General features: G+C 67.0%; 47 protein-coding genes (1 of these 47 only partly in view). 31 read left to right on the top strand and 16 right to left on the bottom strand.

The window, feature by feature from the left end; all coding sequences use genetic code 11:
• Positions 1–112: 112 nt before the first annotated feature.
• Positions 113–2,284: a glycoside hydrolase family 3 N-terminal domain-containing protein gene (locus EO174_RS18215; protein WP_126946488.1), complete on the top strand. Its 2,172-nt coding sequence runs from the start codon at positions 113–115 to the stop codon at positions 2,282–2,284.
• A 282-nt stretch (positions 2,285–2,566) separates the two neighbouring features.
• Here the strand turns inward: EO174_RS18215 and EO174_RS18210 are convergent, their stop codons facing one another.
• The 7 genes from EO174_RS18210 to EO174_RS18175 all read right to left on the bottom strand — a co-directional run bounded on the left by EO174_RS18210 (position 2,567) and on the right by EO174_RS18175 (position 10,183).
• Entirely contained in the window at positions 2,567–3,745 is a 1,179-nt protein-coding gene (locus tag EO174_RS18210; protein ID WP_126946485.1) for a PQQ-dependent sugar dehydrogenase, read from the bottom strand.
• Between the two features lie 344 nt (positions 3,746–4,089).
• A complete protein-coding gene (locus EO174_RS18205) occupies positions 4,090–4,422 on the bottom strand; it encodes a hypothetical protein (protein ID WP_119131675.1) in 333 nt (110 codons plus the stop codon).
• Positions 4,423–4,609: 187 nt separating this feature from the next.
• Positions 4,610–5,107 carry a hypothetical protein gene (locus EO174_RS18200; protein ID WP_119131676.1) on the bottom strand — a complete coding sequence of 166 codons (498 nt, stop codon included), beginning with the start codon at positions 5,105–5,107 and terminating at the stop codon, positions 4,610–4,612.
• Between the two features lie 88 nt (positions 5,108–5,195).
• Positions 5,196–6,503 (bottom strand): APC family permease, encoded by a 1,308-nt coding sequence (locus tag EO174_RS18195; protein ID WP_126946482.1) that lies wholly within the window; start codon positions 6,501–6,503, stop codon positions 5,196–5,198.
• Complete coding sequence (locus tag EO174_RS18190; protein WP_126946479.1) at positions 6,500–7,276, bottom strand: L,D-transpeptidase family protein; 777 nt, start codon at positions 7,274–7,276, stop codon at positions 6,500–6,502. Before EO174_RS18190 ends, EO174_RS18195 begins: the two co-directional genes overlap by 4 nt.
• A gap of 400 nt (positions 7,277–7,676) precedes the next feature.
• Positions 7,677–8,774 carry a dipeptide epimerase gene (locus EO174_RS18180; protein ID WP_126946476.1) on the bottom strand — a complete coding sequence of 366 codons (1,098 nt, stop codon included), beginning with the start codon at positions 8,772–8,774 and terminating at the stop codon, positions 7,677–7,679.
• Positions 8,771–10,183, bottom strand: coding sequence for an SH3 domain-containing protein (locus EO174_RS18175; RefSeq protein ID WP_126946473.1), 1,413 nt, complete (start codon positions 10,181–10,183; stop codon positions 8,771–8,773). Before EO174_RS18175 ends, EO174_RS18180 begins: the two co-directional genes overlap by 4 nt.
• 310 nt (positions 10,184–10,493) lie before the next feature.
• On the opposite strand from EO174_RS18175, the gene EO174_RS18170 reads away from it, so the two are divergent.
• From EO174_RS18170 to EO174_RS18125, 10 genes are all read left to right on the top strand, one after another.
• Positions 10,494–11,300, top strand: a complete 807-nt coding sequence (locus EO174_RS18170) for an N-acetylmuramoyl-L-alanine amidase (RefSeq protein WP_126946470.1) — start codon at positions 10,494–10,496, stop codon at positions 11,298–11,300.
• Between the two features lie 98 nt (positions 11,301–11,398).
• The gene (locus tag EO174_RS18165) at positions 11,399–12,145 is read left to right on the top strand and encodes a M15 family metallopeptidase (protein WP_206515089.1); all 747 of its coding nucleotides are present in this window, start codon (positions 11,399–11,401) and stop codon (positions 12,143–12,145) included.
• Between the two features lie 77 nt (positions 12,146–12,222).
• Positions 12,223–12,420, top strand: a complete 198-nt coding sequence (locus tag EO174_RS18160; protein WP_126946467.1) for a CPXCG motif-containing cysteine-rich protein — start codon at positions 12,223–12,225, stop codon at positions 12,418–12,420.
• 137 nt (positions 12,421–12,557) lie between these two features.
• Positions 12,558–12,935 carry a hypothetical protein gene (locus EO174_RS18155; RefSeq protein WP_119131680.1) on the top strand — a complete coding sequence of 126 codons (378 nt, stop codon included), beginning with the start codon at positions 12,558–12,560 and terminating at the stop codon, positions 12,933–12,935.
• Positions 12,936–13,159: 224 nt separating this feature from the next.
• Positions 13,160–13,522 carry an EF-hand domain-containing protein gene (locus tag EO174_RS18150; RefSeq protein WP_104584111.1) on the top strand — a complete coding sequence of 121 codons (363 nt, stop codon included), beginning with the start codon at positions 13,160–13,162 and terminating at the stop codon, positions 13,520–13,522.
• A 291-nt stretch (positions 13,523–13,813) separates the two neighbouring features.
• Positions 13,814–14,221: an EF-hand domain-containing protein gene (locus tag EO174_RS18145; RefSeq protein ID WP_184357090.1), complete on the top strand. Its 408-nt coding sequence runs from the start codon at positions 13,814–13,816 to the stop codon at positions 14,219–14,221.
• Positions 14,222–14,258: 37 nt separating this feature from the next.
• Positions 14,259–15,017 (top strand): HAD family hydrolase, encoded by a 759-nt coding sequence (locus EO174_RS18140; protein WP_104584110.1) that lies wholly within the window; start codon positions 14,259–14,261, stop codon positions 15,015–15,017.
• Positions 15,018–15,274: 257 nt separating this feature from the next.
• On the top strand, positions 15,275–15,850 hold the full coding sequence (locus tag EO174_RS18135) for a hypothetical protein (RefSeq protein ID WP_126946461.1): 576 nt from the start codon (positions 15,275–15,277) through the stop codon (positions 15,848–15,850).
• A gap of 29 nt (positions 15,851–15,879) precedes the next feature.
• Positions 15,880–16,497 (top strand): hypothetical protein, encoded by a 618-nt coding sequence (locus EO174_RS18130; protein WP_126946458.1) that lies wholly within the window; start codon positions 15,880–15,882, stop codon positions 16,495–16,497.
• Between the two features lie 157 nt (positions 16,498–16,654).
• The gene (locus EO174_RS18125; protein ID WP_126946455.1) at positions 16,655–18,022 is read left to right on the top strand and encodes a VOC family protein; all 1,368 of its coding nucleotides are present in this window, start codon (positions 16,655–16,657) and stop codon (positions 18,020–18,022) included.
• Between the two features lie 985 nt (positions 18,023–19,007).
• Here EO174_RS18125 and EO174_RS18115 read toward each other — a convergent pair.
• The 3 genes from EO174_RS18115 to EO174_RS18105 form a co-directional block, all read right to left on the bottom strand.
• Positions 19,008–22,148, bottom strand: a complete 3,141-nt coding sequence (locus tag EO174_RS18115; RefSeq protein ID WP_126946452.1) for an efflux RND transporter permease subunit — start codon at positions 22,146–22,148, stop codon at positions 19,008–19,010.
• A gap of 133 nt (positions 22,149–22,281) precedes the next feature.
• The gene (locus EO174_RS18110) at positions 22,282–25,530 is read right to left on the bottom strand and encodes an efflux RND transporter permease subunit (RefSeq protein ID WP_126946449.1); all 3,249 of its coding nucleotides are present in this window, start codon (positions 25,528–25,530) and stop codon (positions 22,282–22,284) included.
• Between the two features lie 93 nt (positions 25,531–25,623).
• Positions 25,624–26,865 carry an efflux RND transporter periplasmic adaptor subunit gene (locus EO174_RS18105; protein ID WP_104584104.1) on the bottom strand — a complete coding sequence of 414 codons (1,242 nt, stop codon included), beginning with the start codon at positions 26,863–26,865 and terminating at the stop codon, positions 25,624–25,626.
• A gap of 256 nt (positions 26,866–27,121) precedes the next feature.
• On the opposite strand from EO174_RS18105, the gene EO174_RS18100 reads away from it, so the two are divergent.
• The 6 genes from EO174_RS18100 to aceK all read left to right on the top strand — a co-directional run bounded on the left by EO174_RS18100 (position 27,122) and on the right by aceK (position 35,076).
• On the top strand, positions 27,122–28,438 hold the full coding sequence (locus EO174_RS18100) for a M20 family metallopeptidase (protein ID WP_104650034.1): 1,317 nt from the start codon (positions 27,122–27,124) through the stop codon (positions 28,436–28,438).
• Positions 28,439–28,601: 163 nt separating this feature from the next.
• The gene (gene queF, locus EO174_RS18095; protein WP_126946446.1) at positions 28,602–29,417 is read left to right on the top strand and encodes an NADPH-dependent 7-cyano-7-deazaguanine reductase QueF; all 816 of its coding nucleotides are present in this window, start codon (positions 28,602–28,604) and stop codon (positions 29,415–29,417) included.
• 102 nt (positions 29,418–29,519) lie between these two features.
• On the top strand, positions 29,520–29,813 hold the full coding sequence (locus EO174_RS18090; RefSeq protein WP_104584101.1) for a LysM peptidoglycan-binding domain-containing protein: 294 nt from the start codon (positions 29,520–29,522) through the stop codon (positions 29,811–29,813).
• Between the two features lie 75 nt (positions 29,814–29,888).
• Complete coding sequence (locus tag EO174_RS18085; RefSeq protein WP_126946443.1) at positions 29,889–30,446, top strand: hypothetical protein; 558 nt, start codon at positions 29,889–29,891, stop codon at positions 30,444–30,446.
• Positions 30,447–30,835: 389 nt separating this feature from the next.
• Positions 30,836–33,067, top strand: coding sequence for an NADP-dependent isocitrate dehydrogenase (locus EO174_RS18080; RefSeq protein ID WP_126946440.1), 2,232 nt, complete (start codon positions 30,836–30,838; stop codon positions 33,065–33,067).
• 269 nt (positions 33,068–33,336) lie between these two features.
• Entirely contained in the window at positions 33,337–35,076 is a 1,740-nt protein-coding gene (aceK, locus tag EO174_RS18075; protein ID WP_126946437.1) for a bifunctional isocitrate dehydrogenase kinase/phosphatase, read from the top strand.
• Between the two features lie 117 nt (positions 35,077–35,193).
• Here the strand turns inward: aceK and rho are convergent, their stop codons facing one another.
• Together rho and trxA are read right to left on the bottom strand one after the other, a co-directional pair.
• Entirely contained in the window at positions 35,194–37,095 is a 1,902-nt protein-coding gene (gene rho, locus EO174_RS18070) for a transcription termination factor Rho (protein WP_164740256.1), read from the bottom strand.
• A gap of 217 nt (positions 37,096–37,312) precedes the next feature.
• On the bottom strand, positions 37,313–37,654 hold the full coding sequence (trxA, locus tag EO174_RS18065; RefSeq protein WP_005923050.1) for a thioredoxin TrxA: 342 nt from the start codon (positions 37,652–37,654) through the stop codon (positions 37,313–37,315).
• 198 nt (positions 37,655–37,852) lie between these two features.
• On the opposite strand from trxA, the gene rhlB reads away from it, so the two are divergent.
• The 6 genes from rhlB (at position 37,853) to rpoH (ending at position 43,937) form a co-directional block, all read left to right on the top strand.
• Complete coding sequence (gene rhlB / locus EO174_RS18060) at positions 37,853–39,571, top strand: ATP-dependent RNA helicase RhlB (RefSeq protein ID WP_126946434.1); 1,719 nt, start codon at positions 37,853–37,855, stop codon at positions 39,569–39,571.
• 75 nt (positions 39,572–39,646) lie between these two features.
• Positions 39,647–40,333: a cell division ATP-binding protein FtsE gene (ftsE, locus tag EO174_RS18055; RefSeq protein WP_104584147.1), complete on the top strand. Its 687-nt coding sequence runs from the start codon at positions 39,647–39,649 to the stop codon at positions 40,331–40,333.
• Positions 40,330–41,280, top strand: a complete 951-nt coding sequence (gene ftsX / locus EO174_RS18050; RefSeq protein WP_126946431.1) for a permease-like cell division protein FtsX — start codon at positions 40,330–40,332, stop codon at positions 41,278–41,280. Before ftsE ends, ftsX begins: the two co-directional genes overlap by 4 nt.
• 8 nt (positions 41,281–41,288) lie before the next feature.
• On the top strand, positions 41,289–42,131 hold the full coding sequence (locus tag EO174_RS18045) for a response regulator (RefSeq protein WP_164739090.1): 843 nt from the start codon (positions 41,289–41,291) through the stop codon (positions 42,129–42,131).
• Between the two features lie 5 nt (positions 42,132–42,136).
• A complete protein-coding gene (gene ung, locus EO174_RS18040; protein ID WP_115677953.1) occupies positions 42,137–42,862 on the top strand; it encodes a uracil-DNA glycosylase in 726 nt (241 codons plus the stop codon).
• Positions 42,863–43,061: 199 nt separating this feature from the next.
• Positions 43,062–43,937, top strand: a complete 876-nt coding sequence (gene rpoH, locus EO174_RS18035; protein ID WP_024938885.1) for an RNA polymerase sigma factor RpoH — start codon at positions 43,062–43,064, stop codon at positions 43,935–43,937.
• A 137-nt stretch (positions 43,938–44,074) separates the two neighbouring features.
• Here rpoH and EO174_RS18030 read toward each other — a convergent pair whose 3' ends face one another.
• Together EO174_RS18030 and EO174_RS18025 are read right to left on the bottom strand one after the other, a co-directional pair.
• A complete protein-coding gene (locus EO174_RS18030) occupies positions 44,075–44,689 on the bottom strand; it encodes a trimeric intracellular cation channel family protein (protein ID WP_104598890.1) in 615 nt (204 codons plus the stop codon).
• 52 nt (positions 44,690–44,741) lie between these two features.
• Positions 44,742–46,034 (bottom strand): NAD(P)/FAD-dependent oxidoreductase, encoded by a 1,293-nt coding sequence (locus EO174_RS18025; protein ID WP_126946428.1) that lies wholly within the window; start codon positions 46,032–46,034, stop codon positions 44,742–44,744.
• A gap of 118 nt (positions 46,035–46,152) precedes the next feature.
• On the opposite strand from EO174_RS18025, the gene EO174_RS18020 reads away from it, so the two are divergent.
• The 3 genes from EO174_RS18020 to EO174_RS18010 are packed head-to-tail and all read left to right on the top strand — an operon-like array spanning position 46,153 to position 48,166.
• Complete coding sequence (locus EO174_RS18020) at positions 46,153–46,686, top strand: hypothetical protein (protein ID WP_126946425.1); 534 nt, start codon at positions 46,153–46,155, stop codon at positions 46,684–46,686.
• Positions 46,677–47,507, top strand: coding sequence for an NYN domain-containing protein (locus tag EO174_RS18015; protein WP_164740259.1), 831 nt, complete (start codon positions 46,677–46,679; stop codon positions 47,505–47,507). The genes EO174_RS18020 and EO174_RS18015 overlap by 10 nt, the downstream gene beginning before the upstream one ends.
• Positions 47,504–48,166 (top strand): glutathione S-transferase, encoded by a 663-nt coding sequence (locus EO174_RS18010; protein ID WP_126946422.1) that lies wholly within the window; start codon positions 47,504–47,506, stop codon positions 48,164–48,166. The genes EO174_RS18015 and EO174_RS18010 overlap by 4 nt, the downstream gene beginning before the upstream one ends.
• 358 nt (positions 48,167–48,524) lie before the next feature.
• Here the strand turns inward: EO174_RS18010 and EO174_RS18005 are convergent, their stop codons facing one another.
• Positions 48,525–50,747, bottom strand: coding sequence for a primosomal protein N' (locus EO174_RS18005; protein WP_126946419.1), 2,223 nt, complete (start codon positions 50,745–50,747; stop codon positions 48,525–48,527).
• A 469-nt stretch (positions 50,748–51,216) separates the two neighbouring features.
• Here EO174_RS18005 and EO174_RS18000 point away from each other — a divergent pair, with 469 nt between their 5' ends.
• The 4 genes from EO174_RS18000 to sppA all read left to right on the top strand — a co-directional run bounded on the left by EO174_RS18000 (position 51,217) and on the right by sppA (position 56,596).
• Positions 51,217–52,254, top strand: a complete 1,038-nt coding sequence (locus EO174_RS18000) for a hypothetical protein (RefSeq protein ID WP_126946416.1) — start codon at positions 51,217–51,219, stop codon at positions 52,252–52,254.
• Entirely contained in the window at positions 52,241–52,843 is a 603-nt protein-coding gene (locus tag EO174_RS17995) for a DUF3106 domain-containing protein (protein ID WP_164740255.1), read from the top strand. Before EO174_RS18000 ends, EO174_RS17995 begins: the two co-directional genes overlap by 14 nt.
• 390 nt (positions 52,844–53,233) lie before the next feature.
• Complete coding sequence (locus EO174_RS17990; protein WP_126946413.1) at positions 53,234–54,610, top strand: MATE family efflux transporter; 1,377 nt, start codon at positions 53,234–53,236, stop codon at positions 54,608–54,610.
• 84 nt (positions 54,611–54,694) lie between these two features.
• The gene (gene sppA, locus EO174_RS17985) at positions 54,695–56,596 is read left to right on the top strand and encodes a signal peptide peptidase SppA (protein WP_104650047.1); all 1,902 of its coding nucleotides are present in this window, start codon (positions 54,695–54,697) and stop codon (positions 56,594–56,596) included.
• 259 nt (positions 56,597–56,855) lie between these two features.
• Here the strand turns inward: sppA and EO174_RS17980 are convergent, their stop codons facing one another.
• On the bottom strand, positions 56,856–57,071 hold the full coding sequence (locus EO174_RS17980) for a hypothetical protein (protein WP_047127474.1): 216 nt from the start codon (positions 57,069–57,071) through the stop codon (positions 56,856–56,858).
• Between the two features lie 106 nt (positions 57,072–57,177).
• On the opposite strand from EO174_RS17980, the gene EO174_RS17975 reads away from it, so the two are divergent.
• Positions 57,178–57,671, top strand: the 5' portion of a protein-coding gene (locus EO174_RS17975; protein ID WP_104650048.1) for an SDR family oxidoreductase. Its footprint extends 283 nt past the window's final position; only the first 494 of its 777 coding nucleotides appear in the window; it begins with the start codon at positions 57,178–57,180; the stop codon falls past the right edge of the window.

Here is a 57,671-nt window from a genome sequence, read left to right as displayed (position 1 = left end):
TCAACCGGCCCCTGCAAATCCCGGATCCCGCATTCCAAATCCCGACACTTGCCCCCTCGCGGTCGCGTCAGGCTAGAATTGACGGCCATGTAAACGTTTTCTCAAGGATCTCATGGCTGCTGATCGTATCGAAACCCTGATTGCCCAGATGACCGTCGAAGAGAAGGTCGGACAGTTGGGTGTGTTCGCCGACATGGTGCGGCCGTTCGCACCGGACGTGAATCCCGAAGCCAACGTGCTCAACGCCGACGAGGTGCTGCAGCAGGTGCGCGCGGGTCGGGTCGGCTCGCTGTTCAACGGCGTCGGCGCTGCGCTGGGCGCACAGATCCAGAAGGTGGCGGTGGAAGAAAGCCGCCTGGGCATCCCGGTGATCCTGGCGGCGGATGTGATCCACGGCATGCGCACGGTGTTCCCGATTCCGCTGGGCGAAGCGGCCAGCTTCGAACCCGAACTGGCCGAGCGCACCGCGCGCGCCACCGCGATCGAAGCGACCGCCGCCGGCCTGCACTGGACCTACGCACCGGCCGTGGACATCGCGCGCGACCAGCGCTGGGGCCGTGGCGCGGAAGGTGCCGGCGAAGACGTGGTGCTGGGCGCGGCGTTTGCCGCCGCCCGCGTGCGCGGCTTCCAGGGCAGCGATCTGAAGGCCGACGACTGCCTGCTGGCCACGCCCAAGCACTTCGCCGCCTACGGTGCGGTGGCGGCGGGCATGGAATACAACACCGTGGACATCGCGCCGCAGACCCTGCGCGATGTGCACCTGCCGCCGTTCAAGGCCGCCTTCGATGCCGGCGCATTGACCGTGATGTCCTCGTTCAACGACATCAACGGCGTGCCGGCCAGCGCCAACCACGAATTGCTGACCGAGATCCTGCGCGGTGAATGGCAATTCCCCGGCGTGGTGATTTCCGATTACACCGCCGACATGGAACTGATTGCGCACGGCTATGCGGCCGATGAGCGCGATGCGACCAAGAAGGCGTTCCTGGCCGGCCTGGATCTGAGCATGCAGAGCGGTTTCTATGCCGCGCATCTGCCGTCGCTGGTGGAAAGTGGCGAGGTGCCGATGGCCACGCTGGATGCCAGCGTCCGCCGCATGCTGCAGCTGAAGGAAGCGATCGGGCTGTTCGACAACCCGTACCGCTCGCTGGATCCGGCACGCGAAGCCGATACCACGCATCTGCCCGCGCACGATGCGCTGTCGCGCGATGCGGCGCGGCGTTCGATCGTGTTGCTGAAGAACGACGGCGACCTGTTGCCGCTGAAGAAAAGCGGCCAGCGCATCGCGCTGATCGGGCCGTTCGTGCAGGACCGCGAGAACATCGAGGGTTGCTGGACGCTGTTCGGCGAAAAGGACCGCTATGTGACCCTGGAGCAGGGCGTGCGTGCGGTGGTCGGCAGCGAGCATTTGACGGTGGTGCCGGGCTGCGGCCTGGAAGAGGCGCTGCCGGGTGGTATTTCCGCCGCCATCGATGCGGCGCAGGCTGCCGACGTGGTAGTGCTGGCGCTGGGCGAGCCGCAGCGGTTCAGTGGCGAGGCGCAGTCGCGCACCGAGATCGTGTTGCCGCCGGCGCAGCAGGCATTGGCCGAAGCCATCGCCGCCACCGGCACGCCGATGGTGGTGTTGCTGCGCAATGGCCGCGCGCTGGCCCTGAGCGGTGCAGTGCGCGATGCCGATGCGATTGCAGTGACCTGGTACCTGGGCACGCAGACCGGTACCGGCGTGGCCGATGTATTGTTCGGCGACTACAACCCGTCCGCGCGTCTGCCGATCAGCTTTCCGCAGGTGACCGGGCAACAGCCGTATTTCTACAACCATCTGCGCACCGGTCGCCCGGAACTGCCGACGCTGTCCGAGTACAAGGCGCGCTGGCGCGAGATGCCCAACGAGCCGCTGTATCCGTTCGGCCATGGCCTGAGCTACACCACCTTTGCCTATGCGCAGCCGCAGTTGAGCAGCGCGCAGCTTGGCTGGGACCAGACGCTGACCATCACCACGCGCGTCACCAACACCGGCCGCGTGGCCGGCGAGGAAGTGGTGCAGCTGTATGTGCACGATCGGGTGGCCAGCCGCGTGCGCCCGGTGCGCGAACTCAAGGGCTTCCGCAAGGTGCTGTTGCAGCCCGGCGAAAGCGCGGACGTGACCTTCACCCTGGCGCGCGACGCGCTGGCCTTCACCAATCACAGGAACGTGTTTGGTGCCGAGCCGGGGGTGTTCGATGTATGGGTGTGCGCATCGGCCAAGAGTGGCGAGGCAGTGACGTTCGAGTTGCTGGACGCCTGAGCACACCCGGGCGTGGTGCGCGCACTCGCGTAGTCAGGCAGCGCGTGCGGCTATTGCTTCAGGTTAAACGATGACGGACGTGGCCTAAGGGCGCGCCGTCATCGGGTCACGGGTGACGCAGGCGCGTAACTGATCGGTGTTGCCACGGTGCGTGGATTCTGCGTGTGCCGCGACATGCACCGCACCGGATCGAACGTGGCTTGGCCGCGAAAATCGTGGCCACCGCCAGCACGCGGTTGACGTGTGGCGGTGGCACGATCCCCTGGACGCACTTCCGCGCAATTACGCGTCGTTCTCGACCGCCGCCTTGCTCTTGGGCGTCAGCTTGAGCAGGCGCCCGGTGCTGCCGCTGGCTTCGTCTTCCAGCAACCACAGCGCGCCGTCCGGACCCTGTTCCACTTCGCGAATGCGCGCGCCCATGTCGTAGCGGGCCAGCTCACGCGGCTGATCGCTAAGGGACACCTGCACCAGCGCCATCGACGACAAGCCGCCGATGAAGCCGTTGCCGCGCCATGCCGGAAACTGCTTGCCGCTGTAGATCACAAAGCCGGCCGGCGAGATCACCGGAGTCCAGCTGATCTTGGGCGCGGCAAATTCCGGGCGGGTATTGTGGTCCGGGATCGGGGTGCCGTCGTAGTTGTCGCCGTTGGAGACGACCGGGTAACCGTAGTTGGCGCCGCGCTGGATCAGGTTCAGCTCATCGCCGCCAAGCGGACCCATTTCGTGTTCCCACAGGCGCCCCTTGCCGTCGAAGGCCAGGCCGAGAATATTGCGGTGACCCAGCGACCACACCTGCGCGGCAACGCCGCCCTGTGCAGCGAATGGGTTGTCGGCCGGCACGCTGCCGTCATCATTGAGACGGATCAGCTTGCCGAGATTGGCTTGCATGTCCTGGGCCGGGGTGAACTTCTGGCGCTCGCTGGAGCTGATCCACAGCTTGCCATCCGGGCCGAAGGCCAGCCGATGCCCGAAGTGACCGTTGCCGGTGACCTTGGGATCCTGGCGCCAGATCACCTTCAAATCCGACAGCGTGCCGCCGCCGGTGCCATCCAGCGTGAGCTTGGCCCTTGCCACCGCAGCGCCGCGCGTATCGCCCTGCCCGGGTTCGGCGTAGCTGACATAGACCAGGCCATTCTTGGCAAAGCGCGGATGTGCCAGTACATCGCCGAAGCCGCCCTGGCCGCCGTAGGCCACTGCCGGAATGCCGGTAATGGCGCTCTTGCGTTTGGTCTTGAGGTCAAGCCGCATCAGCGCACCGCGTTTTTCGCTGACCAGCAGGCTGCCGTCCGGCAGGAAGGTCATCGCCCAGGGCTCGTCAAAATCGGCAACGGTGGTGGCCTGGAACGGCCACTGCGCCTTGGGAATGGCGGCAGCCGGCGCGACGGCAGGCGCAGCACATGCGGCGGTGGTGGTGAACAAGCTGGCCGAGCAGGCCAGGGCAAGCAGACGTCGGACAGACATGAGGTCCTCCAGGGGATGGGCGCAGTGACGTTGCAGCCCTCCCGCAACGTGTCCTGCGTTGGGTTTTCAACACCTTACACGACGCCGTCGGGGCCGCCCTTGTCGTAGATCACTCTCTGCGGAACGCGCTTATCCCGAAGCGTTGTTTCACCATGAAGCGAGTTTCGGTGGCTGCATCGCACTAGGGCCGCCCGTCCGGTGCGATCGCGTGCGAAAGGACAGGCCCGATGCGGTGGGACCGACGATGCATCGCACCGTACCGCCAGTATTGGAAAGGCATCCGTCGCCACTGCTGCGCGAGCTGGTGATACAACAACGCCACCTCGACGGTGGCGTTGTTGTGTTCAGGGCCTGGACTTGTTGTCGCCGGCGACGAAGTCTGCCGCATTTTCCCAGGCGCGCTTGACTGCGTGACGCGCCTTGCTCCAACTCAGGCCATTGGTGCCGCGGTTGGCTTCCCAATCGCGGTGCAACTCCGCTTCCACCTGGTCGTAGGCGCGCGCGTTTTCGCGGATACGCGCCTCGTGTCCGGCAAGGTAGGCGCTCTCGTAATCCTCGTAGCGGTCCCCTTCGGTGTAATACGATTCTTCGGTGAAGCGCTCGCGCCAATAGTTGGATACGTTCTGGCTGCGGTCTTCGTCCGGCGCACGGCCTGGAATCTGATACGGCACGTTCATGCTCGTCTCCGTGGTGAATGTACGCCCTAACCTAGGCGGGCGGGTGTTAAATCCGTTGCCATGGCGGGTGAGGAGGGCATCAAGACATGTCGGCGTTTGGCAACCGCTTGCCGGCCGCGCTGTGTGGCGCGCCGCGTCGTCGATGCCGGACGCGACGCATGCGAGGCTGCCAGTGCATGCGCACGCATCACGTCGCAGCCGATGCGGCCTCATATGGCAGCGGCGTGGCGCCGGCGGCATTCAGGCTGGCCTCTGCGTGCTGCAGCGATGGCTCGTCGGCATCGATGATCACCAGCACGCGCCCTGCCTGGATTTCGTCCTCGAATTGGCGGCGTACCGGGTCGGGCACGGTGGCGCCGATCAACGCAGATGACCAGGTGCCGACCAGAGCCCCTGCCAGCGCCATGACACCTGCCCCGGCAATGGTGAGCCCGATCGGAGGCACGGCGATCGCGACCAGCCCGGCCACCAGGCCCGCAGCGCCACCGGTCGCGGCGCCGCGCGCTGCGGCGGGGAGAAAATCCGTCTTGGCATCCTTGCGCTCGTCGGGAATGCCTTCGAGTTCGATATCCGAACGGGCAATCAACGACAGCCCATCGTTGTCGATGCCGGCGCTGCGTGCGGCCTGCATGACGCGTTGCGCACTCTCGATATCGGGCGTGCTGTAGACACGGCGCAGTTTCATCGCAAGCTCCCATGCAGGTCAGGGCTGCAGCGTTGGACGTGCGCGGTTAGTCGTACGTGAGCGTTGCGCGAGCGTCCTGCGAAAGTGGTTATGCAGGCTTGCGCGGGAACAGGTAGATCACCCAGCCCACCAGCAGCGCCACACCGGCGGCCGCCAGGTTCTGCCAGCTGGCGCTGGCGAGCAGGCCCAGCGACAGCAGCAGCGCGGCGATGGGAATGGCCGGCCCGCCGGGCAGGCGCAAGGTGTCGGTGCGTTGCCGGTAGCGACGCGCCAGCACGATCACTGCCGCGGCCGTGCCGATATAGGCAAACAGCCGGGTGACCATCGACAGCAATGCCAGCTGCGTGAACGAGCCCGACACCGCCAGCGCCAGCGACAGCACGCCCTGGGTCAGCACCGCCGCTGCCGGGGTGTGGAAGCGTGGATGCACACGTGCCAGAAATGCCGGGCCGTAGCCATCTTGCGCCAGCGCGAACAGAAAACGCGGCCCGAGCATGACCGTGTTGCTGGTGGTGCCGAGGATGGAAATGGTGGCGCCGACGGTGAGGATCAGTGCCAGCGCTTCGCCGCCGAAACGGCTTGCGGCATCGGCCAAGGGCGTGGGCGAGGCGGCGAGATTGGGCAGCGTGCCCTGTGCCACGACCTGGACCGCCGCATAGATCAAGGTGACGGTGACGATCATGGTGATCAGCGCAAATGGCACATCGCGACGCGGGTTGCGGTACTCGCCAGCGGCCGCAGGGATGTTTTCGAACCCGGCATAGGCGAACAGCAGCAGCAAGGCGGCTTCGCCGAGATTGCCCAGGTCGCGCAGGTCCGGTGTGGTCCCGGCAAAGGCCCACGACCAGTCCACGTAGAACATACCGATTGCCACGAACAGCAGCAACGGCACCAGCTTGCCGATCACCAGCGCAATGCCGGTACGCGCAGCCGATTTCACCCCGATCACGTTGATGGCGGTGAGCATACCCAAAGAACCGACGACCACCAGCAGGCGCGCCCAGTGATCGGTTGCCACGGTCGGCCAGAACCGCGCGACCGCGTCGGCCAGGCCGTTGCTCAATGCCGCTGCCGAACTGATGCGGGTGAGCCAGATCATCCAGCCGATCTGAAAGCCGACAAACGGGCCGAACGCCTCACGCGTGTACAGATAACTGCCGCCCGGGGTGTCGAAATAGCTCGCCGCCTGCGCGTAGCACAACACCAGCAGTGCCACTGCCAGACCGGCCAGCATCACTGCCCACAGGCTCATCGGCCCGAGCAGCGCAGCGGTGGCCGCCGGCAGCAGATAGATGCCGCTGCCGATGACGTCGTTGATGGACAAGCCGACGATCTGCCAGCGGCTGACCACGCGGACCAGGCCAGTGGGGTCGGGTGCGGGAGCCGCGCTGCTCATCGGCCCACCTCCTTCAACTCGGGCAACTGCCACTGGGCCTGCAGGCGTGCGTATTCGGCACGCGGCAACAGCACGAACAGTGGTGTGTCGTCGGGCTTCAACCAGGCCAGCAGGCGTTGCATATCGGCTGGCGCCATCGCAGTGCAGCCGGCGGTGAACTGGCCCGGCGTGCGCCACAGATGCGCGAAGATGCAGCTGCCATGCCCGGGCACCGCATCGGGATTGTGCGCGATCACAAAGCCCTCGCTGTAGCGCGCATCGCCGGGATGTTGCAGGTCCAGGCGCATCCGTTCGCTCGACCCGGCCACTGCGGCCTCCCCGACCTGCGCGGCGTCGACGATACGGTTGTACAGCGGCGAGCTCGGCACATCCATGCAGTAGTGGGTGGCGCTCATCGCCTGGTACGGCATGGCGCTGTCGATCTGTTGGGCGTAACCGAAGGCCGGGCCGATCGCGAACACACCGGCCGGGCTGCGGCCGTCGCCTTCGCGCTTCTGCGGGCCTTGCGTCTGCTTTGGATGCAGGCCATCGCCCCAGGCGCTGCCGTGGCGCCCGAGCGCGACCGTAAAGCCCGGTGCGGCCGGTTGCCAGTGACCGTCCACACGGGTGAATGTCTGTAGGCGTGCCTGGGTGCTGTCCCAATCCGGCGTGGTCACCACGACCAGTGCGCGCGCCTGATTCAAGGCGTCGATTGGGCCGGCAGCGACGGCAAGGCTGCTGCAGCTTGCCAGCGCCAGCAGCGCAACGGATCGAAACACGGTGGCAAGGCGCATGCAGGCTCCGGGGGAATGGGTCTGGCAGGGTGAGCTGCGTTGAGTCGATCGGCTGTTGGCGGCGACAGTGCGGTGCTTCGACACTGCATTGCTGACCAACACCTTATCGCTACTGTACCCAGCAACGCAGCTGTGTAGTGCATGCATGCGCGATGTTCGTGTGCGTGCTTGGCGGGCCTTGGAGCGGCTGAGACCATTCGAGAGTGCGGGTATGCATGGTTTCAGTAGGGCAACCGACGAACTTTCTGGTGCGGTGCCCTGGCCGTTTGCGGGACCGTGTGGCGGCCTGGATGCCGCCACCGAGCCCCCACGGACGGATTCACGGCGTGTCCTGCGAGCGGCAAGGGCACCGCGCGCTCGACCGACCGACCGACGCGGCTTGGAAATATCCAATGGCGCGTTAGCCCGGCAACAGCTCCAGCCCGCGGATGCGGCGGATCCCCAGGCCTGGCGAGTCGTCGATATGAATCCGGGCATCGTCGAAATGCACGTCGCCCTCGGTGGGATCGAACTGCCCGAGTGCAGGCGCATCCAGATCCGCCAGGGTGATGCTGTCGGCCTTGGCCACTGCCAGATGCACTGCCGCAGCCACGCTGATGCTGGATTCGATCATGCAGCCGATCATGCACGGCACCCCGTACACGGCCGCGATATCGGCAATGCGGATCGCATTGGATAGCCCGCCGGTCTTCATCAGCTTGATGTTGACGATATCGGCGGCGCGGCGCTGGATGAGGTCGATCACCTGGACCGGCGAGAACACGCTTTCGTCGGCCATCACCGGCGTGTCGATCCGTGCGCTGACAAACGCCAACCCGTCGATGTCCGCGGCCCTGACCGGCTGTTCCACCAGTTCCATCACGACGCCGGCGTGTTCCAGCGTGCGCATGGTGCGCACCGCCTGTTTGGGCGTCCAGCCCTGGTTGGCATCCAGGCGCAGCGATGCGCGACCAGCGACAGCGGCGTGCATCGCCATGATTCGTTCGACGTCCGAGTCGCTGTCCTTGCCGACCTTGATCTTCAGCGACCGATAGCCGCGTGCGAGCGCCGAGTGCGCCTGCGCCACCATCACCTCGATGGTATCGACGCTGATGGTGATGTCGGTGGTGATGCGCGGCGTGCCGCCGCCAAGCGCCTGGTAGAGCGGGGTGCCGAAGGCCTGCGCCCATAGATCGTAGAGCGCGATCTCCACCGCCGCCTTGGCGCTGCTGTTGCGCTCCAGCGCGTGTTGCACCAGCACGCATAGCCGGTTGAGATCGGCCACGTCCTGGCCGATCAACGCCGGGCCGATGCAATGGCTGATGGCGGCGATGATGGCGCCGTGCGTATCGCCGGTGATCGGCGCGGTGGCCGGCGCGGCGCCATAACCGATATGGCCACTATCGGTCTGCAGCAGCACCACCACGTCCTCGATCGCCTGCACGGTGCGGACCGCTGTCTTGAACGGGGTCTTCAATGGCACGCGCAGCATGCCGAGGCGAAAGCCGGTGATCTTCATGGGGAGCCAATCGGTGCGATGCGTTGGATGCGGGTGATGTGATCGACGAACGGCGTGCCGTCGCTGGCGAGCAGGGGCAGCAGCGGGGTCACCGACACACCGTTCAAGCGCGCGCGCTGCACGCTGCCGGCCGCGTCGCGGTAATGGGCACCGGCCACATCATGGATCACCCATGGTGCGCCGTGCTCGTGTCCGATCACCAGCATCACATGACCGGGGATATAGATCAGATCGCCGACCTGCAGCCGTGCAAGTTGCTGCAGGCGCTGCGGCAGTGGCGCCTGCGTCTGGAACGGAACGCCGAGCAGTGCCGGACTGCGTGCCTGGTCGCCGGTATTGCGTGGCAATGCGATGCCCAGGCTGCGATACACATCCAGCACGAACCCACTGCAGTCGCGCGCATCGTAGTCGTTGCCCCAGCCATAGCGTTCGCCGAGGAATTTGAACGCCTGCTGCAGCAATGCCGCAGGCGTGGCCGGCAGCGGGCCAAGGCGCACGTCGGCGCCGCGCGGAATCAGTGCCGGCACCAGCTGCAAACGCCCGTCGCTGCCGCGCAGCGGCAACTGCACGACATAGGCAGCCTGCGGCAGCTGCCCGTTGACCGGCTGTTGCGGCGGCCAGTCGCCGAGCAGCGGCACGCTGGTGCCCATGTCCAGCGTCAGTGCGGAAACGGCCGGCACGTCCGGGGTGTAGGCGCTCTGCACGCGTGCGCCGGTGACCAGCAGCTGCGGGCGGCGGCGTGCGTAGTCCAGCACCTCGCGACGCGTGCCCAGGGCAATCCGGTCGGCAGCAATCCAGGCCGCATAGTTGGCCGCCAGCACGAAGTGCCATGCACCATCGGCGCTGGTATGCAGCACCGCCACCGGCGTGCCGGGGTAGAGCGCCGATTCCTGGAAGCGGTCGATATCGTGGTCGTCGGTGGTGCTGAACACGCGCTGCGCGGTGGGGAAGGTGCGCAGTGCCGCACGCTGCACCACCAGTGCAAACCGTGGCACGACCTGTGCGGGCAGTGCCTCCAGTGCCAGGGCCTGGCGCAGCGTCGCAAGGCGCAAGGCATCGATGCTGCGCCCATCGCTGTCGTAGAGCGCACGCGTCGGTGTGGCCGACCGTGCTTCGATGCGCGCGCGCACCTCGGCCGCGGGTAGTACCTCGGCCAGCTGCGACAGGTCGTGCATGGAGCTATCGTCGCGCAGCAAGCGTGCATTGAGGCCGGCAATCTGCGCGGCCGTCATGCGCAGCGTTTGCGCGTTGCGACTGCGCTGGATCCAGTAGTCGGCCCCCAACTGCGCATCGCTGGCCGCAAATGGCGCGGTGTGCGGCGTTGGGGTGGCAGGGTTTGCCGCAGCGGCACCGCAGGGCAGGCCGATGACCAGCAGCAACAACGTCAGCAGGCAGCGCGACAATGGCATGAAGAAGACTCTTGAGGGGTGCAGCGACTGACGAGAAATCTGTGCAATGAACCACGACCGCAAGCGCCGTGTGGAGGTGCGAGGGCTGCGCCGGTTTGTAGTGTACGCATGCACACGTATCCCTGGCGTGGCTTGCATGGTGCTGGGCGCTGGCCGGGTTCGGAAGTGCCCGCGCAGCCGCCGGCCTGTCGCCTGCCGCAGCGGCGTGACGCACGCCATCGCCCGCCCGGCAGATAATGGGCGCGTCGCATGCGCGGCCCATCGGGCTCAGGTACAGCGCAGGCCCTTGTCGTTTCGCCAGGAGAATCCGATGTCATCTGCTTCCACGCCATCGCCATCGTCGTGGCTACGCGCCGCGCTATGTCTGGTGGTGCTGTCATTGGGCGCGTGTGCGCACACGCCGCAGCGCAATCCGCTGGCCCGGTGGGTGCCTTCGCCCAATTACGACGCACGGCGGCCGATCCTGATCGTGCTGCACTTCACCGACCAGCAGTCGGTGCCGCAGAGCCTGGGCACGCTGCGCGGGCGCAATAGCGGCGGTCGGGTCAGTGCCCACTATCTGATTGGCGAAGATGGCACACGCTATCAACTGGTCAGCGACGACCAGCGCGCCTGGCACGGCGGTGCCGGGCGCTGGGGCACCATCACCGACATCAACTCCGCCTCGATCGGCATCGAGCTGGACAACGACGGCAGCGAGCCGTTCGCGCCCGCCCAGATCGACAGCCTGCTGGTGCTGCTGGAGGACCTGTGCACCCGCCTGCGCATCCCGCGCACGCAGATCGTTGGCCACGAAGACGTGGCGCCGACCCGCAAGAACGACCCCGGCCCGTTGTTTCCGTGGAAACGCCTGGCCGACGCCGGCTTCGGCCGCTGGCCTGCCGCCGATGCCCCCGCCGCGCCGGCAGGTTTCGATCCCTGGCAGGCGCTCGCCTTGCTCGGCTACAGCCTCGACGATCCCGCCGCCACCCTGCAGGCGTTTCATCATCACTACCGCAGCAGCGACGCCCGCACGCTGGATGCCGAGGATGTGCGCATCCTGCATGCGTTGACCGGGCCGCTGCGACTACCCGGCCTGCCGGCTGCGGCAGAACGGCTTGAGAGCGACGGTTCATAGGTGCATCGTGGTCGCAGCCGCCATGCGTCTTCTTGGCGAGCCGATACGGACGCGATACTTCCGGCGCAGTGTTTCCATATGGTTGCAAAGGAGAAACGATGAGGCACATCAAGTCGGCACGGACATTATCTTCTCGGTTTCGGGGCAAGGTCTGTTGCGCCCTGCTGTCGATTGCGTTGGTGCCGTGCGTTGCCACAGCCGCCCAGGTGCACATCTCTTCAGCAACGACCGCCGCACAAGCCGGTCTGGTCAATGTGCAGGACCTCGCGCCGGAAATCGTGGTGGACATGCGTTATGCGGGCAGCAACAACTTCACCGGGCGCGTGGTGCCGGGGTATCTGGCGCCCACCTGCTATTTGCTGCGTCCGGCCGCGGAGGCCCTGGCGCGGGTGGCGCGGTCGCTCAAGCCCCAGGGCTATCGACTGCAGGTGTTCGATTGCTACCGGCCGGTGCGGGCGGTGCAGGCATTCGTGGCCTGGGCTGCGGATCTGCAAGACCAGTCGACCAAGGCGCAGCACTACCCGCGCGTGGACAAACGCGCGCTGCTGGGGGACTACATCGCCGAGACCTCCGGGCATAGCCGCGGCGCAACGCTGGACCTGGGGCTGCTGGACTGCCGGCACGGCCCATGCCAGCCGGTGGAGATGGGCACCGAGTTCGATTTCTTCGATGCGCGTGCGCATACCGATGCGCGCGACATCAGCCCGGTACAGCGTGCCCACCGCCAGCAGTTGTTGCATGCGATGGCGGCGGAGGGATTTGCCAATTATCCGATGGAGTGGTGGCACTTCACGTTCCGCCCCGAGCCGATGCCGGAGACCGCGTTCGATGTGCCGGTCAATTGAATGACGCGCCGCAGGCGGTGACGCGGCACCGCACTATCCCTGTCGTCCATCACTCCAAGCCGCTGCAAGGAATTGCCATGTCCGACCCGGAACGCTTTGTCGATATCGCCTGCCCGTATTGCGGGGAGTGGATCACCCTGACGCTGGATCTGACCGGCGGCGACCAGCATTACATCGAAGATTGCCAGGTGTGCTGCAAGCCGATCTCGGTCAGCGTGCAATGGGACGAAGAAGGCGAAGCGCAGGTGCGTGCGCGCGGGCAGGACGATGGGTGAGCACGGCGTGTCGCGGGATCGGGCAGCTGGATCACCCGGCCCAGCCTCGTTCGCATCACCGCTCGCGCCTGCGGCTCTGGCCGGGATCCATCCCCCGCAACCGCTAGACTGATGCGCCTGCTGCCTGGATCGTCACGATGAATCTGCCCCTGCACTTCGGTCTGCTCGGTTCACTGGAGGCTGGCCTGATCGCGTTGGTGCTGGGCGTGCTGGTCTTCGCGGCGGTCGAGCACCTCGGCCGGCGTCTGCACTTCAGCCACGGGCACACGCTGGGCATTGCTTGTCTGCTCGCGGTCGCCATCGGCGGCGGCTACGACATCTGGAATCTCGTCTATACCAGCATCGTGCGGCTGGAGTCGCCGCTCTACGCGCGTCTGGCACTGGCCAGGATCCACGATCCCAATGAATTGGGATCGCGCGTGGTGCTGGAAGTAGCCGGGGCGATCGCGGGCGTCGTGGTGGGTTGGAAACTGTTCAGCTCCGGCAGCTGGGACGACGAGGCGCCGACCGCGTAAAACCACGCGCTGAAATGCGGCGTGGTTCGCATATTTCCATGCATTGAATGCGGTGCTTCTGTTTGGCTCACCGAGGTCTAACAGACGGCTAGACGCAAACATTCGGCGGGTGGTTAAGAGGATGTTTTGCAGGAAATTGCGGCGGGTTTTACGTTCATTCGGGTTGGGTAAGGTGGGGCCATGTGCGGCGACACCGCGCATTCCCAAGCCAAGGAGACCACCCAATGAAGAATCGCAACCGCACCTCGCTGCTCGCCGCCACCGCCGCTCTTGCCGCCGCCCTGGCGCTGCCGGCCATGGCGCAGAGTACGCAGCAGGATGCCGCCGCGACGTCGGCCCAGTCGGGAAGTTCTGCCACTACTGCAGCGCAGCCTGCGCAATCCGGCGGCGGCCAGACCTGGGCGAGTGTCGACACCGACAGCGACGGCGCCATCAGCACGCAAGAGGCCCAGGTCAACGCCGGGCTTGCGCAGATCTTCAATGACGCCGATTCGGACAAGAACGGCAAACTGACCCCGGATGAATACAAGGCCTTTGTCGTCAAGCAGCAGGGCGGCGCCGCGGCGAGCGGGTCGCAGGGCAACTGAGGGAGGAGTACGCAACGCAGTGAGTTCGTTTGCTGACATGTTCTTTCGATATCAGGAGGCAGCTTCCGCAGTCGCAGTTGTTTGAACAGCGGTTCGATCCGCAGCATCGCTGTCAGATGCCCGGCTCGGGCATGTACTTGAGCAAATAGCAGCATGACCAGGTAACAGGATGGACACGCGGGAGCGATCTGCCAGGGTCGCTCCCGTTTTCTTTACGTGCGCCGCGCTACATTCGCCGGCCCGTCTTCTTGGCACATGCCCATGCTGCCGCGCATTGCCGTGTTAATCGGCCTGTCGAACCCACTGTGGGCCCTGGCGGCGCCGCCAGAGTTGCCGCCCGCCAACCCGCCACGTGCGGGGTCTTCCAGCGCAGGACCGGCAGCACCGGTAATGGCGCCGTTGCCGATCGACCCACCGTCGCCTGCCACCACGCCCTTGCTACCGGCCGACGCTGCCGCGCCATCGGCTGCCAAGGGTGGGGCAGAGGCCGCGCTGGTGCCACAAGCCGGCACGCTGGCGCCACGCACCTTCCGCAGCCTGGACAGCGATGCCGATGGTGCATTGACCCCGGCCGAAGCCGGCGCCGACCCCGTCCTGCGCGAGAATTTTGCAGGCTTCGACAGCAATGGCGATGGGCGCCTGTCGCGCGACGAATTTGCCAGCTACCAGCCCGGCCCGGGTGATGCCGCAGGGGATTGATCGCAGCAGCGCTCCAGTGCGCTGCTAAACTGTCGCGATGAGCTCTCTTGCACAGCGCGACGGCCAGGCGATCCAACTGGTCGGCTTCGACGGCGACGATACCCTCTGGAAAAGCGAGGACTATTACCGCACTGCCGAGGCGGATTTCGAAGCGATCCTGGCCGCGTATCTGGATCTGGGCGACAGCCGCATGCAGCAGCATCTGCTGGCGGTGGAACGGCGCAATCTCAAGGTGTTCGGCTACGGCGCCAAGGGCATGACGCTGTCGATGATCGAGACAGCGATCGAACTGACGCAGGCGCGCATCGATGCACGCGACATCCAGCGTATCGTCGAAATCGGCCGGGCCACGCTGCAGCACCCGGTGGAGGTGATTGCCGGCGTGCGCGAGGCGGTCAGCGCGATTGCCGCCGACTATGCGGTGGTGCTGATCACCAAGGGCGACCTGTTCCACCAGGAGCAAAAGATCGAGCAGTCCGGTCTGGCCGATCTGTTTCCGCGCGTGGAGGTGGTGTCCGAAAAGGATCCCCACACCTATGCGCGCGTGCTGGGCGAGTTCGACCTGCCGGCGCAGCGCTTTGTGATGATCGGCAATTCCCTGCGCTCGGACGTGGAGCCGGTGCTGGCCATCGGCGGCTGGGGGATCTACACCCCGTACGCGGTCACCTGGGCGCACGAGCAGGAGCACGGGGTGGCCGCCGACGAACCGCGCATGCGCGAAGTGCCCGACGCCGCCGGCTGGCCGGCGGCGGTGCATGGCCTGGATGCACTGGCCAGGCAGCACGCGCTAAGCTGAGCATCGCGGCACGCGTCTGCGGGCATGGGGAGCGGCCGCGGCCGCTTGGGATACCTGCTCCGTATCGACTCGCCTTAGGTCGTCGCACCGCCGTGGTAGTGGCTGGATTTTCCACGTCGGCTGCAGGAGCCAGGGGCGGGCGTGACCGTGGCGCCGGTTTGCAGATGCTATGAATCAACATGCGGGCGTATCGCAGTGCCCGCCAACAGGACGTTCCGGCCACCAGGCGTGCGTGGCCGACCTTGGAGGGATTGCCCATGAACATGTTGTCCGTCATCCATCATGCAGTGCTGGCCGTTGCGCTGGGGCTGCTTGTGGGCGCCACGCCGCTTGCGGCGGCCGAGCTGGAAGAAGAAATCATCACCCCGAGCGAGGTGATCTTTCGCGACGGGCAGCCGTACTACGACGATGCGGGCGACTATGTGCGTCTTCGCACGCGCAAGTTGGGTGGGGAGACCGTGTATTTCCGCACCGTCCGCTTCGACCGAGAGCAAGGCTATGTGGATGCGCACGGCCAGAGCATCGCGACATTGCAGTCCCGCCCGACTGCGGGCGATCGCGCTTCCGCGTTTTCGGCCGATCGATATTCCGATGCCCGATACGGCGGTGCCTATAGCGGTTATGGCTATGGCCGTGAGCTACGGTTTGGTGCATCGCGCAACCGTCCGTATGGGCAGATCTACTACGGCAACGGCCTGTACGGGCCGGACCCGTACAGCAGCCCACACAACCGCGATGCGCGTCAGCGTTACATCGGTCCCGGTTACGTGGGCTCCTGCGACCTGAGCGGCTGCCGCGAGGTGCATTCCATCGGCTTTTACGATCTGCGCTGACACGCGTGTGGCCTGACACCGGCGCGTGCATGCGGCATCATCGGGGCATGCCTGCCTCACGCTCACCTCGGTTGCGATCGCTGCCACTGCTGGCTGCCCTTCTGGCTCCGGCGCTGGCAATGGCACAGGGCGTATCGGCGCCGGCTGCCGGCATCCCGGCGCAAGAGGCTGCGCCGGCGGTGATGCCCGGCACCGGCGATGCGTGGGTGGACCAGCATCTTGCCGATATGGGCAGCTATGCGCAGCGCTATCCCGACAGTTTCATCGATGAGGTTGCCCGCTATACCGAGACCCCGCGCGGCTATGTGCAGGCGCTGTTGCAGGTGCATGGCTGGCATGCCGGCGACATCTACTTCGCCTGCGCGTGGGCGCACACGGTGCAGCTGTCGTGCCGCGAAAGCGTGCGCGCCTACACGCGCGACCATCATGACGGCTGGGAGGGTGTGATCACGCGGCTGTCGGTGGCACCGGATAACGCGCATCTGCGCGCGCTGCGGCATGCCATCGTCGCCAGCTACGACCGCTGGGAACGGCCGATCACCCTCGACGCAATCCTACGTCGCCAGCTCGGCGATCATGCGCAGCGGCTGGAGGCTGCGCGCGAGGCCAGCGAGGCGGCCGACGCCGCAGCGCAGGCGGGGTTGTAACGCGGCGCAAGGCGCCTCGCCGGAGTCGGGCATGCTACGGCTGGCTGTCTGCGCGGCAACGCGCGGGCGCGATGCTGCCGTGCAGCTGGTCGCCGCGGGGTGCGGTCGGCGAGAATGCCGCAACGCCGGCGTTGGCCGGCACTGCCAAGACCAGCCCATGCGCGATACCGTGTTTGTCTCCCCCGATCACATCCGCAGCCTGTTCGCGCAGGCGATGTCGGACATGTATCGCGCCGAGGTGCCGTTGTACGGCGACCTGATGGCGCTGGTGGCGCAGGTCAACGCCGACACCCTGAGCGCCGATCCGGCCCTGGCCGCGCGCCTGCAGCGCAATGACGAGCGTGCACGCCTGGATCTGGAACGGCATGGCGCCATCCGGGTCGGCACGGCGCAGGAACTGGCCACGCTGCGGCGGCTGTTTGCGGTGATGGGCATGCATCCGGTGGGGTATTACGACTTGTCGGTAGCGGGTGTGCCGGTGCATTCCACCGCGTTCCGCCCGATCGACGAGGCGGCGCTGTCGGCCAATCCATTCCGCGTGTTCACCTCCTTGCTGCGGCTGGAATTGATCGAAGACGCCGCGCTTCGTGCGCAGGCGGCGCAAATCCTGGAGCAGCGGCAGATCTTCACTGCCGCCGCGCTGGAGCTGATCGAACAGCACGAGCGTCATGGTGGACTGGAAGCGGCGCAGGCGCAGCAGTTCGTGGCCGAAGCGCTGGAAACCTTCCGCTGGCATGGCGATGCCACGGTCTCGCTGCCGACCTACCACGCGTTGAGCCAGGCGCACAAGCTGATCGCCGACGTGGTGAGTTTCCACGGCCCGCATATCAATCACCTGACGCCGCGCACGCTGGATATCGATGCGGCGCAGGCGCAGATGCAGCGCGCCGGTATCGATGCCAAGGCGGTGATCGAGGGGCCGCCGCGTCGGCGTGTGCCGATCCTGCTGCGCCAGACCAGCTTCAAGGCCCTGGAGGAGCCGGTGCGCTTTGTCGGCGACAGCGGGCAGGCCGAGCACGGCACGCATACCGCACGCTTCGGCGAGATCGAGCAGCGCGGACTCGCACTGACCCCCAAGGGCCGCGCGCTGTACGACGCGCTCTTGGCGCAGGCCCGCGACAGCGATGGCGCGGGCAGCACCGGCGCCGATTACGCCACGCGTCTGCAGACCGCGTTCGTGGCGTTTCCCGACGACGAAGCCGTGCTGCGTCAGGAAGGCCTGGGCTACTTCCGCTACGCGCTGACCGAGGCCGGACGTGCCGACCCTGCGCAAGTGGCGGCACTGCCGGCAGAAACCGCGATTGCGCTCGGTCTGCTCAGTGCCGATCCGATCATCTATGAAGACTTCCTGCCGGTGAGTGCGGCCGGCATCTTCCAGTCCAATCTCGGTGGCGCCGAGCAACGCGCCTACGCCGCCCATTCGAGCAAGCGCAGCTTCGAACAGGCGCTGGGTGCGCAGGTACACGATGAGTGCGCGTTGTACGCACAGCTGGAACGGGCGTCGCTGCAGGCGTTGCTGGTGTAGCGGTCCCGTCGCGGCGCGTGCGTGTGCAGGCCTGCGATCTGCCGGCCCTGTCGCGCGTGGCGTGATCGCGCGGTGCACATTGCAAGGATGTGCGCCGCTGCGGATTCGGATGGCGCACCCTCGACGTCAGGCCAGGAAAGCAGACGAGATTCCGCTCAGCAGCGGCGTCTGGATGCGGTCAGGCGGTGGGCTCAGGCCAAAAGCTTGGTGAGTCGAGGGCGCGATGCCCTCACCACGCCGCAAGTACGTCCATGTAGGCGCGGTGGCGGCATCCATGCCGCCCCACACGGTCCCGCAAGCGGCGAGGGCAACGCACCAGGACGTCGGTCGGTTGTCGGGTCAAAAAAAGCCATCGCTACGCCTGCTCTGGGGACGCCGAGACGGTTGCCGTCGACGTGTTGAAACCTCGCGTCTGCTCTGCCCGTCTTGGGAGGCTGAGTGGGAGCGCCGTTACCGAACAATGCGCGTCATGCATTGCTTGCACCATGCGCATCGACCATCTCGATGGGTCCTTGCCCGCCCACCGTCGCGGGACCTTACGCGGCATGGATGCCGCGTAAGAGCCTACAGGGATGTACTTGCGGCGTGTCCTGCGATGGTGGGCGGGCAAGGGCCCCGCAGCCAACCCACAGATCAGCCACTCTAGGACTGATCCATCAGTACTGCCCAATCACACCAAGACATCCAAAAATTCGACTCTTAGCATCGTTTGAGTTCAGTCAACGCCGAGCACGTCGAGGGCGAGGTGTCCTCAGCACTTGCGGGACACGCCGTAAGTACGTCCATGTAGGTTCGGTGGCGGCATGCATGCCGCCACACGGTCCCGCAAGCGGCGAGGGCACCGCACCTGCCAACGTGGTCGTGTACCGATGGGAACCAGAAAGCCTGCGCCATCCATATGGCGGTGAGCTTAGTAAAAAAAGCCCGATCTGTTACCCAAACAAAGACCGCACGCGTCTGGCGGGGTGCGGTCTTTTGAGCAGGCTCAGTGCGCCGAGGTTGCCGGGCGCCGTGCCGCCGCGCGCTCGGCCCGACGTGCACGCGCGCGTGCGCGCCGCGCCTTCCAGCGTTCGCTCAGGCAGGAGAAGATCACGTACAGCGCCGGGGTGCTGAGCAGGGTCAGGCCCTGCGAGAAGATCAGCCCGCCGATCATCGCGATGCCCAGCGGGCGGCGCAGTTCCGAGCCTTCGCCCAGGCCCACCGCCAGCGGGACTGCGGCCAGGATCGCCACCATCGTGGTCATCATGATCGGGCGGAAGCGCACGATCGAGGCTTCGCGCGCAGCCGCGCGCGCATCCATGCCGTGCACGCGCTGCGCCACCAGCGCGAAGTCGATCATCATGATCGCGTTCTTCTTGACGATGCCGATCAGCAGCACCAACGCGATCATCGAGATCACCGACAACTCCGTGTTGGTGAGGAACAACGCCAGCAGCGCGCCGACGCCGGCGGCCGGCAGCGTGGACAGGATGGTCACCGGGTGGATCAGGCTCTCGTACAGCATGCCCAGCACGATGTAGACGGTGAGCACTGCGGCCAGCAGCAACACGCCCATCGAGTTGGGGCTGAGTTGCACGTTGAAGCTGTCGTCGCCGCTGAGGCGGATGCCGTCGGGCATCCGCAAGCCCTCCACGGTGGACTTGATGATCAGGTCCGCCTCGCCGGTGCTCACGCCCGGTGCGAGGTTGTAGCTCAGATCCATCGTGGTGTACTGGTTTTCGTGGACGATCTGCGGCGGCGCCAGCCCGGGCACCTGGGTGGCGACGGAGGTGATCGGCACCATCAGGCCGGCGCGATTGGGCACGAACACCTGATCCAGCGCCTTGGGCGTTGCCGTCTGCGAGGGCAGTGCATTGACCACCACGCTGTACTGGTTGAGATCCGAATAGATGGTGGAAATGGAGCGCTGGCCGAACGCGCCATACAGCGCGCCATCGATGGCACCGACCGAAATGCCCAGGCGCGCGGCCTTGGCGCGGTCGATCACGATGTTCTGGCGCAGGCCCGAGGTATCCACGTCGGTGCCGACATCGCGCAGGCGCGGATTCTTCTTCAACGCGGCCTGCAGTTTGGGCAACCATTCCTGCAGCTGGGCCAGGTCGTTGCCCTGCAGCGAGACACGGTACTGCGCGCCCTGGCTGGTGCCGCCACCGCCGTCGCTGGGCAGGTCCTGGATCGCGCGCAGACGCAGATCCAGATCCGGGTAACGGTCGGCCTTGGCGCTCAGGCGCGCGACCACTTGCGCGGTGGTCTCGCGGCGGCCTTCGTCGCGCTTCTTCAATTCGATGTTGAACGACGCACTGGAACCCTGGCGACCGGAACCCAGCCGTGCACCGACGGTCTTCACCGCCGGGTCGGCCATCAACATGTCGGTGATGCGGCGCTGGCGGCTGACCATGTCGGCAAACGACACCGTCGCGCTGGAATTGGCGCGGCCCCAGATCAGGCCGGTGTCCTGCGCCGGGAACGAGCCCTTCTTGACCGCACCGCCGAGGAAGACGGTGGCGGCGATCAGCAGCAGCGGCGTCAGCGACAGCAGCAAGGCGTGCCGCAGCGAGAAATCCAGCGCCACCGTGTACACCGCGAGCATGCGCTCGTGCATGTGGTCCAGCCAGGCGCCGAAACGGCTAGGTTTTTCCGGTTCGGTGTGCGCGGACAGAAAGCGGCTGCACAGCGCCGGCGTCAGGGTCAGCGACACCAGCATCGACACCACGATCGCCGCCACCAGGGTCACGGTGAACTCGCGGAAGAACGCGCCGATCATGCCGCTGGCAAACAGCATCGGAATGAACACCGCCACCAGCGAGGCAGTGATCGACACGATGGTGAAGCCGATCTCGCGCGCACCGGCCAATGCGGCATCCAGACGCGGCATGCCTTCGTCCAGATGCCGCATGATGTTTTCGATCACCACGATCGCATCGTCGACCACAAAGCCAATGGCGATCACCAGCGCCAGCAGGCTGAGGTTGTTCAAGGTGAAGCCCAGTACGTACATCACCAGCGCCGAGCCGGCCAGCGACAGCGGCACGGTGACCGCCGCGATCAGCGTCGGGGCCAGGCGGCGCAGAAACAGTGCCATGGTCAGGATCACCATCACCAGGCTGATCATCAGCGTGGCCTGCACCTCGTGCAGCGAGGCGCGGATGGTCGGGGTGCGGTCGAAGTAGGGCGTCAGCGTGGTGCCGGGCTGCAGGTAGGCGCGCAGCTCGGGAATCTGCGCCTTTACCTGGTCCACGGTTTCGACGATGTTGGCGCCGGCGCGGGTGAAGGCATACATCACCACCGCCGGCTTGCCGTCGAACCAGGCCGCCTGGTAGGCGTCCTGCTGGCCGTCGTAGACGGTGGCCACATCGCCCAGCCGCACGATGCGCCCATTGGACTGTGTGGAGATTGCCAGCTGCGCGAAGTCGGCGGCCTTGGACACCGAATCGTTGGCCACGATCGCCATGGTGGTGTTGCCGTCGGACAGAAACCCGGTCGGCGAGGTGACGTTGGCCGCGCGCACCGCGTTGCGCAGGTCGTCCGGGGTCAGGCCCAGCGCGTTGAGCGCACGCAGGTCCACGTCCACGCGGACCGCCGGCGTGGAGGCGCCTGCGATGTCGACCGAACTGATGCCGGTGATCTGGCGCAGCCGTTGCGCCAGCAGCGAGTCGGCAACGTTGTAGAGCTCATCGGCCGATTGCGTGTCCGAGGTCAGCGCGATGGCGATGACCGGGTCGTCGTTCGGGTTGGCTTTCGAATAGATCGGCGTGCCGAGCCCGGACGGCAGGTCCGACTGCGAGGAGTTGATCGCGGTCTGCACGTCCTGCGCGGCCGAATCGATGTTGCGATTGCTCTGGAACACCAGCACCACCAGGCTGCTGCTCTCCGAACTGGAGGAGCGCATGCGGTCGATGCCGGGCAGCTGGCCCAGGTGGCGTTCCAGTGGCGCGGTGACGGTGGAGGCCATGGTGCTGGCATCGGCGCCGGACTGCGTGGCGTGCACGAAGATCACCGGAATCTGGATGTTCGGCAACGCCGCCACGCCCAGCCGCAGGTAGCACATCAATCCGATCACGAACAAACCGATCGCCAGCAGCGCGGTGCCGATCGGGCGCTTGATGAAGGGCGCGGAGATGTTCATGGCCGTGGTGCCGGGAGTCGGGATTCGGGAATCGGGAATTGGGAAAGGCCAGAACCAAAGCCGAAACCAAAGCGACTGTCACGCGGGCGATGCCGCGGGCCAGCGGATCGGTCAGCGATACCGCTACCGGTCCTCATGCCGGGCGCTCCGGGCTTGGAGCCGCAGCTGCATCGCCATGACGTGCGGCACGGCGCGCGCGCCAGTCGCGCAGCCGCTCGCCGGCACGTTCCATGTACAGATAGATCACCGGCGTGGTGTACAGCGTCACCAGCTGCGACAGCAGCAGGCCACCGACGATGGCGATGCCGAGCGGACGCCGCAGTTCCGAGCCGATGCCGGTGCCCAGCGCCAGCGGCAGCGCGCCCAGCATCGCCGCGGCGGTGGTCATCATGATCGGGCGGAAGCGCAGCAGGCAGGCGCGGCGGATCGCCTCGTGCGCGTTGGCGCCTTCGCGGCGGGCGTCGATGGCGAAGTCGATCATCATGATCGCGTTCTTCTTGACGATGCCGATCAGCAGCACGATGCCGACGATGCCGTCCACCGACAGGCTCAACCCGCATAGCATCAGTGCCAGCAGCGCGCCGACGCCGGCCGGCGGCAGCGTGGAGATGATCGTCAGCGGATGGATGTAGCTCTCGTACAGCACGCCCAGCACGATGTAGATCACCACGATCGAGGCCAGCAGCAGCCAGACGATATCGGTCTGGCTGCCGGTGAATTCGGCCGCCTTGCCGACGAACTGCGCGTGCACCTGGGTCGGGATCTTCAGGTCCTGGCGCGCCTGCTCGATCGCCGCCACTGCCTGCGACAACGAATGTCCCGGTGCCAGATTGAACGAGATGGTGACCGCCGGCAGCTGCTGCTGGTGGCTGACCACCAGCGGCGTGTTGGTGACCTTGGCCTCGGCCAGTGCGGCCAGCGGAATGATGCTGCCGGCACCGACCACGATGCCGGTGTTCTGCGCGCCCACGCCGGTGGCGGTGGACGAATTGGACGAGGTCAGCTGGCCGAAGCTGGTCGCATTGGTGCCGGTCAGCGCGCCGCTGCCGTTGCTGGCCACCGCCAGCTGATTCATCAATGCGGTGCTGCTGCGGAATTCCGGCGCCACTTCCAGCACCACCCGGTACTGATTGAGCTCGGTGAAGATGGTGGAGATCTGGCGCTGGCCGAAGGCGTCGTACAGCGTGTCGTCGATGGTCTGCATCGGCACGCCGAGCATGCTGGCCTTGTCGCGGTCGATGCTCAGTTCCAGCGCACGGCCCTGGTTGGCCAGGTTGTTGTCCACGTCGGCCAGCTCGGGCAGCTTGCGCATCGCCTCGGTCATGCGCCCGGCCCAGGTGGCCAGCTCGCTGCTGTCCACGTCCGATATCGAATACTGGTATTCGGTGGCGGCCACGCGGGTGTCCAGGGTGACGTCCTGCACCGGCTTGAGGAACAGCGCCACGCCCGGAATGCCGGCCACCGCCTTTTGCAGGCGCGGCAGCACCTCGTCCAGGCCCTCGCGGTCGCCGCGCGTCTTCAGCACGATCGCCAGCTGGCCCTGGTTGATGGTCGGGTTCATGGTGCCGGCGCCGATGAAGGCGGCCACGCCGGTCACCGCCGGGTCCTTCTGCAGCGCCGCGGCTACCGCCTGGGTGCGCTGCTCCATCTGCGGGAACGCCACGTTCTGGTCGGCCTGCACCACGCCGGTGATCAGGCCGGTGTCCTGCTCGGGCAGCAGGCCCTTGGGGATCGCCACGTACAGCACCACGGTCAGCGCCACTGCGCCGATCGCCACCGCCAGGGTCAGCGGCTGGTGCGCCAGCACCCAGTCCAGGCTGCGTTCGTAGGCGCCCACGGTGCGCGTCCACAGGTTGGTCTTGCCGGCGGCGGCGGCGCGTTCGTGCGCGTCCTCGCCTTCGGGCAGGGCGTCGGGCTTGAGCAGGTAGGCGCACATCATCGGCGTCAGCGTCAGCGACACCAGCATCGAGATCACCACCGCAATCGACAGCACCCACGCAAACTCATGGAACAGGCGCCCGGTCACGCCCGGCATCAGCAGCAGCGGCAGGAACACCGCCACCAGCGACACGGTCAGCGACAGCACGGTGAAGCCGATCTGCCTGGCGCCTTCTTCGGCCGCTTCCCGCCCGCTCTTACCCTGTTCGATGTAGCGCACGATGTTCTCGATCATCACGATCGCATCGTCGACCACGAAACCGGTCGCCACCACCAGCGCCATCAGCGACAGGTTGTCCAGCGACATGCCGGCAAACGCCATCACCCCGAAGGTGCCGGCCAGCGACAGCGGCACCGCCACCGAGGGGATGATGGTGGCCCACAGCCGGCGCAGGAACACGAAGATCACCCCCACCACCAGCGCGATGGTCAGCACCAGGGTGAACTTCACCTCGTGCACCGAGGCGCGGATGGTTTCGGTGCGGTCGGAGAACACCTCCAGGTGGACGTCGGCCGGCAGCACCGACTGCAGCTGCGGCAGGATGCTGCGGATCTGCTCCACCGTCTGCACGATGTTGGCGCCGGGCTGGCGTCGGATTTCCAGCAGCACCGCCGGCTTGCCGTCGGCCCAGGCGGCGAGCTGGTCGTTCTCCACGCCGTCGACCACGTTGGCCACATCAGCCAGCCGCACCGGGCGGCCGTTGCTGTAGCTGATGATGGTTTCGCGGTATTGCGCCGCGTCGGTGAGCTGGTCGTTGGTGCCGATGCTGTAGGACTGGGTCTTGCCGTTGAGCGACCCCTTCGGCGCGCTGACATTGGTCTGGGTCAGCGCGCTGCGCAGCGACTCCATGGTCAGGCCCATGTTCGACAGCTGCGCCGGATTGACCTGGATGCGCACCGCCGGGCGCACGTTGCCGGCGATCGACACCAGCCCCACGCCCGGCACCTGCGACAGGCGCTGGGCCAGGATCGCATCGGCATAGCGGTTGACCTCGCGCAGCGGCAGCGAGTCGGAGGTGAGCTTGAGGGTCAGGATCGCCGCGTCGGCCGGATTGACCCGGTTGTAGACCGGTTGATACGGCAATGACGAGGGCAGGGTGGCCTGACGGATCGCCGCCTGCACATCCTGCGCGGCGATGTCGATGTCGCGGTCCATCGAAAACTGCAGGATGATCGTGGACAGGCCTGCCGACGAATCGGAGGTCATCATCTGCAGCCCGGAGATCTGCCCGAACTGGCGCTCCAGCGGCGTGGTCACCAGCGAGGCCATGGTGGTCGCGTTGGCGCCGGGATACTGGGTGGTGACCACCAGGCTGGGTGCATCGATTTCCGGCAGCGCCGAGACCGGCAATTGCCGGTAGCCCAGGATGCCCAGCAGCAGGATGCCCGCCATCAACAACGAGGTGGCGATGGGACGGCGGATGAAGATGGTCGAAAAGCCCACGGGGGGTGTCCTTGCTGAAGACGTCAATCGATGCCGGCGCGCATGGCGCCGATGCGCACCGGTGACGGAAGTCCCGTCGCCGGTGCGCGCGAGTTAGCGCGGACCGCCGCCGCCGCGTCGGCCACCGGCGCCGCCATGGCTCTTGTCCTGCGCGGCCTTGAGTTCGGCCTCGGTGGGCTCCGGCGGGGTCTCGCCGGGCTTGAGTGCACTGACCTTGCTGCCCGGCTTGAGCCGGAACTGGCCTTCGGTGACTACCCGCTCGCCCGGTTTGAGCCCCTTGGTGACCTGCACATGGCTGTCGTCCACTTCCACGCCCTGCACCACGGTGCGCATCTGCGCGGTGTTGTCGCTGCCGACCACGTAGACGTAATCGCCGTCCGGGCCGCGCTGCACGGCCTGGGTCGGCACCACGGTGCCGCCGGAGATGGTGCGCAGCTGCAGGCGCACGTTGACGAACTGGCCCGGCCACAACGCGTTGTCGGTGTTGGCGAAGATCGCACGCGCACCGAAGGTGCCGCTGTCGGCGGCGATGCGGTTGTCGATCACCTCCAGCTTGCCGTCGCCGCTGATCACGTGCGCATCGCCGCGATCCAGCGCCGCCACGTCCAGCGGGGCAGCCGCCTGGCCGCTGCGCACCGCCTGCAACTCGCGCTCGGGCAGGTTGAAGGATACGTAGATCGGGCGGATCTGGGTCAGGGTGACGATGGTGGAGCTGGCGCTGACGATATTGCCCACGTCCACGCCGCGGATGCCGGCAATCCCGTCGATCGGCGCGGTCACGCGGGTGAACTGTAATTGCACCTGCGCCGAGCGCATCTGCGCATCGTTGGCCGCCACCGCCGCCTCGTACTGCGCCACCTGGTTACGCTGGGTATCCAGGTCTGTGCGCGAGACGTACTGCTTGTAGGCCGGGTCGTTGGAGCGCTGGTAGTTCACCCGCGAGGTCGCCAGCAGCGCCTGGTTCTGGCGCTTGGCCGCCAGTGCCTGGTCGTAGCTGGCCTGCAGGGTGCGCGGGTCGATCTGCGCCAGCAGCTCGCCCTTCTTCACTTCCTGGCCTTCCTTGAAGTTGAGGCTCATCAGCTGGCCGCCGACCTGCGGGCTGACCGTGACCGTATTGAGCGCGGTCACCGTGCCCAGCGCGCTGGCGTAGACCGGCACATCCTGGGTGGTGGCGGCCACGACCGTGACCGGCACCGGGCCGCTGTTCTCGGTGCCATTGCCGTCCGGCGCGTCCGCCCGCTTGCCGTGGTTGCCCCCGCCGAACATCCGCATGGCGACGAACACCACGACGAGCACCGCTACGACCAGCAGTGTGATCTTCCAAAAACGCGACATGCGACAACTCCTGATGGCGGGCCGGGCGCTGGTGCGACCGTGGGGCGGCTGTGCGCAGCATATCGTTGCGGTCAGGCAATTGAGCGTTACTGAAGTAACGGCTCGCCGGGCGAAACGACCGCAGCGTTCACGGATGCAGTGCAGCGGCAACGCGCCAGGGCCGATGCGGTTGACCGCAGGACTGAATCGAGCCCCACTGCCGCCCGCCGGGCACGCGCCTGCACTACATTAAGCAACCATCTTCAGAGGATTGCCGATGCGCCACTCCCGCCTGCTGACCAGCGCCTTGCTGCTGGCCCTGCCCACCCTGGCCGCCGCCCAGGCTGCGCCCCGGCCCGAGGTGCAGGCCGCCGCCGCGCCGTTGCAGACCAAGCTGGTGCAGTGGCGCCGCGACTTCCATCAGCACCCGGAACTGTCCAACCGCGAGGAGCGCACCGCCGCCACCGTGGCCGCGCAGCTGCGCAAGCTCGGCCTCAAGCCGCGCACCGGCATCGCCCATCACGGCGTGGTGGCCATCATCAAGGGCGGCAAGCCGGGTCCGAAGATCGCCTTGCGCGCCGACATGGATGCCTTGCCGGTCAAGGAGCAGACCGGCCTGCCGTTTGCCTCCAAGGCCACTGCCGAGTACCGCGGCGAGCAGGTCGGGGTGATGCACGCCTGCGGCCACGACGCCCACACCGCGATCCTGCTCGGGGTGGCCGAGGCGCTGGTCGGCATGCGCGAGCAGCTGCCGGGCGAAGTGATGCTGATCTTCCAGCCCTCCGAGGAAGGCGCGCCGGGCAACGAGGAGGGTGGCGCGTCGCTGATGCTCAAGGAAGGCCTGTTTGCCGACTTCAAGCCACAGGCGGTGTTCGGCCTGCATGTGTTCTCCAGCGTGCAGGCCGGCAAGATCGCCGTGCGCAGTGGCCCGCTGATGGCGGCCTCGGACCGCTTCGCGATCAAGATGATCGGCCGCCAGACGCATGGCTCGGCGCCGTGGAACGGCATCGACCCGATCGTGGCCAGTGCCGACATGATCGGCGCTGCGCAGACCGTGGTCAGCCGCCGCGCCAACCTGTCCAAGCAGCCGGCGGTGCTGAGCTTCGGTGCGATCAAGGGCGGCATCCGCTACAACATCATCCCCGACGACGTGGACATGGTCGGCACCATCCGCACCTTCGACGAAGGCATGCGCCAGCAGATCTTCGCCGATCTCAAGACGGTGGCCGAGCACACCGCCGCCGCCCACGGCGCCACCGTCCAGGCGCAGGTGCCGGACCAGCCCGGCAACCCGGCCACCGTCAACGACCCGGCGCTGACTGCGAAGATGCTGCCCAGCCTGCAGGCCGTGGTCGGCGCCGACAATGTCTACGAGCCGCCGTTGCAGATGGGCGCGGAAGATTTCTCGTTCTACGCCCAGCAGGTGCCGTCGATGTTCTTCTTCGTCGGCTCCACCGCCAAGGGCATCGACCCGGCCACCGCGCCCAGCAACCATTCGCCGCAGTTCCTGCTCGACGAATCGTCGCTGGATGTGGGCTTGCGGGCACTGTTGCAGGTGTCGCTGGATTACCTGCATCAGGGGCAGGCGGGCTGAATCGGGAGCGGGAATCGGGAATCGTGTGCAGTTGCGCGGTTCCCGTTGACCGGTGGCGATCCATTGGTCGGCGGGCTGCTCGGAGCGGCCTGCTGCTGTCGCCAGCGCGCTCCCGCGTTTGCCATATACCTCACGGCCAGCCCGCCCGGCCTAAAATGGCACGATGAATACCCCAGAAGATTCCACCCTCGGCCGTGAGGTTGCCTACCCCAGCGGCTACGATCCGTCGCTGCTGTTTCCGATTCCGCGCGCGGCCGGGCGCGAGGCGATCGGCCTGCGCGGGGCCTTGCCCTTCATCGGGCGTGACCGCTGGCATGCCTATGAACTGAGCTGGCTCGATGCGCAGGGCAAGCCGTGCGTGGCCACTGCCACCTTGCACGTGCCCTGCGATTCGCTGTCATTGATCGAATCCAAGTCGCTCAAGCTGTATCTCAATTCGCTCAACGCCACCCGCTTCAATAGTGCCGAAGCGGTGCGCACGCGCATCGCCACCGACCTGTCCACGCGCGCCGGTGCCGACGTGGCGGTGGAATTCGGCCTGCCGCCGATCGATGCGGTCGGCGAGGGCGAATCGATCGACGCGCTGGACGTCAGTATCGACGACTATGGCCCGCCCAATGCCGCGTATCTGTCGGCGCACGCGCAACCGGCCACCGAACAAGTGCTGACCTCGGCCCTGCTCAAATCCAATTGCCCGGTCACCGGTCAGCCGGATTGGGCCAGCGTCACGCTGCGCTACCGCGGCGCGCCGATCGACCGCGAAGGCCTACTGCGCTATCTGGTGAGTTTCCGCGACCACGCCGAGTTTCATGAGCAATGCGTGGAGCGGATCTTCCATGACGTGCTGCTCCGCTGCGCGCCCGAGTGGCTGGTGGTCGAAGCGCGTTACACCCGTCGTGGCGGGCTGGACATCAACCCCTTGCGCAGCTCACCCAGCGTGCCGACACCGCTGTCGATCTTCCGCGACCTGCGCCAGTAATCGCCGCCATTGCAGGATCGCGCCAGCTTCACGGTGGCGCGATCCACGCTTAACAGCGCACCGCGCACCCTTCAGGCATCGTGATGCAAAGGGATTGCGGCAATGAATGTCGACAAGAAAGCAGATTTCTCCAACGTGACCTCCTCGGTCGACAGCACCGCGGAGGTCGCGCCTGCGGCGGATTTCTCCAACGTTCGCACCAGTGTGCAGAGCACAGCGCAACTGGTTGGCGAATCGGTCACCGTGCAGGCGGGCGACAGTCTGTCCAGCATTGCCAAGCGCCATTACGGCGACGGCAACCTGTGGCCGCGTATTTTCGAGGCCAACCGCGAAACGCTCAAGGATCCGGACAAGATCTTTCCTGGCCAGGTCCTGCAATTGCCGCCGAAGGCCTAGGCGCTCTGCGCACCGCCACTTCTCGAATCCACTTTTCGAAACCGACTTTTAGCTTGATCTTCCGGAGATTGATCCATGCGTACCAAATCCGTTTCCAGCACCCTCGCCATCGCGCTAGCCGGCGTGCTTGCCTTGTCGGGTTGCAGCAAGAAGGCCGACGACGACAGCGTGTCCAAGGATCCGACTTCCGGCGCCGCTACCGAAGCGATGCCGGGCCCGGCCGCAACACCGCCGGCAAGTGACCAGGCTGGCCAGAGCACGGCGACCGGCGCCGCCAGCACCGACAGCGCCGCCACGGCTGGATCGGCAGTCGCGGTGTCCAGCGTGGTGGTCGGCACCGAGGCCGCTGCCGACAAGAGCGTGACACCGTCGGCCAGCATCGGGGCCAAGAGCACCATCATCGTGTCGATCATGACCGACGGCAGCGCCAGCAACGTGCCGGTGTCGGCCAAGATGACCTACCAGGATGGCCAGGTTGCCGGCGAACAGACCGCCACGCTCAATACCAGCGGAGCCGAGACCACCAACCTGAGCTTCAGCAAGCCCGATGGCTGGCCGGCCGGCACCTATACCGTGCAGGCGATGGTGGATGGCAAGCCGGCCGGTACGCCGCAGACCATTACGGTGAAGTAAGCGCGCCGACAGGCAGGCATCTGGCACATCGCTGGCAGCCGACTGCCCGCAAGGCAATTCTTGCGGCTGTTTGATGAGGCGGGAGATGTCGCGCAGCATGCTTGACTCGCTACATGACGCAGCAGGGCGCGATCGCAAGGTCGCGCCCTTTTGCATGGATGGCCTGTTCGTTACAGCTGCATCCATTGCATTGGCCAGGTGGCGGGACGGAGCATCCGCCTGTGGTCGCTTTACCCGGGCGCGGCTCAGACGCGACAATGCCATGCTGATCCATTGCCGCGTTCCGCGCGCAGGCCGATCGGCGTGCCATCAGCGACCTGCGTCGCGCACGCCAACGCCGGTGCCGTGAACACTGGCGCTCCTTCCGACCACACGAGCCCTCGCACCTTATGTCGAAGACACCGAAGATCATCTACACGCTCACCGACGAAGCACCGTATCTGGCCACGCAGTCGCTGCTGCCGATCATCGATGCCTACACCGATACCGCCGGCATCGTGGTCGAAACCCGCGATATCTCGCTGGCTGGCCGCATCCTGTCGCTGTTTCCCGAACACCTGACCGACGCGCAGAAGATCGCCGACGACCTCGGTGAGCTGGGCGCGCTGGCCACCACGCCGGAAGCCAACATCATCAAGCTGCCCAACATCAGCGCCTCGGTGCCGCAGCTCAAGGCCGCCATCGCCGAACTGCAGGGCCAGGGCTATGCGCTGCCGGCGTATCCGGACACGCCCAAGGACGATGCCGAAAAGGACATCAAGGCGCGCTACGACAAGGTCAAGGGCAGCGCGGTCAATCCGGTGCTGCGCGAGGGCAACTCCGATCGCCGCGCGCCGCTGTCGGTGAAGAACTACGCACGCAAGCATCCGCACCGCATGGGCAAGTGGAGCAGCGATTCGAAGTCGCACGTGGCGCACATGGACGAGGGCGATTTCTTTGGCAGCGAGCAATCCACCACCGTGGCCGCTGCCGGCGCGTTGAAGATCGCGTTCGTCGGCAACGACGGCAGCAGCAGCGTGTTGAAGGAAAAAGTCGCGGTCAAGGCCGGCGAGATCGTCGATGCCGCCGTCTTGAGCAAGCGCGCGCTTGCCAGCTTCATCGACGCGCAGATCGCCGATGCCAAGGCCAAGGATGTGCTGTTCTCGGTGCATCTGAAAGCGACCATGATGAAGGTCTCCGACCCGGTGCTGTTCGGCGTGGTGGTCGGCGAGTTCTACAAGGACACGCTGAGCAAGCATGCCGATGCGCTCGCGTCGGTCGGCTTCGATCCCAACAACGGCATCGGCGACCTGTATGCACGTATCGCCACGCTGCCGGAAGCGCAGCAGGCGCAGATCAAGGCCGATATCCAGGCCGAATACGCGCAGCGTCCGGCCCTGGCGATGGTCAACTCCGACAAGGGCATCACCAACCTGCATGTGCCCAGCGACGTGATCGTCGATGCGTCGATGCCGGCAATGATCCGCGACTCCGGTCAGATGTGGAATGCCGAAGGCAAGCTGCAGGACACCAAGGCGGTGATCCCGGATCGCTGCTACGCCGATGTCTACCAGGCCGTGATCGATGACTGCAAGGCGCATGGCGCATTCGATCCGTCCACCATGGGTTCGGTGCCCAACGTCGGCCTGATGGCGCAGAAGGCCGAGGAATACGGCTCGCACGACAAGACCTTTCAGATTGCCGCCGCCGGCACCGTCAAGGTCACCGACGACACCGGCGCCACCGTGTTCGAACATGCGGTGGAAGCCGGCGACCTGTGGCGCATGTGCCAGGTCAAGGACGCGCCGATCCAGGACTGGGTCAAGCTGGCCGTCGAACGTGCGCGCCTGAGCGAGACGCCTGCGGTGTTCTGGCTGGACAAGGCCCGCGCGCACGATGCGCAGGTCATCGCCAAGGTTGACACCTATCTGAAGGATCACGACACCAACGGCCTGGATATCCGCATCCTGCCGCCGGTGGAAGCGACCACCTTCTCGCTGGAGCGCATCCGCAAGGGCCAGGACACCATCTCGGTCACCGGCAACGTGCTGCGCGATTACCTCACCGACCTGTTCCCGATCCTGGAGCTGGGCACCAGCGCCAAGATGCTGTCGATCGTGCCGCTGATGGCCGGTGGCGGCCTGTTCGAGACCGGTGCCGGTGGCTCGGCGCCCAAGCACGTGCAGCAGTTCGTCCAACAGAACAGCCTGCGCTGGGATTCGCTGGGCGAGTTCCTGGCCCTGGCCGCCTCGCTGGAGCATCTGGGCAACCGTTACGACAACCCGTCGGCCACGGTGCTGGCCAAGGCGCTGGACGTGGCCAACGGCCAGTTCCTGGACAACAACAAGTCGCCAGCGCGCAAGGTCGGTGAACTGGACAACCGCGGCAGCCACTTCTATCTGGCGATGTACTGGGCGCAGGCCCTGGCTGCGCAGACCGAGGACACCGCCCTGCAGGCCAAGTTCGCACCGCTCGCCAAGGCCCTGACCGAGAACGAAGCCACCATCGTGGCCGAGCTCAACGGCGCCCAGGGCAAGCCGGTCGAGATCGGCGGCTACTACCACCCCGATCTGGCCAAGGTCAGCGAGGCGATGCGCCCGAGCAAGACCTTCAACGACGTGTTGGCCACGCTGAAGGCCTGATCCAGCGCACCGCCTGTCGGCGGTGTGTGCAGCGATGCGACAGGCAGGGCCCGCCTCGATGAGAGGCGGGCCTTGTCGTTTCCGGCGTTTGCGTGCAACCGCAAGAACGCGGTCGTTGCGTGCCAGGTCTCACGACCTGGCAATGCCTTGCCTGCGAGGGGTCCTGCGCCTCGTTGCGAGCGGCCTGGGCATTTGGCCGACTGTGCGCCTGTTCGATTGGTCGTTGCTCTCGGCTGCACGCCGCAACCTGCGCTGGGTACACTGCGGCCATGAGCCAGCTCCCGTTACCGCCGCAGTCCGAGCGCCGTGCGCTGGCGATCGCCCATGCCGTGTACGACGCCTTCGAGGACTACCACGCCCGGTTTGCCGAGATCACCGCACGCGCCAAACAGCGCTTCGAAACGCGCGACTGGAGCGGCGCGCGCGATGACGCGGTGGCGCGGATCGCGCTGTACGACCAGTACATCAGCGAATGCATGCTGCGCCTGCGCGCGGTACTGCTGGGGCAGGCGCACGATCGCGCGCTGTGGATGCGCGCACGCGTGCATTACGCCGCGCTGCTGCGCGGGCTGATCGATCAGGAGTTGTACAAGACCTTCTACAACACCCTGACCCGGCGTTACTTCGGCACCCACGGCGTGGATGCCGAGATCGAATTCATCGCGCTGGATATCGAGCCGACCGATGCGATCACGGTGCCGGTTGCGCGGCATACGTATGCGGTCTCGCCCGGCCGGCTGACCGACATGCTGGTGCGCGTGCTCGGCGATTATTCCTTCGACGTGCCGTATGCCCATCGCACCCGCTGCGCGGCGGCGATCGCGGTGCGCCTGCTCGACGATCTCGCGCACTGGGGCGAGCACCCGGTGCGCAGCGTGGAACTGCTGGAGACGGTGTTCTATCGCGAGCGCCGCGCCTACCTGGTGGGCCGGGTGTTCGGCGAACATCGCTTCTCGCCCTGCGTCATCGCCCTGGTCAACGACGCCGCCGGCCTGCGCGCCGAAGCGGTGCTGACCCGACGCAGCGATGTCGCGCAATTGTTCAGCAACTCGCGCAGTTACTTCCAGGCCGATCTGGCCACCGTCGGCGATGCGGTGGTGTTCTTGCGTAGCCTGCTCACCCACAAGCCGGTCGACGAGCTGTACACGATGCTCGGGCGCGCCAAGCAGGGCAAGACCGAACGCTATCGCACGTTTTTCAGCCATTTCCAGGCACATCCGTCCGAGCAGCTGGTGCATGCCGATGGCACGCCCGGCATGGTCATGGTGGTGTTTACGCTGCCCAGCTATCCGCTGGTGTTCAAGCTGATTCGCGACCGCTTCGCCTATCCCAAGACCATGAGTCGCGCGCAGGTGGAGGGCAAGTACGAGCTGGTGTTCCAGCTCGATCGCATCGGTCGCTTGCTGGACGCGCAGCCGTATCGTTTCCTGCGGTTTCCCAAATCGCGTTTCGCGCCAGCGTTGCTGGACGAGCTGCAGACCAGCTGCGCGACGAGTCTGAGCGAGGATGGCCAGGACGTGCTGATCGCGCTGTGCTACGTGCAGCGCCGCCTGCGCCCGCTCAATCTCTACCTGCGCGAACAGCTGCCCGAAGCCGCGCATGCGGCCGCGCTGGACTACGGCCAGGCGATCAAGGACATGGCGCGCAACAACATCTTTCCCGGCGACATGCTGCTGAAGAACTTCGGCATCACCCGCCATCAGCGCGCGGTGTTCTACGACTACGACGAGCTGTGCCTGATCACCGAATGCACCTTCCGCGACTGGCCCACGCCCACCACCTACGAAGAACAGATGGCCGCCGAGCCCTGGTTCCATGTCGGCCCGCGCGACGTGTTTCCCGAGCGCTTCGCGCTGTTCATGGGCCTGCCGCCCTCGCAGCTGGAAGCGGTCAAGCACCTGCACCCGGAGCTGTTCGACCCGCAATGGTGGCGCGACCTGCAAACCCGGCTGCGCGAGGATGATTATCCGGACACGCCGCCCTACGCGGACTCGCGTCGTCTGGCGTAGCCGCCCGATGTCGACCTGCAAGGCATGGGCCATGCGAAGTGCCTGCCCGTACAAACCCCGTACCCACAAAAAAGCCCCGCAATGCGGGGCTTTTTTGTATCGAGAATGCCGACCGGATCAGCGCTTCATCGAACTGAAGAACTCGTCGTTGGACTTGGTGGTCTTCATCTTGTCCAGCAGGAATTCCATCGCCGCGATTTCGTCCATCGGGTGCAGCAGCTTGCGCAGGATCCAGATCTTCTGCAGCAGCTCCGGCTCGATCAGCAGATCTTCGCGACGCGTGCCCGAGCGGTTGATGTCGATCGCCGGGTACACGCGCTTTTCGGTGATGCGACGGTTCAGGTGCACTTCGCTGTTGCCGGTGCCCTTGAACTCTTCGTAGATCACCTCGTCCATCTTGCTGCCGGTTTCCACCAGCGCCGTGGCGATGATGGTCAGCGAGCCGCCTTCTTCGACGTTACGGGCCGCACCAAAGAAGCGCTTGGGACGGTGCAGGGCATTGGCGTCCACACCACCGGTGAGCACCTTGCCGGAGCTGGGCACCACGTTGTTGTAGGCGCGTGCCAGGCGGGTGATCGAGTCGAGCAGGATCACCACATCCTTCTTGTGCTCGACCAGGCGCTTGGCGCGCTCGATCACCATCTCGGCGACCTGCACGTGGCGCGCGGCCGGTTCGTCGAAGGTGGAAGAGATGACCTCGCCGCGCACGGTGCGCTGCATTTCGGTCACTTCTTCCGGGCGCTCGTCGATCAGCAGCACGATCATGTGCACTTCGGGATGATTGCTGGTGATGGCCGTGGCCACCTGCTGCATCATCATCGTCTTGCCGGCCTTGGGCGGGGAGACGATCAGCGCGCGCTGGCCCTTGCCCTGCGGCGCCATCAGATCCAGGATGCGGCCGGTGATGTCCTCGGTGGACCCATCGCCACGCTCCAGCCGGAAGCGCCGGCGTGGAAACAGCGGGGTCAGGTTCTCGAACAGCACCTTGTTCTTGCTGGCTTCCAGCGGCTCGCCATTGATGGTGTCGACGATCGACAGCGCGAAATAGCGTTCGCCGTCCTTCGGGAAGCGGATGCGGCCGGACAGGTGATCGCCGGTGCGCAGGTTGAAGCGGCGGATCTGGCTGGGCGAGATATAGGTATCGTCCGGGCCGGCCAGGTAGCTGGCTTCTGCGGCACGCAGGAAGCCAAAGCCGTCGGGCAGGATTTCCAGCACGCCGTCGGCGGCAACGCCCTCGCCGTGGCGGGTCAGCACCTTGAGCAGGGCAAAGATCACGTCCTGCTTGCGCGCGCGCGCCACGCCTTCCTGGATGTTGAGCTGATCGGCGATATCCAGCAGCTTCTGCGCCGGCATCCGCTTGAGATCGCTCAGCGAATAGACCGGGAACCCTTCCGGCACGGCCGGGTGCGGGCGCGCGACGAACGGCTCGTTGCTGCCATCCGACGACGGCATGCCGCCGCCACCTTCGTTGCCGAAGCGGTCGCGCCCACGGTCACGGCGGTTGCGGAAGCGGTCACGGCGGTTGCCCTGCTGGTTCTGGCCCTGGCCCTGGCCTTGCGGGTTCTGGCCGCCATTCTGACCCTGGTCCTGGCCCTGACTTTGCGCCTGGGGCTGACCCTGGTTCTGGCCCTGGCCCTGGCCCTGGCCCTGGCCCCGGTGTTGCGCCTGATTCTGGTTCTGCTGCTGCTGCGCCTGATTGAAGCGCTGCTGCTGCGTCTGGCCACCCTCGCGGGAGTCGCCATGGGTGTTGTCGTTGCCCTGGCTGGCACTGGGGGCGTTACCGGCGTAGGAGGCGCCATCGCTGGACGTCTGCGCCGGTGCCGGGTCGGCAGCGTGCGACGGTGCCTGCGGGGCACGTGGGGTCTCGGGTGCGGGGCTGGCGGGCAAGGGCAGGTTGGGCTGCTGCGCGCCACCATCGTCGGTGGCAGCGGCGGTCTTGCTCACGCGCGGCTTGCGCACGCGCTTCTCGACAGGAGCGTCGACGCTGCTCCCGGTATCGGAGGAAGGATGATCGGACAAGTGCGTGATTCCTCGCTAAGAGTGCGAGCGCCCGGCTGGGGGGCGAACTTTAGGTGATGGGAGTCTAGAAGAGGTTTCTAGAGGGGTACGTCGGCGCACGAACGTGCTCCGGATCAACTGACACTATCACCGCTGCGCGCAACCGCGCAAGCGCCTGCCTCAGCAGGATTTAACTGCTGGCGCATCACGGGGCGCCCATCGCTGGACGCCCACTCGCTCAGGCGGCCGCGCCGCCCAGGGTCTTGTCGATCATCTGGGTCAGCTGGCCCTTGCCAACCGCACCGATCTGGGTGGCCTGCACCTGCCCGTCCTTGAACAGCAACAGCATCGGGATCGAGCGCACGTGGTACTTGATGGCCAGGGCGCGGTTCTGATCCACATTGACCTTGGCAACCTTCAGTCTGCCCTGGTATGTATCGGCCAGATCGTCCAGCACCGGGGCGATCATCTTGCAGGGTCCGCACCACTCGGCCCAGAAATCCACCAGTACCGGTTCGCCGGATTGCAGTACAGCTGTATCGAAGTCGGCATCGCCGACATGTTGAACCTTATCGCTCACGTTGGGTCTCCTGGAAACCAAAACGGCCCGCCCGAACGGGCAGGCCGCTACATTGCGTTAAACTGGGGCATTGCGCGACTGAATCAAGTGTCAGTCCTGAAGCCGCGCTGTCCGCCACAACAGCCGCAGTTTGCGACGCTGTCGGCATCGATGCAAGCCGCGCCCGGGCTGCCCAGGGCGCCTCACGAAGACGGAATAATGAGCGACAAACCGCTGACCGATTTGACTTTTTCCACGTTCGACCTGCATCCGGCGCTGATCACCGGGCTGGAGAGCGCCGGGTTCACCCGCTGTACCCCGATCCAGGCGCTGACCCTGCCGGTCGCGCTGCCGGGCGGCGATGTCGCCGGCCAGGCCCAGACCGGCACCGGCAAGACCCTGGCGTTCCTGGTGGCGGTGATGAACCGCCTGCTGATCCGCCCGGCGCTGGCCGACCGCAAGCCGGAAGACCCGCGCGCGCTGATCCTGGCTCCCACCCGCGAGCTGGCGATCCAGATCCACAAGGATGCGGTCAAGTTCGGCGCCGACCTGGGCCTGCGCTTTGCACTGGTCTACGGCGGAGTGGACTACGACAAGCAGCGCGAGCTGCTGCAGCAGGGCGTGGACGTGATCATCGCCACCCCGGGCCGGCTGATCGACTACGTCAAGCAGCACAAGGTGGTCTCGCTGCACGCCTGCGAGATCTGCGTGCTGGACGAAGCCGACCGCATGTTCGACCTGGGCTTCATCAAGGACATCCGCTTCCTGCTGCGGCGCATGCCCGAGCGCGGCACCCGGCAGACCCTGCTGTTCTCGGCCACGCTCAGCCATCGCGTGCTCGAGCTCGCCTACGAGCACATGAACGAGCCGGAAAAGCTGGTGGTCGAAACCGAGACCATCACCGCCGCACGGGTGCGCCAGCGCATCTATTTCCCGTCCGACGAAGAAAAGCAGACCTTGCTGCTGGGCTTGCTGTCGCGTAGCGAAGGCGCGCGCACCATGGTGTTCGTCAATACCAAGGCGTTCGTCGAGCGCGTGGCGCGCACGCTGGAGCGGCATGGCTACCGGGTCGGCGTGTTGTCGGGCGATGTGCCGCAGAAGAAGCGCGAGTCGCTGCTCAACCGCTTCCAGAAGGGCCAGCTCGAAATCCTGGTCGCCACCGACGTGGCCGCGCGCGGCCTGCATATCGACGGCGTCAAGTACGTCTACAACTACGACCTGCCGTTCGATGCGGAAGATTACGTGCACCGCATCGGCCGCACCGCGCGGCTGGGCGAAGAAGGCGATGCGATCAGCTTCGCCTGCGAGCGCTATGCGATGAGCCTGCCGGACATCGAGGCCTATATCGAGCAGAAGATCCCGGTCGAGCCGGTGACCGCCGAGCTGCTGACGCCGCTGCCGCGCACCCCGCGCGCGCCGGTGGAAGGCGAGGAGGCCGATGACGACGCTGGCGACAGCGTGGGTACGATCTTCCGCGAGGCGCGCGAGCAGCGGGCCGCCGAAGAGCAGCGTCGCGGCGGTGGTCGCAGCGGCCCGGGCGGCGCAGCGCGCAGCGGCAGTGGCGGCGGTCGTCGCGACGGCGGCAGTGCCGATGGCAAGCCGCGTCCGCGTCGCAAGCCGCGGGTGGAGGGCGAAGCCCCGGCAGCGGCCGCGCCGGGCGAAACGCCGGTGGTTGCCGCCGCGTCGGTCGAGGCACCGTCCACCGTCGTGGCCGATGCCGAGCGCGCACCGCGCAAGCGTCGTCGTCGCCGCAACGGCCGCCCGGTCGAAGGGGCCGAGCCGGCAGTGGCCTCCACGCCGGTCGCCGCACCTGCCGCACCGCGCAAGCCCACCCAGGTGGTCGCCAAGCCGGTGCGCAGCGCCGCCAAGCCGTCCGGCAGCCCGTCGCTGCTGAGCCGTATCGGTCGTCGCCTGCGTTCGCTGGTCTCGGGCAGCTGATCGCACGCAATGCCAATCGCATCGCCGGGCTCCGGCGATGCGACGCAAGCGCTGGCGCTCCGGCATAATCGCTGGATGACCGTTCTGCGTTTCGACAACGTCAGCAAGCACTACGCCGGTGGCCACCAGGCGCTGACCGATGTCAGCTTCGAAGTGGCCGATGGCGAGATGCTGTTCGTGACCGGCCACTCCGGCGCCGGCAAAAGTACCCTGCTCAAATTGATCCATCTCAGCGAGCGGCCCAGCCAGGGCACGGTGCTGCTGGGCGAGCGCAACCTGCTCAAGGTGCGCGGCCGGCAGATTCCGCTGCATCGTCGTCAGGTGGGTGCGGTCTACCAGGACCATCGCCTGCTCAACGACCGCAGCATCGCCGAGAACGTGGCCTTGCCGTTGATCCTGCGCGGCACCCGCCGTGCCGAGATCGGCAAGCGCGTGCGTTCGGCATTGGAGCGGATCGGGCTGGCCCATCGCGAGAAGGCGCTGCCGTCGCAGTTGTCGGCCGGCGAGCAGCAACGCGTGGGCATTGCCCGCGCCATCGTCGGCGAGCCGCGCCTGCTGGTGGCCGATGAGCCCACCGGCAATCTCGACCCGGCACTGGCTGCCGAAATCATGCAGTTGTTCGCCGAGCTGCCGGCACGCGGTACCAGCGTGCTGGTGGTCAGTCACGATCTGGCCCTGCTCAAGCAGATGCGCAAGCGCGTGCTGATCCTGGACCACGGCCGGCTGGTCGACGACATCTCGCCGCAGGATCTGGCCGAATGAGCAAGCCCGCCAATACCGAAGCCGTCGCCCCCTCGCGGTTCGGCGTGTGGATCGACCACCATCTGCACAGCATCGCCTTCAGCCTGGGGCGGGCCATGCGCAAGCCCTGGGCCACCTTGCTGACCATCGTGGTGATGGCGCTGGCGCTGGCCTTGCCGCTGGGGTTGTCGATCGCGCTGGACAACGTCAAGTTGCTGGCAGGCAGCGTGCAGCAGTCGCGCGAGATCAATCTGTTCCTGAAGGTCCAGATCGGTGCCGAGGCCGCGCAGGCGCTGGCCGGTGAACTGCGTGCCCGCCCGGACGTTGCCCAGGTCACGTTGCGCACGCCGGGGCAGGGGCTGGCCGAGCTGCGCGAGAGCGCCAAGCTCGACGAGGCGATCGACGCACTCGGCGACAACCCGCTGCCCACGCTGTTGATCGTCACGCCCACCGAGACGGCCGACGATGCGCAACTGGCCGGCGCACTGCAGGCCTTGCCGCAGGCCGATCAGGTGCAGCACGACGCGCTGTGGCGCAAGCGCCTGGATGGCTGGCTGCATTTCGGCGAGCGGCTGGTGCAGGTGCTGTCGGCACTGCTCGGGATCGGCGCGGTGCTGGTGGTCGGCAACACGGTGCGGCTGGATATCCAGTCGCGGCGCGAGGAGATCGGCGTGCTGCAGTTGCTGGGCGCCAGCGATGGCTTCATCCGGCGCCCGTTCCTGTATCTGGGTGCCTGGTACGGGCTCGGTGCCGGCGCCGTGGCGCTGGCGCTGATCGCCGCCTCCGGGCTGGCGCTGCGCGCGCCGTTGGCGAGCCTGGCCGACAGTTACGGCAGCTCCTTTACCCTGCACGGGCTGGATCTGCTGCATTCTGCGATGGTGCTGGTCGGCACCCTGGTCCTGGGCTGGCTGGGCGCCTGGCTGGTGACCGGCCATTTCCTTCGCCAGACCCGTCCCACCGAGACCTGAGGCCTGCCATGCATCCACCAGATCTCAAGCATCTGATCAGCGACGCGCCGCGCGTGATGGTGGTTGATGGCTCCAAGCTGGTGCGCAAGCTGATCGCCGATGTGCTGCAGCGGGATCTGCCCAACGTGCAGGTGATCGGCTGCTCCAGCATCGCCGAAGCGCGCCAGGCGCTGGAAGCCGGTGCGGTGGATCTGGTCACCACCTCGCTGTCGCTGCCCGACGGTGACGGCCTGACGCTGGCGCGCAGCGTGCGCGAGGCGGCCGGCCAGGCCTATGTGCCGGTGATCGTGGTCTCCGGCGATGCCCAGCAGCATCTGGTGGAGCGTCGCTTCACCGAGTACGTCACCGACTACTTCGACAAGGCGCTGGGCCACGAAGCCCTGGCGACCTTCATCCGCGGCTATGTGCAGCCCGAGCCGGTGGTCGGCGCGACCGTGCTGTACATCGAGGACAGCCGTGTGGTGGCCGAGGCGACCAAGCGCATGCTCGAGCGGCAGAGCCTGAAGGTCATCCACGTACTCACCGCCGAGGACGCCTTTGCGCTGCTGACCGCCGAATCGCTGGGCCGCACCGAACGCCGCATCGACGTGGTGCTGACCGACGTCACCCTGAAGGGCGAGCTCAACGGCCGTGACGTGGTCGAGCGCATCCGCATCGATTTCGCCTACGGCAAGCGCCGCCTGCCGGTGCTGGTGATGACCGGCGACACCAATCCGCGCAACCAGTCCGAACTGCTGCGCGCCGGCGCCAACGATCTGGTGCAAAAACCCATCGAAGAACGTCTGCTGGTGACCAAGGTGCTGTTCCAGCTGCGCCTGGCACGGCTCGAGGACCAGGCCGTCACGCTATGACCGAAGTGGCTGAAGTGGAAGCGCGTATCCAGCTGGAACCGTCATGGAAGGCGCGGGTGGGCGATTGGCTGCTGCGCCCGGAGATGCAGGCGCTGTCTGCATTCCTGCGCCAGCGCAAGGCGGCCGGGGCGCGGGTGTTCCCGCCGGGTCCGCAGATCTTTGCCGCCTTCGACGCCACCCCGTTCGAGCAGGTCAAGGTGGTGATCCTGGGCCAGGACCCGTATCACGGCGAAGGCCAGGCGCATGGGCTGTGTTTTTCGGTGCTGCCTGGCGTGCCGGTGCCGCCGTCGCTGCTCAACATCTACAAGGAGATCCAGGACGACCTGGGGATTGCGCGGCCGGACCATGGCTATCTGATGCCGTGGGCGCGCCAGGGCGTGCTGCTGCTCAATGCGGTGCTGACGGTGGAGCAGGGCCGGGCCGGCGCGCACCAGAACAAGGGCTGGGAAGGCTTTACCGACCATGTCGTGGAAACCCTCAACCGCGAGCGCGAAGGCCTGGTGTTCCTGCTCTGGGGCAGCTATGCGCAGTCCAAGGGCAAGGTCATAGACCAGGCGCGCCATCGCGTGTTCAAGGCCCCGCATCCGTCGCCGTTGTCGGCGCATCGCGGCTTTCTGGGCTGCCAGCACTTTTCCAAGACCAACGAACACCTGCAGCGCCGCGGGCTGGGCCCGATCGACTGGTCGCTGCCGCCGCGCAACACGCTGGACACCACTTCGGCCAGCGGCTGAACGGCGCTGGCGCCGTTGCATTTCGCGACGTGATTGTCACGGTCTGCGCAGGGCCGCGGTGGTAGCGTAGGGGCCAGAATTCGGAAACTGCGCCGTAGAACGACGACGATGCCAAAAGCCCGAACGTCCTATAAATGGAACGCTGGGAACTCTTCCTGTACCCGGCAGTCCAATAGTTCGACTGCTAAGATGGTGCCCTATGAACCAGATTACCTCGACTGCCCTTGTGGCAAACAATCTCCCGATTCCCAGTGCGCTCGGTTCGCTGGACGCCTACATCGGTGCCGTGCACCAGATCCCGGTGCTGTCGGTCGATGAGGAACAGAATCTCGCCCGTCGCTTCCGTGACGAGCTGGATCTGGATGCCGCGCGCGAACTGGTCCATTCCCACCTGCGCTTCGTGGTGCACGTCGCTCGCGGCTACAACGGCTACGGCCTGCCGCTGGGCGACCTGATCCAGGAAGGCAATATCGGCCTGATGAAGGCGGTCAAGCGCTTCGACCCGGAAATGGGCGTGCGCCTGGTCAGCTTCGCGGTGCACTGGATCCGTGCCGAAATGCACGAGTTCATCCTGAAGAACTGGCGCATCGTCAAGGTCGCCACGACCAAGGCGCAGCGCAAGCTGTTCTTCAACCTGCGCAAGTCCAAGACCCGCCTGGGCTGGCTCAATGCCTCCGAAGTGACGGCCGTTGCCAAGGACCTGAACGTCTCCGAGCGCGAAGTGATGGAGATGGAGTCGCGTCTGTCCGGTCGCGATATCGGCTTCGATGCCTCGTCCGACGAAGACGACGATCACGGCCCGCCGTCGCCGGTGAGCTACCTGGTGGCCAACGACGAAGATCCGTCGCAAGCCTATGAGCGTCATGACAGCGAAGACAATCAGCTGCAGTTGCTGCGCGAAGGCATGGCCGGTCTGGACACGCGCTCGCGCGACATCGTCAAGCGTCGCTGGCTGGATTCCGACTCCAAGGTGACGCTGCAGGAGCTGGCCGACGAGTACGGCGTGTCGGCCGAGCGTATCCGCCAGATCGAGGCGAACGCGCTGAAGAAGATGAAGGCACTGTTCGTGGCCTGATCGTTCGATCATGCTGCAGGTGTTGCACAAACGGCCCGGTCTTCCGGGCCGTTTGCATGTGTGGTGCTGGCGATACATCGCGTGCGAAGACGCGTGGTTGTCCACTGCTGATCGACCACGCGCTGCGTCCACCTGCGCTACTCCGGCAGGCGCGCCACCGGCAGGTGCCAGCCGTAGCGGATGGCCATGAAACGCAGCCCGAAACAGACCAGCGCGCCGGTCGCCAGCGACCAGGCCTGTGGCACCGCGAGCACGTGCCCGATCGCGACCAGGCCGCCGCCGGCCAGCGCGGCGACGGCGTACAGCTCGGCCTGCAGCACCACCGGGGTGCGCGCCACCAGCAGATCGCGGGCGATGCCGCCGCCGATGCCGCTGAGCATGCCCAGCAAGGTCGCGCTGAGCGGGCTGAGCTGGTAGTCGAGCGCCTTGCTGGTGCCGTAGACCGCAAACAGCGCCAGCCCGGCCGCGTCGAACAGCTGCACCGGGTTGCGCAGCCGCTCCACCGCCGCATGCCAGTAGAAACCAGCCACGCCGGCCAGGCAGGCGACCAGCAGATACTGCGGATGCACCAGTGCCGCTGGCGGGGTGGCGCCGATCAGCACATCGCGCACGATGCCGCCGGACACCGCCGCCGCGCACGACAGCACCAGCACGCCGAACAGATCCAGGCGATTGCGCACCGCCACGGTGGCGCCGCTGAGGGCGAACACGAAGGTGCCGAGCAGATCCAGCAGAAACAGGAGAGTGGCCACGATCAGACCGTCGCATCAGGCCGCACAGCATCGCGTACGGCCTGCGACGCTGTCATCCGTCCTTGCTGCTGGGCGGCGGGTCGTCGGTGGCGCCGCCGAAAATGATGCGCGCGGCACGCTGGTAGCTCCAGTACGCCATCGCCCAGTTCACCAGCACCACGAAGCGGTTGCGGAAGCCGATCAGGAAGTACACGTGCGCGGCCAGCCAGAACCACCAGGCCACGATGCCGGAGAGCTTGAGCTTGCCGACATGCACGATGGCGGCCATGCGGCCGATCGTGGCCAGGTTGCCGTAGTCCTGATAACGGAAGGCCGGTGCAGGCTGGCCGCGGTGGCGGGCGCGGATTGCCTTGGCGATGTGCTTGCCCATCTGCTTTGCCGCCGGTGCCACACCCGGCACCGGACGGCCGTCCTGCTGGACCGAGGCCAGGTCGCCGCCGACAAAGATCTCCGGGTGGCCAGGCACGCTCAGGTCCGGCTGCACCAGCACGCGGCCGGCGCGGTCCAGCGGCACGCCGAGCGTGCGCGCCAGCGGCGATGCGGCCACGCCGGCGGCCCACACCACCGTGCGTGCAGGCACGAAGGTGTCGCCCAACTGGTAGCCCAGCGCATCGATATGCGTGACCGGCGTCCCGGTGTGCACTTCCACCCCCAGGCGCTCGAGCTGCTTGCGCGCCTTGGCGGTGAGATCGTCCGGGAACGAGGGCAGCACGCGTGGGCCGGCTTCGACCAGGCGCACGCGCGCCTGCTGCGGGTCGATATGGCGGAACTCGTTCTTGAGCGTGTGGCGGGCGATTTCGGCCAGCGTGCCGGCCAGCTCGACGCCGGTCGGGCCGCCGCCGACCACGGCAAAACTCAGCCAGGCCGCGCGTGCGGCCGGGTCGGATTCGGCTTCGGCACGCTCGAAGGCGAGCAGCAACTTGCGCCGCAGCACCAGCGCGTCGTACAGCGTCTTCAGGCCGGGCGCGTGCTCGGCCCATTGATCGTTGCCGAAGTAGGCATGGGTGGCGCCGGTGGCCAGCAGCAGCATGTCGTAGCCGAGCGCGTTGCCATCGGCGAGCACCACTTCGCGGCGGGCCGGTGCGATTTCGGCAACGTCGCCGAGCAGCACCTCGACGTTGCGCTGTTCGCGCAGGATGTGGCGCAGCGGCGCGGCAATATCCGGTGCCGACAGGCCGGCGGTGGCGACCTGATACAACAGCGGCTGGAACAAATGGTGGTTCTGGCGGTCGATCAGGGTGATGCGGATGCCGGGATCGTCGAGCGCGCGGGTGGCCCATAAGCCGGCAAAACCGCCACCGACCACCACCAGGTGCAGCGGAGCTTGGGAGGGGGAAGTAGTCATCGTCAGGTCTGATGGAATGCGACGCGGGCGCATCAGCATGCCGCATCGGCAATGAACATGACGCCTGAAGGCGTCCCGCCTGCGGCATCATGTCGCATCTCATCGACCTGGTGACCGCATGCCGGCATTACCCCCACCGTTGCCACCACCACCTTCTTCGCCCGCGATGGCAGCGGCTGCCGCGCGGACGCCCGGAAAGCAGGTCAGTGGCGTCACGATCGGGCTGATCGGGCTGGGGGCCTGCGTGGTGCTGTTCGGCATGGTGGTGCTGGGCGCGCTGGGCTGGCTGATCGTCTTCGGCTGGTCGCTGTTCGCCGATCAGGCACGCGCCGCGTTGCAGGACGATGCGGTGGTGCAGGAACAGATCGGCCGGATCCACACGATGCGGGTGGATCTGGTGCGCACCGGTCTGGCGCCGGGCGCCGACGATTTCGTGTTCACGGTGGAGGGCGATCGCGGCCGCGGCCGCGTGCATGCCACCTGGGTCAGCGGCGGGGCCGAGCGCGAGATCCTGAGCGATGGCGTGCTGACCATGCACGATGGCAGCCAATACACGCTGCCATCGGCCGATGCCGACGCCACCGAAACGGACGACGCAAGCGACACCGCCAGCGACACCGACTCTGCCGACACCTTCGAGGAATCACCATGATCGACAATCCCGACAAACGCATCGCCCTGCTGATCGATGCCGACAACGCGCCGGCCGGCAAGATCGACGTGGTGCTGGCCGAAGTGGCGCGCTATGGCGTGGCCAACGTGCGCCGCGCCTACGGCAACTGGAAGAGCCCGCACCTGAAGAACTGGGAAGCGGCGCTGCACGAATATGCGATCCGGCCGATCCAGCAATTTGCCTACAGCTCGGGCAAGAACGCCTCGGACATGGCGATGGTGATCGATGCGATGGACCTGTTGTATGCGCGCAACCTGGATGGCTTTGCGATCGTCTCCAGCGATGCGGACTTCACTCCGCTGGTGATGCGGCTGCTCACCGATGGCATGAAGGTGTATGGCTTCGGCGAAAAGAAAACCCCGGCGCCGTTCGTCAATGCCTGTTCCAAGTTCACCTATGTCGAAGCGCTGGGCGAGCAGGCGGCAGCGGCCAGCGACACCGCCGCCGGCCGCAAGGACGCCACCGCGCTGCGCGGCGACACCCGGCTGGTGCAGATGCTGCGCAATGCGATCGACAGTGCCTGCGAAGACGATGGCTGGGCGCATCTGGGTGCGGTGGGCAAGCAGGTGGCCAACCAGGCCTCGTTCGACCCACGCAACTACGGCTATCGCAAGCTCAGCGACCTGGTGCGCGCGATCGGCCTGTTCGAGATCAAGCAGGACGAGCAGGCCCTGTGGGTGCGCGATGCGCCCAAGGGCGGGCGGGCGAAAACAGCGCAGCCAGCGGCCGCTCTCGCCACGCAGGCGACTTCCACAAAGCGCCCGGCGCGCACCACGCCCAAGCCGGCAGCGGGGAAATGACCATGGCTGATGCTGTAACGCCATCGGCTGCAGGCAACGGCCCGATCACGCTATGGGGGCGGCGTAATTCCAGCAATGTGCGCAAGGTGCTGTGGTGCGCCGAAGAAGCCGGGCTGTCGTATACCTCCATCGAAGTCGGCGGTGCGTTTGGTCATAACGACACGCCCGCCTATCACGCGTTGAATCCCAACGGCCTGGTGCCGACGCTGCAGGATGGCGAGTTGGTGCTGTGGGAGTCCAACGCGATCGTGCGTTACCTGGCCGCGCAATATGCGCCGGCCCTGTATCCGCAGGCGCCGGCCGAACGCGCGCTGGGCGATCGCTGGATGGACTGGACCACCTCGACGTTTGCCGGCGTGTTTCGCGACCTGTTCTGGGGCGTGCTGCGCACACCGGAGGCCGAGCGTGATCCTGCGCGCATCGCCGCGGCGCTGACGCGCTCGGGCGAACTGCTGGCACGCGCCGATGCGGCCCTGGCGCAGCAGCCGTATCTGTCCGGCGCGCAGTTTGCGATGGGCGATATTCCGCTCGGCAGCTTCATCTACGCCTGGTTCGAAATGCCGATCGAGCGCCCCGCGCTGCCGCATCTGCAGGCGTGGTATCAGCGCTTGCGCGCGCGGCCTGCCTACCAGCGTGGCGTGATGACCGCGCTGACCTGAGTGTCGGGTCTGCGCGCAAGCCAGCGCGGTGCATGGCAGGCAGCACGCGTGCCGCCGACCCCATACGCTGCTGCAAGGCAGTCGGCCCCGTGCACCGCGCGTCCCAGCAGCTCGCGTTGCCTGTAGGAGCGCACCTGGGCGCGATGGCATTGCCGGTAACGCCGCGTCGCGCCCGGGTGCGCTCCTACAACGCACGATCCCACCGCGCGGCTTGCTGGCCTCGCGTTGTGTGTAGGAGCGCACCTGGGCGCGAGGGCATTGCCGGTAACGCCGTCGCGCCCGGGTGCGCTCCTACGGAGCGTGGGCGCATTGGCTAGAACGTGAGTCTGGTGGCAGCGCGGTGCGCGATACGCCTGCACTAGTACAGATCGATCGGATCCACATCCAGCGACCAGCGCACGCGCCGCGCCTGCGGTAGCGCATGGATCGCCGGCAACTGCGCGTCCAGCAGGCGATGCAGCGCCGAACGCTGTTGCGCGGACAACAGCAACTGGGTGCGCTGGAAACCGGCGCGGCGCGGCATCGGTGCCGGCATCGGGCCGTAGCATTCCACTGCGGCAAACGCGGGCGATTGCGTGGTGGTGTCCGCCGTGGTCAGGCCACGCACCGCCAGCAGGAACTGGTTGGCCGCTGCCACGTCCTTGGCTTCGGCGCGGAACAGCGCCAGATGCGCGAATGGCGGAAATCCCGCGGCCTGGCGCTGCTGCAGTTCGGCATCGGCAAAGGCGTGGTAGCCGCCGTTGACCAGGGTCTGCAGCAACGGATGTTCGGGGTGGTGGGTCTGCAGCCAGACCTCGCCGGGGCGGTCGGCGCGCCCGGCGCGTCCGGCCACCTGGATCAGCTGCTGGGAGAGTTTCTCGGCGGCACGGAAGTCGGCCGAGAACAGGCCTTCGTCGATGCCGACCACCACCACCATGGTCAGCCGTGGCAGGTCGTGGCCCTTGGCCAGGATCTGGGTGCCGACCAGGATGCCGGCGGCGCTGCCCAGGCGCGCCAGCTGGGTTTCCAGCGCGTCGCGGCGCTGGGTGGTGCTGCGGTCGATGCGCACCACCGGAAAGTCCGGGAACGCCTCGGTCAGGCGTTCTTCCAGCCGCTCGGTGCCGATGCCTTGCGGCTGCAGCGCCAGGCTGCCGCAGGCCGGGCAGGCCAGCGGTGCGGGCTGGCGCGCGCCGCAGTGGTGGCATTGCAGGCGCCGGCCACCGGCGTGCACGGTCATCGGGGTCTGGTGCAGCGGCGTGCTGCAGCGCTGGCAGGCGGCGGTCCAGCCGCAGTCGTGGCATAGCAGCACCGGCGCATAGCCGCGGCGGTTCTTGAACACCAGCACCTGCTCGCCGCGCGCCAGGGTGGCGCCGATGCCGGCCAGCACGTCCGGCGACAGGCCGTCCTTGAGCGGGCGCTTGCGCACGTCGAGCACGCGCACGCGCGGCGGACGCGCCTCGCCGGCCCGACGCGACAGGCGCAGATGCCGGTAGCGGCCGGAATAGGCGTTATGCAGGCTTTCCAGCGACGGCGTGGCGCTGCCCAGGATCACCGGCACATCCAGCGCCTTGCCGCGCACCAGCGCGAAGTCGCGGGCGTGATAGCGAATGCCGTCCTGCTGCTTGTAGCTGCCGTCGTGTTCTTCGTCGATCACGATCAGCCCGGCATTGGGCAGCGGGGTGAACACCGCCGAGCGCGTGCCGACGATCAGCTTGGCTTCGCCGCGCCAGGCCGCTGCCCACACCCGCGCGCGTTCGCCATCGGACAGCCCCGAATGCAGCGCGTGCACCGGCACGCCCAGGCGGGCGCGGAAGCGGCCCAGCGTCTGCGGGGTCAGGCCGATCTCCGGCACCAGCACCAGCGCCTGGCGACCGGCCGCCAGGCAGTCGGCGATTGCCTGCAGGTAGACCTCGGTCTTGCCGCTGCCGGTGACGCCGTCGAGCAGATAGGTGGCAAAACCGCGCTGCGCACGGATGGCGTCGGCGGCGGCCTGCTGTTCGTCGTTGAGCTGCGGGCCGCTGCCAGGGCGGGGCGGGATGCTGTCGGCCGGCACCGCCACGCGCGCGGCATAGTCGCGTTTGGCCAGGCTGCGTGCGGCCTCGCGCCATTGCGGCAGCAACGGGTCCAGCTGTTCTTCGCCCAGCGCACCGGGCAGCAGCAGGGCGGCTAGCAAGGCGGGGCGGCTGCCGGCGCGCAGGCTGGCGGCGCCGGTGCGCCCGGCCTCGGTCAGTTGCCAGGCCCAGGCATGGGTCTCGGCCAGCGGCTCGCCGCGGCGCAGCGGGCCGGGCAGGGCGCTGGACTGGGCTTCGCCCAGCGGTGCGTGGGTATAGCGCGCCAGCCATTGCAGTGAACGGGCCAGCTCCTCGACCAGCAGCGGGGCGTCGTCGCACCATGCCAGCGCCGCGCGCAGCCCCTCGGCGGAGGCCAACTGCCCGATCTCCACCACCACCCCGACCAGCTCGCGTGGCCCGAACGGCACCCGCACCCGGCAGCCGACCCGCGCCGGGTCGGTCAGCGCGGCCTCGGCCGGGGGCAGATAGTCGAACAATTGGGGCAGCGGCACCGGCAAGGCGACGCGCAGGGTGGCGACGGTCGAGGACATCCGGCCAGTCTACCGACCCTGTCCAGTACCCGGCACGGGCCTGCCGATGGCGCCGGATCGGTGCGCGGGCTTACGACGTGTTTGTGTGACCGAAGTGATAAATCCGACGTAAACCTATGTGAGGGTTAAGGAAACGGGTTTATCCACACTGCCTGTGGATAAGCCTGTGAATTAGTCTCGTGCTCCACGCTGTGAAGGCGGATTCACTAGCCTCTGCAACCTGTTGGACATTTTTTAGCCAATCGGCTTAAAGCTAACAGGATCAATCACTTAGGCGTGAAACACGAATGCAACAAAGAAAAATCAACAGTTGACAGACGCCTGCGTATCGGCATGTCTGCCGCTGTGCACAACCCGCGTCGATGACGGCGGTCGGCGGCATCGGAGCGCAGCGTAGCCAGGTCGATCTGTCAAGCCATCGGCGGGGGCCGATTGCGTCGGTATCATGCCGGCCGATGCTGGAGTTCTCATGACCGTAGTCCCCGACGCCCCTGTCACCCCTGCCGCGTTGTCAGCGTTTTTGCGCGGTGTCGAACGCCGGGGTCTGGTGCTCGCACAACTGCAGTGTGGCGATGGCGCGGCGGCCGAGCGGGCCTTGGCGGCCGCGTTGCGGGCGTTCAGCAGCCAGGCGGCGGGTCGCCCGATGGCCGGCTGGCCGATGCGCTTCTGGAGCCTGCTGGCAACCGCCCCGCCGCTGCGACGCGAGCCCATGCCGGGGACCTGGTTGCCTCCGTTCACCGCACTGGGGCGGATGCAGACCACCGACCGCCTGGCGCTCCTGCTGCGTATCGTGGCCGGGCTGGAAGAAGAACCCGCCAGCGAGGTGCAAGGCATCGAGGTGGGGGCCTATCGGCAGTCCCTGGCCCGCGCCTGTCCGCGCGATGCGGCCGGCAACCCGGACGCGCAGGCCTGGCGGGTGCTGGCCGAGGCGGCGCAGCAGGAGTTGCGCGACCTCGGCCCGGCCCAGCTGAGCCGGCTGGCACAGCTGCGCGAGTCGGCCCTGGCCGGCATGCCGTTGCAGCCTGCCGCGGCCGCGCCCGTGGCTGCCGCCGCCGAGGCGCGGCGCCCGGCCGCTCCGCGCGCCCGGCCTGCCCGCCAGTGGCACTGGCCGCGGATCGACCGCCGCCACGCCGGCATCGTGCTGGCTGTGCTGGCATTGGCGCTGCTGCTCGCCGCGCTGGGCTGGTGGTGGACGCATCGCCGGCCGGCGCTGCCGCCCGAGCCGGTCTCGCAGGCCCCGGCCGGCGTGCTGCACGTCACCGATGCCGCGCCGGTGCTGGTGGAAGACCTTCCCGCCGCCGACTTGCCGGAGGCGGTGGCAAACCCCGGCCTGGATCCGCGCGACCAGGCGATGCTGGCCGACCCGGACCTGGAACTGGCGCGTTCGGCCGATTTCTACGCCTGGTATGCGGCCGGCCATCCGGTGCCGGCCGACGAATCCGGCGCGCATGCCACCACCGCCGACCAGCCTGCCGCCACCCTGGAGACCGTCGATGACGACAATTAAGTGGTGCGGCCTGCTGGCGTTGGCTGTTGTCGGCATGGCCGCTGCGCAGACCCTGCCGGCGCCGTTGGAGGAAGGCAACGCGACTGCGCCCGCCGGCATGCCGACGCCCGCAGCCGCCACTGCCGCAACCCCGAGCGCCGCGCAGCAGCGCGCGCGCTGGGACGCATTGACGCCGGCCCAGCGGGCCGAGCTGCGCGCCCGTTATGCGGCCTGGAAAGGGCTCACCGCCACCGACCGGGTGGTATTGCGGCAGGCACGCGAGCGTCTGCATGGCTTGCCCGACGACCAGCAGCGCGCGCTGCGCACGCAGTTCACCGCAATGGATCGCCTGCATCGCGATGGCTGGCGCCTGGGCTCGCAGCTGGGCGCGTTCTATCCGCAGTTGCAGCCCTTGATCGGCTATGTGCCACCAGCGCAGCGCGACACGTTGCTTGCGGCGCTGCGCAGCCTGGATGCCGGGCAGCTGGAGCAGTTGGCGGTGCTGGCACAACGCACGCCGCCGCAGGAGCGCGATGCCCTGCGCGACGCCCTGCTTGCGCAGGCACCGGCAACGCGCAGCGCCTGGTTGAAGCGCCAGCTGGCGCGCTAAGCGGCAGCGGCGTGACGGCGCCGGTGCACCAGCCCCCGCGCTGGCATCGTCTCCACGCGTGCTCGGTGTCCATCCTCGATGCCGCGCACCGAGGCAGACACGGCGTGGAGGGCATGCAGGGCTGCCGCCTTCGGCAGTGCAGTTGCCCAGGGGGCGATCGTCACGCCGCAGGACATCGACTCCGCTCGTGCCCAGGCATCCGGTCCCGGGGGGGCCGGCCATCACGGCCGCCTGACGTGGCGCATCTGCCGCCCCGTGTGTTCCCGGCCTGGCGTGGTCTTTCCGGCGACCCAACTGCCCATCCCGGAAGTCCGGGTAAGATAGCGGCCCCACGCGACCCGGTGCCAGCGCCTCCCGGCACGGCCGTAGTCCGCGCAGCGATCGGTTTTCATGTCTGTCTCTTCTGCACCCACCTCCGCGGCGCCGCGCTTCGCCGCGGAAGTGCGCACCACCGGCCTGCTCGCATTGCCGCTGGTGCTCGGCCACGTCTCCACCGGCCTGATCGGGTTTGTCGACAACGTCATCGCCGGCCACCACGGCACCGCCACGCTGGCGGCGGTCACCATCGGCACCTCGCTGCTGTGGCTGCCGATGCTGGTGCCGATCGGCACGCTGATCTCGTTGACCGCCTCGGTCTCGCAGCTGCGCGGTGCCGGCCGCGAGCACGAGATCGGCCCGCTGTTCCGCCAGGCCCTGTGGCTGTCGCTGGGACTGGGTGCGGTGATGTTCGCGTTCCTGAGCGCGGTGCCGCCGCTGCTGCCCACCTTCGGGATTGCGCCGGACATCGTGCCGGGCGCAACCGACTTCCTGCACGCGGTGCGCTGGGGCGGGCCGGCGCTGACGTTCTACTTCTGCATGCGCTACCTCAGCGAGGGCATGCACTGGACCCTGCCGACCATGCTGCTGGGCTTTGGCGGCCTGCTGGTGCTGGCGCCGCTGGGCTATGCATTGACCTATGGCAGATTCGGCTTCGCCGAGCATGGTGCGCAAGGCCTGGGCATGGCCTCGGCGATCACCATGTGGGTGCAGGCCAGCGTGTTTGCGCTGTATCTGTGGCGCTCGCACCGCTTTGCGCATCTGCAGTTGTTCGCCCATCTCGAGGGGCCGCGCTGGCGCGCGATTGGCGACCTGTTGCGCACCGGTCTGCCGATCGGCATCACCGTACTGATGGAGGGCGGCCTGTTCATCGTCACCGCCCTGTTGATTGGCCGGCTCGGCTCCACCGAAGCGGCCGCGCACCAGATTGCGATCAACGTCGCGCAGCTGTGTTTCATGATTCCGATGGGCGTGGCCGAGGCCACCACCGTGCGGGTCGGGCATGCGGTCGGGCGCGGCGATCCGCTGGGCATGCGGCGCGCGGCCTGGGCCGGCTACGCCATCGTGCTGGGCACCCAGGCCTTGTCGGCCAGCGTGCTGTTGCTGGGCCACGATGCCATCGTGAGCGTCTATACCGATGACGTGGCGGTGGCGGCGCTGGCCTCGGTGCTGCTGCTGTTTGCCGCCACGTTCCAGTTTCCCGATGGCATCCAGGTGCTGTCCAGCGGCGCGCTGCGCGGGCTCAAGGACACCCGCGTGCCGATGTTCCTGGCGATGTTCTCGTACTGGGGTGTCGGCATGCCGATCGGCGCCGGGCTCGGCCTGGGGCTGGGCTGGGGACCGCAAGGCATGTGGATCGGCCTGATCCTGGGCCTGACCGTGGCGTCGGTCCTGATGGGCTTGCGCTTCCGGCAGACCAGCCGGCGACTGACTGCCGGCACGACCCCCTGACTTCCAGCGCATGCCGCGCGCGCCACGCAGCCGGTATGCTGGACACCATTGAATTGCATGCAGCGTCTTTCGACGGAGTTTTCCATGAACCACCCCGTGCGTCGCAGTCCCATCGCCAGTTTCTTCGTCGGCCTTTGGGATGTGATGAATTTCACCCGGCGCCTGATCTTCAACCTGGTGTTCTTCGGTTTTCTGTTCCTGATGCTGCTGCTGTTCGTGGTGGCGATCGCGCGGGGCGACGGCACCAAGCCGCTGGCCGAGCGCACCACCCTGGTGATCAACCCCGAGGGCACGCTGGTCGAGCAGTTCAGCGCCGATCCGGTGAGCCGCTCGCTGGCCAAGGCGGTCGGCGACAAGAGCGCCGAGGAAGTGCAGCTGCGCGATCTGGTGCGGGTGATCGAGGCGGCCGGCAAGGACCGCAAGATCGAGCGGGTGGTGTTGAACCTGGACAAGTTCCAGCCGGCCGGTTTCGCCTCGCAGCGTGAAGTGGCCGCGGCGCTGCAGAAGCTGCGCACCTCCGGCAAGCAGATCGTCGCCTTCAGCGAGAGCATGAGCCAGGGCCAATACCTGCTGGCCGCTCAGGCCAACGAGGTCTATCTCGACCCGATGGGCAGCGTGCTGCTGGAAGGACTTGGCCGCTACCGGCAGTACTTCCGCGAAGGCCTGCAGGACAAGCTCGGCGTGGACGTGCATCTGTTCCGTGTGGGCGAGTACAAGTCCGCCGCCGAGCCGTACATCCTCGATGCCGCGTCGGCCGACGCCAAGGAAGCGGACCTGTTCTGGATGAACGACGTCTGGCAGCGCTACCTGGCCGATGTCGGCACCGCACGCAAGCTCAGCCCGGCGCAGCTGAGCGCCGGTATTGACACCCTGCCCGAGGGCGTGACCGCCGCCGGTGGCGACCTGGCCAAGTTCGCGCTGCAGCAGAAGCTGGTCGACGGGCTCAAGACCCGCGAGGAAGTCGATGCGCTGCTGACCAAGCGCGGCGTGGCCGACAGCGATGCCGACAGCGGCTTCCGCAACATCGGCTTCAACGATTATCTGAGCCAGCTGCAGGCGCAGCGTTCGGCGATGGACAGCCGCCCGCAGGTGGCCGTGGTGGTGGCCGCCGGCGAGATCAGCGGCGGCGAGCAGCCGGCCGGCCGCATCGGTGGCGAGTCCACCGCCGCGTTGCTGCGCCAGGCGCGCGACGACGACGAGGTCAAGGCGGTGGTGCTACGCGTGGATTCGCCCGGCGGCGAGGTGTTTGCCTCCGAGCAGATCCGCCGCGAGGTGGTCGCGCTCAAGCAGTCCGGCAAGCCGGTGGTGGTGTCGATGGGCGATCTGGCCGCCTCGGGTGGCTACTGGATCAGCATGAACGCCGATCGCATCTATGCCGATCCGTCGACCATCAGCGGCTCGATCGGCATCTTCGGCATGGTGCCCAACCTGACCCGCGCGCTGGACAAGATCGGCGTGCACACCGATGGCGTGGGCACCACGCGGTTTGCCGGCGCCTTCGACATCACCCGTCCGCTGGACCCGGCCGCCGGCCAGGTGATCCAGGCGGTGATCAACAAGGGCTACGCCGACTTCACCGGCAAGGTGGCGCAGGCGCGCCACCAGTCGGTGGACGCCATCGACAAGGTCGCACGCGGTCGTGTGTGGAGCGGTGCGCAGGCCAGGCAGCATGGTCTGGTGGACGCGTTCGGCGGCATGTCCGAAGCGGTGGCCGATGCGGCCAACCGCGCCAAGCTGAGCCGCGGCAAGTTCCGCGTGCGCTACGTGGAAAAGCCGGCCACGCCGTTCTCGCAGTTCATGAGCGGATTTGCCGGCAGCCGCATGGGTGCCTGGATGCTGGGCGATTCGGGCATGGCACGTGCATTGCTGGCGCGCTCGCTGCCGGAAGTGGACACGCAGCTGCGCTTCGTCGAAGACGCCGTGCACGACAGCAAGGCGGGCGGCACCCCGGTCAAGTCGCTGGCGTACTGCTTCTGCGGGTTCTGACGCGGCACGATGCCAGCGTGAGGGATCGACAACGCCGGCCACGTGCCGGCGTTGTCGTGTCAGCGCTCAGGCAACGCCACGATGCGGGCGCGCCAACGACGCAAAAGACAGATGGCAGAACGCATGGCGCCACGGTCGAGCGAACTTATGCGTGTTGGCCGTGCGCACGGGTGCACTGCTCGCCTGGCGCGCAATCGCCTGCGCGCACGTGCATTGCTGCCTGGACACAAACGCGCGCGTGTCAGGCAGCAGGCTTCGGTTACTGCGTGGCCGCGTCGATCGCCTTGCGTTGATCGTCTGCGGCCTGGTCGCTTGCTGCCTGCACCGCATGTGCCTTGTTCAACGGCTGCTGGATGTGGTCGCGCAGGGCAGTGGCCTGTGGCTCGGGCTTCTGCTCGGTAGGCGCAGGTTGCGGTCGCTGACACGCGCCCAGCAGCAGCATCAGGCTGGTCGCAAGAATCCAATGCCGTTTCATCGTCGTGACCTCGCTCGGGGTGGCGGTATCCTAACGCCGGGGCCATCGTAGCGCGTCAACTGCGCTGCGGCGGCCGTTTCCTGCGTCTTGAAAGAGGATCACCCACGTGACAACCCATCGTTGGCGGCTGGATGGACAGACCGCGCTCATCACCGGTGCCAGCGCCGGCATTGGCTTTGCCATCGCGCGCGAATTGCTGGGCTTCGGCGCGGATCTGCTGATGGTGGCGCGCGATGCCGATGCCCTGGCGCAGGCACGCGACGAGTTGGCCGAGGAATTTCCCGAGCGCGAGCTGCATGGGCTGGCCGCCGATGTGGCCGACGATGAAGAGCGTCGCGCGATTCTGGACTGGGTGGAAGACCATGCCGATGGCCTGCATCTGTTGATCAACAATGCCGGCGGCAACATCACCCGCGCGGCGATCGATTACACCGAGGACCAATGGCGCGGCATCTTCGAAACCAACGTGTTCGCCGCGTTCGAGTTGTCGCGTTATGCGCACCCGTTGCTGACCCGCCACGCAGCATCGGCGATCGTCAATGTCGGCAGCGTCTCCGGCATCACCCATGTGCGCAGCGGCGCGCCGTACGGCATGACCAA

Source organism: Xanthomonas sp. BRIP62418 (assembly GCF_003993495.1).
In the GTDB taxonomy this organism is placed as follows: Bacteria; Pseudomonadota; Gammaproteobacteria; order Xanthomonadales; family Xanthomonadaceae; genus Xanthomonas; species Xanthomonas euroxanthea.
The sequence above is the reverse complement of the archived record's forward strand: the minus strand, read 5'-3'. Positions and strand labels throughout refer to the sequence as shown.

Bases quoted from the DNA above. Each gene is read 5' to 3' on its own strand.
- EO174_RS18010 (WP_126946422.1), top strand. From the start codon at position 47,504: ATGACCATGGCTGATGCTGTAACGCCATCGGCTGCAGGCAACGGCCCG.
- EO174_RS18105 (WP_104584104.1), bottom strand. From the start codon at position 26,865: ATGTCGCGTTTTTGGAAGATCACACTGCTGGTCGTAGCGGTGCTCGTC.
- EO174_RS18130 (WP_126946458.1), top strand. From the start codon at position 15,880: ATGCGGCATCATCGGGGCATGCCTGCCTCACGCTCACCTCGGTTGCGA.
- rpoH (WP_024938885.1), top strand. From the start codon at position 43,062: ATGAACCAGATTACCTCGACTGCCCTTGTGGCAAACAATCTCCCGATT.
- EO174_RS18210 (WP_126946485.1), bottom strand. From the start codon at position 3,745: ATGTCTGTCCGACGTCTGCTTGCCCTGGCCTGCTCGGCCAGCTTGTTC.
- EO174_RS18125 (WP_126946455.1), top strand. From the start codon at position 16,655: ATGCGCGATACCGTGTTTGTCTCCCCCGATCACATCCGCAGCCTGTTC.
- EO174_RS18000 (WP_126946416.1), top strand. From the start codon at position 51,217: ATGACCGTAGTCCCCGACGCCCCTGTCACCCCTGCCGCGTTGTCAGCG.
- EO174_RS18025 (WP_126946428.1), bottom strand. From the start codon at position 46,034: ATGACTACTTCCCCCTCCCAAGCTCCGCTGCACCTGGTGGTGGTCGGT.
- EO174_RS18170 (WP_126946470.1), top strand. From the start codon at position 10,494: ATGTCATCTGCTTCCACGCCATCGCCATCGTCGTGGCTACGCGCCGCG.
- EO174_RS17995 (WP_164740255.1), top strand. From the start codon at position 52,241: ATGACGACAATTAAGTGGTGCGGCCTGCTGGCGTTGGCTGTTGTCGGC.
- EO174_RS18045 (WP_164739090.1), top strand. From the start codon at position 41,289: ATGCATCCACCAGATCTCAAGCATCTGATCAGCGACGCGCCGCGCGTG.
- EO174_RS18205 (WP_119131675.1), bottom strand. From the start codon at position 4,422: ATGAACGTGCCGTATCAGATTCCAGGCCGTGCGCCGGACGAAGACCGC.
- rhlB (WP_126946434.1), top strand. From the start codon at position 37,853: ATGAGCGACAAACCGCTGACCGATTTGACTTTTTCCACGTTCGACCTG.
- EO174_RS18160 (WP_126946467.1), top strand. From the start codon at position 12,223: ATGTCCGACCCGGAACGCTTTGTCGATATCGCCTGCCCGTATTGCGGG.
- EO174_RS18165 (WP_206515089.1), top strand. From the start codon at position 11,399: ATGAGGCACATCAAGTCGGCACGGACATTATCTTCTCGGTTTCGGGGC.
- EO174_RS18100 (WP_104650034.1), top strand. From the start codon at position 27,122: ATGCGCCACTCCCGCCTGCTGACCAGCGCCTTGCTGCTGGCCCTGCCC.
- sppA (WP_104650047.1), top strand. From the start codon at position 54,695: ATGAACCACCCCGTGCGTCGCAGTCCCATCGCCAGTTTCTTCGTCGGC.
- EO174_RS18005 (WP_126946419.1), bottom strand. From the start codon at position 50,747: ATGTCCTCGACCGTCGCCACCCTGCGCGTCGCCTTGCCGGTGCCGCTG.
- EO174_RS18180 (WP_126946476.1), bottom strand. From the start codon at position 8,774: ATGAAGATCACCGGCTTTCGCCTCGGCATGCTGCGCGTGCCATTGAAG.
- EO174_RS17990 (WP_126946413.1), top strand. From the start codon at position 53,234: ATGTCTGTCTCTTCTGCACCCACCTCCGCGGCGCCGCGCTTCGCCGCG.
- EO174_RS18140 (WP_104584110.1), top strand. From the start codon at position 14,259: ATGAGCTCTCTTGCACAGCGCGACGGCCAGGCGATCCAACTGGTCGGC.
- EO174_RS18090 (WP_104584101.1), top strand. From the start codon at position 29,520: ATGAATGTCGACAAGAAAGCAGATTTCTCCAACGTGACCTCCTCGGTC.
- ftsE (WP_104584147.1), top strand. From the start codon at position 39,647: ATGACCGTTCTGCGTTTCGACAACGTCAGCAAGCACTACGCCGGTGGC.
- EO174_RS18195 (WP_126946482.1), bottom strand. From the start codon at position 6,503: ATGAGCAGCGCGGCTCCCGCACCCGACCCCACTGGCCTGGTCCGCGTG.
- EO174_RS18115 (WP_126946452.1), bottom strand. From the start codon at position 22,148: ATGAACATCTCCGCGCCCTTCATCAAGCGCCCGATCGGCACCGCGCTG.
- EO174_RS18200 (WP_119131676.1), bottom strand. From the start codon at position 5,107: ATGAAACTGCGCCGTGTCTACAGCACGCCCGATATCGAGAGTGCGCAA.
- EO174_RS18190 (WP_126946479.1), bottom strand. From the start codon at position 7,276: ATGCGCCTTGCCACCGTGTTTCGATCCGTTGCGCTGCTGGCGCTGGCA.
- ftsX (WP_126946431.1), top strand. From the start codon at position 40,330: ATGAGCAAGCCCGCCAATACCGAAGCCGTCGCCCCCTCGCGGTTCGGC.
- EO174_RS18215 (WP_126946488.1), top strand. From the start codon at position 113: ATGGCTGCTGATCGTATCGAAACCCTGATTGCCCAGATGACCGTCGAA.
- EO174_RS18085 (WP_126946443.1), top strand. From the start codon at position 29,889: ATGCGTACCAAATCCGTTTCCAGCACCCTCGCCATCGCGCTAGCCGGC.
- EO174_RS18175 (WP_126946473.1), bottom strand. From the start codon at position 10,183: ATGCCATTGTCGCGCTGCCTGCTGACGTTGTTGCTGCTGGTCATCGGC.
- EO174_RS18155 (WP_119131680.1), top strand. From the start codon at position 12,558: ATGAATCTGCCCCTGCACTTCGGTCTGCTCGGTTCACTGGAGGCTGGC.
- queF (WP_126946446.1), top strand. From the start codon at position 28,602: ATGAATACCCCAGAAGATTCCACCCTCGGCCGTGAGGTTGCCTACCCC.
- EO174_RS18080 (WP_126946440.1), top strand. From the start codon at position 30,836: ATGTCGAAGACACCGAAGATCATCTACACGCTCACCGACGAAGCACCG.
- EO174_RS18150 (WP_104584111.1), top strand. From the start codon at position 13,160: ATGAAGAATCGCAACCGCACCTCGCTGCTCGCCGCCACCGCCGCTCTT.
- aceK (WP_126946437.1), top strand. From the start codon at position 33,337: ATGAGCCAGCTCCCGTTACCGCCGCAGTCCGAGCGCCGTGCGCTGGCG.
- EO174_RS17980 (WP_047127474.1), bottom strand. From the start codon at position 57,071: ATGAAACGGCATTGGATTCTTGCGACCAGCCTGATGCTGCTGCTGGGC.
- EO174_RS18020 (WP_126946425.1), top strand. From the start codon at position 46,153: ATGCCGGCATTACCCCCACCGTTGCCACCACCACCTTCTTCGCCCGCG.
- EO174_RS18135 (WP_126946461.1), top strand. From the start codon at position 15,275: ATGAACATGTTGTCCGTCATCCATCATGCAGTGCTGGCCGTTGCGCTG.